The organism is Paenibacillus sp. Pae15, from assembly GCF_024519685.1.
Taxonomy (GTDB): Bacteria; Bacillota; Bacilli; order Paenibacillales; family NBRC-103111; genus Paenibacillus_G; species Paenibacillus_G naphthalenovorans.
Genome location: NZ_JALJRM010000015.1, coordinates 1 through 57,671, shown reverse-complemented (window position 1 = coordinate 57,671; position 57,671 = coordinate 1). Strand labels below are relative to the sequence as shown.

At 51.7% G+C, this 57,671-nt stretch carries 51 protein-coding genes and 2 pseudogenes (1 of these 53 running past the window's edge); 15 read left to right on the top strand and 38 right to left on the bottom strand.

All coding sequences use genetic code 11. From position 1 onward, the window contains the following. The 5 genes in view from NR121_RS14055 to NR121_RS14035 are tightly spaced (at most 39 nt apart) and all read left to right on the top strand, a layout consistent with a single transcriptional unit that may run on beyond the window. Positions 1 to 978, top strand: partial view of a 4-hydroxyphenylacetate 3-hydroxylase N-terminal domain-containing protein gene (locus NR121_RS14055; RefSeq protein ID WP_256831346.1) — the 3' portion only. The gene continues 474 nt to the left of window position 1, outside the view; 978 of the gene's 1,452 nt are visible here — the last part of the coding sequence; the start codon falls outside the window, past its left edge; its stop codon occupies positions 976 to 978. An 18-nt stretch (positions 979 to 996) separates the two neighbouring features. After that, positions 997 to 1,839 carry an ABC transporter ATP-binding protein gene (locus tag NR121_RS14050; RefSeq protein ID WP_256831345.1) on the top strand — a complete coding sequence of 281 codons (843 nt, stop codon included), beginning with the start codon at positions 997 to 999 and terminating at the stop codon, positions 1,837 to 1,839. A gap of 34 nt (positions 1,840 to 1,873) precedes the next feature. Continuing rightward, positions 1,874 to 2,701, top strand: a complete 828-nt coding sequence (locus NR121_RS14045; protein WP_062410462.1) for an ABC transporter permease — start codon at positions 1,874 to 1,876, stop codon at positions 2,699 to 2,701. Positions 2,702 to 2,716: 15 nt separating this feature from the next. After that, positions 2,717 to 3,472, top strand: a complete 756-nt coding sequence (locus tag NR121_RS14040; protein ID WP_074729445.1) for an enoyl-CoA hydratase/isomerase family protein — start codon at positions 2,717 to 2,719, stop codon at positions 3,470 to 3,472. A 39-nt stretch (positions 3,473 to 3,511) separates the two neighbouring features. Beyond that, the gene (locus NR121_RS14035; protein WP_062410460.1) at positions 3,512 to 4,606 is read left to right on the top strand and encodes an ABC transporter substrate-binding protein; all 1,095 of its coding nucleotides are present in this window, start codon (positions 3,512 to 3,514) and stop codon (positions 4,604 to 4,606) included. Between the two features lie 111 nt (positions 4,607 to 4,717). On the opposite strand, the gene NR121_RS14030 is transcribed toward NR121_RS14035, so the two are convergent. From NR121_RS14030 to NR121_RS13940, 19 genes are all read right to left on the bottom strand, one after another. Next, the gene (locus NR121_RS14030) at positions 4,718 to 6,262 is read right to left on the bottom strand and encodes a class I adenylate-forming enzyme family protein (RefSeq protein WP_062410459.1); all 1,545 of its coding nucleotides are present in this window, start codon (positions 6,260 to 6,262) and stop codon (positions 4,718 to 4,720) included. 2 nt (positions 6,263 to 6,264) lie between these two features. Continuing rightward, on the bottom strand, positions 6,265 to 7,296 hold the full coding sequence (locus tag NR121_RS14025; protein WP_201023569.1) for an alcohol dehydrogenase catalytic domain-containing protein: 1,032 nt from the start codon (positions 7,294 to 7,296) through the stop codon (positions 6,265 to 6,267). Positions 7,297 to 7,576: 280 nt separating this feature from the next. Further along, positions 7,577 to 8,371, bottom strand: coding sequence for an ABC transporter permease (locus NR121_RS14020; protein ID WP_054818633.1), 795 nt, complete (start codon positions 8,369 to 8,371; stop codon positions 7,577 to 7,579). A 4-nt stretch (positions 8,372 to 8,375) separates the two neighbouring features. Next, positions 8,376 to 9,152, bottom strand: coding sequence for an ABC transporter ATP-binding protein (locus NR121_RS14015; RefSeq protein ID WP_062410458.1), 777 nt, complete (start codon positions 9,150 to 9,152; stop codon positions 8,376 to 8,378). Positions 9,153 to 9,159: 7 nt separating this feature from the next. Continuing rightward, positions 9,160 to 10,248, bottom strand: a complete 1,089-nt coding sequence (locus NR121_RS14010; RefSeq protein WP_062410457.1) for an ABC transporter substrate-binding protein — start codon at positions 10,246 to 10,248, stop codon at positions 9,160 to 9,162. Between the two features lie 177 nt (positions 10,249 to 10,425). Continuing rightward, the gene (locus tag NR121_RS14005) at positions 10,426 to 12,069 is read right to left on the bottom strand and encodes an FAD-dependent oxidoreductase (protein WP_062410456.1); all 1,644 of its coding nucleotides are present in this window, start codon (positions 12,067 to 12,069) and stop codon (positions 10,426 to 10,428) included. Between the two features lie 160 nt (positions 12,070 to 12,229). After that, entirely contained in the window at positions 12,230 to 13,129 is a 900-nt protein-coding gene (locus tag NR121_RS14000; RefSeq protein WP_062410455.1) for a LysR family transcriptional regulator, read from the bottom strand. Positions 13,130 to 13,460: 331 nt separating this feature from the next. Then, a complete protein-coding gene (locus tag NR121_RS13995; protein WP_235594201.1) occupies positions 13,461 to 13,997 on the bottom strand; it encodes a hypothetical protein in 537 nt (178 codons plus the stop codon). Between the two features lie 25 nt (positions 13,998 to 14,022). After that, positions 14,023 to 14,937, bottom strand: a complete 915-nt coding sequence (locus tag NR121_RS13990) for a hypothetical protein (protein ID WP_062410454.1) — start codon at positions 14,935 to 14,937, stop codon at positions 14,023 to 14,025. 22 nt (positions 14,938 to 14,959) lie between these two features. Further along, complete coding sequence (locus tag NR121_RS13985; RefSeq protein ID WP_062410453.1) at positions 14,960 to 15,919, bottom strand: hypothetical protein; 960 nt, start codon at positions 15,917 to 15,919, stop codon at positions 14,960 to 14,962. Next, positions 15,912 to 16,787 (bottom strand): cell division protein FtsX, encoded by an 876-nt coding sequence (locus NR121_RS13980; RefSeq protein ID WP_062410452.1) that lies wholly within the window; start codon positions 16,785 to 16,787, stop codon positions 15,912 to 15,914. The genes NR121_RS13985 and NR121_RS13980 overlap by 8 nt, the downstream gene beginning before the upstream one ends. Beyond that, positions 16,768 to 17,424, bottom strand: coding sequence for a cell division ATP-binding protein FtsE (locus NR121_RS13975; RefSeq protein ID WP_054818624.1), 657 nt, complete (start codon positions 17,422 to 17,424; stop codon positions 16,768 to 16,770). Before NR121_RS13975 ends, NR121_RS13980 begins: the two co-directional genes overlap by 20 nt. Then, a complete protein-coding gene (locus NR121_RS13970; protein WP_062410450.1) occupies positions 17,424 to 18,029 on the bottom strand; it encodes a hypothetical protein in 606 nt (201 codons plus the stop codon). Before NR121_RS13970 ends, NR121_RS13975 begins: the two co-directional genes overlap by 1 nt. Further along, positions 18,026 to 18,655 carry a hypothetical protein gene (locus NR121_RS13965; RefSeq protein WP_062410449.1) on the bottom strand — a complete coding sequence of 210 codons (630 nt, stop codon included), beginning with the start codon at positions 18,653 to 18,655 and terminating at the stop codon, positions 18,026 to 18,028. The genes NR121_RS13970 and NR121_RS13965 overlap by 4 nt, the downstream gene beginning before the upstream one ends. A 54-nt stretch (positions 18,656 to 18,709) precedes the next feature. Further along, complete coding sequence (locus NR121_RS13960; protein WP_054818623.1) at positions 18,710 to 19,537, bottom strand: ABC transporter ATP-binding protein; 828 nt, start codon at positions 19,535 to 19,537, stop codon at positions 18,710 to 18,712. Positions 19,538 to 19,551: 14 nt separating this feature from the next. Further along, positions 19,552 to 21,267 carry a dipeptide/oligopeptide/nickel ABC transporter permease/ATP-binding protein gene (locus NR121_RS13955; protein ID WP_256831344.1) on the bottom strand — a complete coding sequence of 572 codons (1,716 nt, stop codon included), beginning with the start codon at positions 21,265 to 21,267 and terminating at the stop codon, positions 19,552 to 19,554. Then, a complete protein-coding gene (locus tag NR121_RS13950; protein WP_062410447.1) occupies positions 21,264 to 22,295 on the bottom strand; it encodes an ABC transporter permease in 1,032 nt (343 codons plus the stop codon). Before NR121_RS13950 ends, NR121_RS13955 begins: the two co-directional genes overlap by 4 nt. 14 nt (positions 22,296 to 22,309) lie before the next feature. Continuing rightward, positions 22,310 to 23,959, bottom strand: a complete 1,650-nt coding sequence (locus NR121_RS13945) for an ABC transporter substrate-binding protein (protein WP_062410446.1) — start codon at positions 23,957 to 23,959, stop codon at positions 22,310 to 22,312. Positions 23,960 to 24,647: 688 nt separating this feature from the next. Continuing rightward, positions 24,648 to 25,541 carry a LysR family transcriptional regulator gene (locus NR121_RS13940; RefSeq protein WP_062410445.1) on the bottom strand — a complete coding sequence of 298 codons (894 nt, stop codon included), beginning with the start codon at positions 25,539 to 25,541 and terminating at the stop codon, positions 24,648 to 24,650. Positions 25,542 to 25,954: 413 nt separating this feature from the next. Between NR121_RS13940 and NR121_RS13935 the strand changes: the two genes are divergently transcribed. Further along, on the top strand, positions 25,955 to 27,529 hold the full coding sequence (locus NR121_RS13935; protein WP_256831343.1) for a hypothetical protein: 1,575 nt from the start codon (positions 25,955 to 25,957) through the stop codon (positions 27,527 to 27,529). A gap of 64 nt (positions 27,530 to 27,593) precedes the next feature. Here the strand turns inward: NR121_RS13935 and NR121_RS25330 are convergent, their stop codons facing one another. The 4 genes from NR121_RS25330 to NR121_RS13920 form a co-directional block, all read right to left on the bottom strand. Beyond that, positions 27,594 to 27,707 carry a DUF6886 family protein gene (locus NR121_RS25330; RefSeq protein ID WP_335338491.1) on the bottom strand — a complete coding sequence of 38 codons (114 nt, stop codon included), beginning with the start codon at positions 27,705 to 27,707 and terminating at the stop codon, positions 27,594 to 27,596. A gap of 73 nt (positions 27,708 to 27,780) precedes the next feature. Continuing rightward, a complete protein-coding gene (locus NR121_RS13930) occupies positions 27,781 to 28,047 on the bottom strand; it encodes a hypothetical protein (protein WP_054818620.1) in 267 nt (88 codons plus the stop codon). A gap of 361 nt (positions 28,048 to 28,408) precedes the next feature. Then, entirely contained in the window at positions 28,409 to 29,425 is a 1,017-nt protein-coding gene (locus tag NR121_RS13925) for a cytochrome d ubiquinol oxidase subunit II (RefSeq protein ID WP_062410443.1), read from the bottom strand. Between the two features lie 13 nt (positions 29,426 to 29,438). Beyond that, positions 29,439 to 30,767, bottom strand: coding sequence for a cytochrome ubiquinol oxidase subunit I (locus tag NR121_RS13920; RefSeq protein ID WP_074729459.1), 1,329 nt, complete (start codon positions 30,765 to 30,767; stop codon positions 29,439 to 29,441). A gap of 216 nt (positions 30,768 to 30,983) precedes the next feature. Here NR121_RS13920 and NR121_RS13915 point away from each other — a divergent pair, with 216 nt between their 5' ends. Both NR121_RS13915 and NR121_RS13910 read left to right on the top strand, forming a co-directional pair. Next, positions 30,984 to 31,574 carry a TetR/AcrR family transcriptional regulator gene (locus tag NR121_RS13915; RefSeq protein WP_054818650.1) on the top strand — a complete coding sequence of 197 codons (591 nt, stop codon included), beginning with the start codon at positions 30,984 to 30,986 and terminating at the stop codon, positions 31,572 to 31,574. A gap of 65 nt (positions 31,575 to 31,639) precedes the next feature. Then, positions 31,640 to 32,854 carry an MFS transporter gene (locus NR121_RS13910; protein ID WP_256831342.1) on the top strand — a complete coding sequence of 405 codons (1,215 nt, stop codon included), beginning with the start codon at positions 31,640 to 31,642 and terminating at the stop codon, positions 32,852 to 32,854. 164 nt (positions 32,855 to 33,018) lie between these two features. Here the strand turns inward: NR121_RS13910 and NR121_RS13905 are convergent, their stop codons facing one another. The 10 genes from NR121_RS13905 to NR121_RS13860 form a co-directional block, all read right to left on the bottom strand. After that, positions 33,019 to 33,837, bottom strand: a complete 819-nt coding sequence (locus NR121_RS13905) for a class I SAM-dependent methyltransferase (RefSeq protein WP_256831341.1) — start codon at positions 33,835 to 33,837, stop codon at positions 33,019 to 33,021. Between the two features lie 304 nt (positions 33,838 to 34,141). Continuing rightward, positions 34,142 to 37,111: a beta-phosphoglucomutase gene (gene pgmB / locus NR121_RS13900; protein ID WP_054818619.1), complete on the bottom strand. Its 2,970-nt coding sequence runs from the start codon at positions 37,109 to 37,111 to the stop codon at positions 34,142 to 34,144. Positions 37,112 to 37,142: 31 nt separating this feature from the next. Then, positions 37,143 to 38,483: an FAD-dependent oxidoreductase gene (locus NR121_RS13895; RefSeq protein WP_054818618.1), complete on the bottom strand. Its 1,341-nt coding sequence runs from the start codon at positions 38,481 to 38,483 to the stop codon at positions 37,143 to 37,145. A 26-nt stretch (positions 38,484 to 38,509) separates the two neighbouring features. After that, complete coding sequence (locus NR121_RS13890; RefSeq protein ID WP_082660920.1) at positions 38,510 to 39,352, bottom strand: carbohydrate ABC transporter permease; 843 nt, start codon at positions 39,350 to 39,352, stop codon at positions 38,510 to 38,512. A 35-nt stretch (positions 39,353 to 39,387) separates the two neighbouring features. Next, entirely contained in the window at positions 39,388 to 40,290 is a 903-nt protein-coding gene (locus NR121_RS13885; RefSeq protein WP_054818617.1) for a carbohydrate ABC transporter permease, read from the bottom strand. A gap of 165 nt (positions 40,291 to 40,455) precedes the next feature. Continuing rightward, positions 40,456 to 41,784: an ABC transporter substrate-binding protein gene (locus NR121_RS13880; protein ID WP_062410436.1), complete on the bottom strand. Its 1,329-nt coding sequence runs from the start codon at positions 41,782 to 41,784 to the stop codon at positions 40,456 to 40,458. 115 nt (positions 41,785 to 41,899) lie between these two features. Further along, complete coding sequence (locus NR121_RS13875; protein ID WP_054818615.1) at positions 41,900 to 43,498, bottom strand: response regulator transcription factor; 1,599 nt, start codon at positions 43,496 to 43,498, stop codon at positions 41,900 to 41,902. After that, a complete protein-coding gene (locus NR121_RS13870; RefSeq protein ID WP_074729462.1) occupies positions 43,491 to 45,299 on the bottom strand; it encodes a sensor histidine kinase in 1,809 nt (602 codons plus the stop codon). The genes NR121_RS13875 and NR121_RS13870 overlap by 8 nt, the downstream gene beginning before the upstream one ends. A gap of 257 nt (positions 45,300 to 45,556) precedes the next feature. Then, entirely contained in the window at positions 45,557 to 45,712 is a 156-nt protein-coding gene (locus NR121_RS13865; RefSeq protein WP_074729463.1) for a DUF1540 domain-containing protein, read from the bottom strand. 658 nt (positions 45,713 to 46,370) lie between these two features. Beyond that, positions 46,371 to 47,117: a sulfite exporter TauE/SafE family protein gene (locus tag NR121_RS13860; RefSeq protein WP_074729464.1), complete on the bottom strand. Its 747-nt coding sequence runs from the start codon at positions 47,115 to 47,117 to the stop codon at positions 46,371 to 46,373. Positions 47,118 to 47,273: 156 nt separating this feature from the next. On the opposite strand from NR121_RS13860, the gene NR121_RS13855 reads away from it, so the two are divergent. The 3 genes and pseudogenes from NR121_RS13855 (at position 47,274) to NR121_RS13845 (ending at position 50,015) form a co-directional block, all read left to right on the top strand. Then, positions 47,274 to 48,164, top strand: a complete 891-nt coding sequence (locus NR121_RS13855) for a LysR family transcriptional regulator (RefSeq protein WP_074729465.1) — start codon at positions 47,274 to 47,276, stop codon at positions 48,162 to 48,164. Positions 48,165 to 48,328: 164 nt separating this feature from the next. Then, positions 48,329 to 48,868 (top strand): annotated as a pseudogene (locus NR121_RS13850) (L-dopachrome tautomerase-related protein); the annotation flags it as partial. Positions 48,869 to 48,962: 94 nt separating this feature from the next. After that, positions 48,963 to 50,015, top strand: a complete 1,053-nt coding sequence (locus NR121_RS13845) for an LLM class flavin-dependent oxidoreductase (RefSeq protein WP_062411117.1) — start codon at positions 48,963 to 48,965, stop codon at positions 50,013 to 50,015. Positions 50,016 to 50,220: 205 nt separating this feature from the next. Here NR121_RS13845 and NR121_RS13840 read toward each other — a convergent pair whose 3' ends face one another. The 3 genes from NR121_RS13840 to NR121_RS13830 form a co-directional block, all read right to left on the bottom strand. Further along, entirely contained in the window at positions 50,221 to 50,868 is a 648-nt protein-coding gene (locus tag NR121_RS13840; RefSeq protein WP_082660918.1) for a nitroreductase family protein, read from the bottom strand. A gap of 325 nt (positions 50,869 to 51,193) precedes the next feature. Further along, the gene (locus NR121_RS13835; protein WP_062410430.1) at positions 51,194 to 52,036 is read right to left on the bottom strand and encodes an aldo/keto reductase; all 843 of its coding nucleotides are present in this window, start codon (positions 52,034 to 52,036) and stop codon (positions 51,194 to 51,196) included. A gap of 173 nt (positions 52,037 to 52,209) precedes the next feature. Then, positions 52,210 to 53,121, bottom strand: coding sequence for an SDR family oxidoreductase (locus NR121_RS13830; protein ID WP_256831339.1), 912 nt, complete (start codon positions 53,119 to 53,121; stop codon positions 52,210 to 52,212). Between the two features lie 312 nt (positions 53,122 to 53,433). Between NR121_RS13830 and NR121_RS13825 the strand changes: the two genes are divergently transcribed. Together NR121_RS13825 and NR121_RS13820 are read left to right on the top strand one after the other, a co-directional pair. Beyond that, entirely contained in the window at positions 53,434 to 53,637 is a 204-nt protein-coding gene (locus NR121_RS13825; RefSeq protein ID WP_256831338.1) for a hypothetical protein, read from the top strand. Positions 53,638 to 53,727: 90 nt separating this feature from the next. Next, entirely contained in the window at positions 53,728 to 54,030 is a 303-nt protein-coding gene (locus NR121_RS13820; RefSeq protein WP_054818610.1) for a hypothetical protein, read from the top strand. A 75-nt stretch (positions 54,031 to 54,105) separates the two neighbouring features. Here the strand turns inward: NR121_RS13820 and NR121_RS13815 are convergent, their stop codons facing one another. Beyond that, complete coding sequence (locus NR121_RS13815) at positions 54,106 to 55,644, bottom strand: malate:quinone oxidoreductase (RefSeq protein WP_074729469.1); 1,539 nt, start codon at positions 55,642 to 55,644, stop codon at positions 54,106 to 54,108. Between the two features lie 922 nt (positions 55,645 to 56,566). Between NR121_RS13815 and NR121_RS13810 the strand changes: the two are divergent. Next, positions 56,567 to 56,833: pseudogene (locus NR121_RS13810) on the top strand (IS110 family transposase); the annotation flags it as partial. 235 nt (positions 56,834 to 57,068) lie between these two features. On the opposite strand, the gene NR121_RS13805 reads toward NR121_RS13810, so the two are convergent. Beyond that, complete coding sequence (locus NR121_RS13805) at positions 57,069 to 57,395, bottom strand: hypothetical protein (protein WP_054820362.1); 327 nt, start codon at positions 57,393 to 57,395, stop codon at positions 57,069 to 57,071. Positions 57,396 to 57,568: 173 nt separating this feature from the next. Here NR121_RS13805 and NR121_RS13800 point away from each other — a divergent pair. Beyond that, a partial coding sequence (locus tag NR121_RS13800; protein WP_256831372.1) for a transposase occupies positions 57,569 to 57,671 on the top strand: 103 nt, incomplete at its 3' end.

Sequence of the window (57,671 nt, the reverse complement as noted above, 5' to 3'; positions counted from 1 at the left end):
TTCGATGAAGCTTCCGGTCCGGGTTTGCGAATCGTTCGCGAGACGGAGGATGGCATCATCGTCAGCGGAGCAAGAATGGCAGCGGCGAACGCTCCTTATGTCGATGAAATCCTGGTTTCGTTTTATGACCCGCGCTCCCGGGAAGACAAGCGGCATGGTTATATGTTTGCCGTTGCAGCCAATACACCCGGGGTGAATATCGTTTGCCGGGAATCCTTCGCGGCTGATGAACCGGATGATCATCCCGTGAGTGCCCGGTTTGAGGATATGGACACCGTTATTATTTTTGACGATGTGCTGGTCCCTTGGGAGCGCGTGTTCATAAAGAATAATCCGGAGGCTTTGCTGAAAATTCAACGCGACCCCGCAGCCGCAGCTTTAGGACAGCATCAAACCGTTGTCCGGCTGCTCAGCAATCTCGAATTTATCGCTGCCGTGGGCCACGCTCTTACATCCGCGAGCGATAGAAAAGCTTTTTTGCACGTTCAGGAAATCATGGGCGAGCTTATTATTCAGGTGGAAACCATTAAAGGCCTGCTTATCGCCGCAGAGCATCGCTCCTCTCCGGGCAACGACAATATTTGGCTGCCCGAAGAACTGCCTCTGCAGATGGCTCGCAATCTGGGTACCCGTTTTTACCCTCGCGCGATCGAAATCCTGCGGCAAATCGGCGGTGACGCGCTTTTACAGAGTCCCGCAAAGCTGGCGGATTTTGACGGGCCTATCGGTCATTTACTGCGCCAGTATTATCAAGGCACGGATCGCAGCGCCATAGAACGGACGAAACTGATCAAGCTGGCGTGGGACTTGGTCGGCAGCCCGCCGGCAGTGCGACGGGTGCTTTATGAGCAATTCTTTTGGGGCGATCCCGTTCAAGCCTATGCCAATCAATACAAGGATTACCCCAAAAAAACGCTGACGGATCCGGTTTGGAATTTAGTGGATACTCATTCAAAGCAGTATAAGGGGCCAAGTTAAGTTAGGAGGAATGACTTGATGGCAGCAACAGATCTAAACTCAGACCCCGGAATACAGCGCCCTGCATCCGAACCGCCAAAACCTGAGGCGAAGATCACTGTCCGCAACGTCGCCAAGGTGTTTGCTTCCGGCAACCGGTTGACGAGCGCTCTCACGGAGACGAACCTTACGGTGCGCGACGGTGAATTCGTAGTGATCGTCGGTCCCAGCGGGTGCGGCAAAACGACATTGCTGCGTATATTAGCCGGACTGGAGTCCCCAAGTTCCGGTGAAGTCAAGATCGCAGCGTCCGATCAGAACCGCCCCTTGCATTCGATGGTCTTTCAGGAACGTTCGATCTTTCCCTGGATGAGTGTCATCGACAACGTGGCCTACGGATTGAAAATACGCGGGGTGGATCGGCGCACCGCATTAGCCAAGGCGGAGGAATTCATCGGCAAGGTTGGACTCGCCAAGTTTGCCCGGGCCTACCCCCATGAACTATCCGGCGGCATGAAGCAGCGCGTAAGCATCGCCCGGGCATTCGCCAATGATCCGGAAGTGCTGTTGATGGATGAGCCGTTCGCCGCTTTGGATGAACAGACCAAACTCCTGATGCAGGAAGAACTGCTGCGCATTTGGGACGAGAATAAAAAAACCGTGGTTTACGTTACACACAGCCTTCAGGAAGCCGTATTGCTCGGTGATCGGATCATCGTCTTCTCTGCGCATCCGGGCCGGATCAAGGCGGAGGTTACCGTTGACTTTCCGCGTCCCAGATCTCACAAATTGGCCACTACCCCGGAATTCAGCAAATTAACCTCCGACCTGTGGGAACTGCTTAAGGACGAGGTGATCAAGGCCAGCCGGATCGAGAGTTGAACGAAAAACAACGTAGGAGAAAAGAGAGATTAGCATGAGTTTGGACAATGTGAACCATGACGAAGCTGTCCGTTTCGGTAACGAAGTGCTGCGGGCGAACCGCAGACGCAAGATTCTGTACCGCATCCTCTCCATCACGATGCCCTTTATCTTGCTGCTGTTCTGGGAGCTGCTTGCGCGTTTGGGATGGATAGACACCCGTTTTTTTGCCATGCCTACGCAAATTGCCATAGTATTTTGGAAGCTTATTGAAAACGGGCAGCTCCTTAATGACGTGACCATAAGCTTATCGCGGCTTCTGATCGGTTTCGCCTTGGGCGGAATCCCCGGGCTTATCGTTGGAATCCTGCTAGGCCAGTCTTCGGTGATTCGCGCCTTGCTCTACCCGATCATCGCGGCCATTTACCCTATTCCCAAAATTGCGGTACTGCCGCTGCTCCTGTTTATTTTTGGACTGGGCGAAGCCTCCAAATACGCGATCATCGCCATAGGCGTTTTCTTTATTCTGGCCGTCAACACGATGACCGGAGCGATGAACGTCCCCGCCATCTATCTGGAAGTAGGGAAGGAATTCGGCGCCAGCCGGCTGACCATATTTCGAACGGTCGTGATTCCGGCCGCACTGCCGGTCATTTTTGCCGGCATTAAGCTGGCTTGGGGAAGCGCCCTTCTATTGATCGTGTCGGCCGAATTTGTTGGCGCCAAATCCGGAATCGGCCATTTGATCTGGAGCTCGTGGCAAGTGTTCTCCGTGGAGCAGATGTACGTCGGATTGATCGTCATTGCCATTCTCGGATTTATCACGCTGCTTCTTCTGGATGAACTGGAAGCGAAATTACTGCCTTGGCGAAAACATGTATAAGAAGGAGCGATCAGTATGAGCAGCAAAGTGCTATACGAGAAGCGAAAGGACGGTGTCGCGTTTGTCACCCTCAACCGGCCGGATTCGCTCAATGCATTGGACGTTGAAGCCAAGCTTCGGCTGGGCGAGATTTGGGATGAGGCGGCGGCAGACCCGGAAGTCCGGGTCATCCTGCTATCCGGGGCGGGGTCGCGCGCTTTTTGCGCCGGGTCCGATATCAAAGAAATGTCGAAGACGGGAAAAACGATATCCACCGAAGACCTTCAACGGGCACTGCCAGGTTTTGTTACACCGCTCAAGAAGCCCGTTATTGCCGCCCTGCAGGGCTTTTGTATCGGTATGGGGTTGACGCTGGCCTGCCACTGCGATATCCGGATTGCCGCAGACCATGCGGTGCTTGGTTTTCCGGAGGTAAAGCACGGCATGCTTTCCGGCATTAGCGCCGTTCGGCTGCCGTTCATCATTCCTGCGGGGTATGCGATGGAACTGCTGCTTACAGGCGAAACGATATCCGCCGCCGAAGCTTTGCGCTACGGGCTGGTCAACCGGATCACAGCCGGTGACGTACTGCAGGAAGCGGAAAAAGTCGCGGTCAAGATAGCCGCCATGCCGACACCGGGAATACAGGCTACCACCCATTTGGCCCGCCTGGCGATTAATGAAGCCGTCAAGGCGCACATTGCCGAGATTGATGCAGCGCGTTTGGGCATCGAAGCTTCCGCCGGATTTGCGGATCGCGCGCGTGCCTTCGCAGAAAGACGCAGCAACTAAGACCACTAAACTTCAATGGATAAAGGAGACTTTACAACGATGAGAAAAAAATGGGGCAAAAAAATACTGTTGGGAGTATCGTTCGCCGGTTTGCTGCTGGCATCAGCCTGCGGATCGGCAACCACAACGACAAATCATAGCAGCAATCCGCCTGAACAAGAAGCTAAACCACCGGTGAAAAGCGAATCGGCCGAGCCTGCCAAGGTGAGAGTCGGAACTTTAAAAGCATTGGCGGACGCCCCCATCTACATTGCTTTGGAGAAAGGTTACTTTAAACAGCAAAACCTCGATGTGGAGGATGTTGCCTTTGAGACCGGAGCCGATATGATCGCTCCTCTCACCGCAGGCCAGCTGGAAGTAGGCGGCGGCGGGGTCAGTGCCGGATTTTATAACGCCCTCAGCCGCGGTTTTGACATTCAGATTGTTGCCGACAAGGGGCATGTCGGAAGCGACAGCAACTACGTGAACTTTTTAGTCCGTAAGGAGCTGATCGATTCCGGCCAAATCAAAACGTTTGAAGACCTGCGCGGCAAGAAAGTCGCCGTCGTTTCAAAGACAGGCTCGAATGCCGTCCATCTTTCCGCCGCTCTGAAGAAAGGCGGGCTCACCCTCAATGACGTCGAGCTGCTGGAAATGACGTTTCCGAACATGGGGACCGCCTTTGGCAACGGCTCCCTGGACGTAGGCATCATTCCGGAACCGTTCGTTTCTCGTTATGTAGCCAACGGTCTGGCGGTCAACTGGAAAGGTGTGCATGATGCCATCCCTAATGCGCAAACCGGCGTACTCTTTTATTCCTCCAAGTTTGCCAAGGATAACCCTGACGTGGCCAATCGCTTTATGACGGCCTATCTGAAAGGTGTCCGGGATTATAACGACGCCTTCTTCAAACAAAAGGGCTACGATGAAGTGGTAAGCATCTTAACGAAACATACGACGGTAAAAGATGCCGCACTGTATAAGCAAATGGCTCCCGCCGGAATCGACCCTTACGGAAAGCTCAATCAGGAATCGCTTCAGTTAGACTATGATTGGTATAAAGCACAAGGTTTAATCAAAACCGATGTTGATCTCAATCAAGTGATCAACACTTCCTTCCTGGAGGCTGCCCAAAAGGAGCTTGGCAACTACTGATTGACAGAAAAAGAAACAGCCTTGGTTCGGAACCTGAACGGTGACCTTCTTGCGGGTCACAGTCCAGCCCTTCCGGACTAAGGCTGTTTTTCTTATGTTTCAACGTTTATTTCATAGCAGTATGTCGCCTTTGACACTTGCGTTCTCGGCAACCAGCAGATGTTTTAAAACTTTGCCGTAATGGGATTTGGGCAGGCTTTCCACCACTTCAATGATTTTAGGCTTCATAAAACTGGCCAGACGTTGACGGCAGTGATCGGCGATCTCTTGATAAGTGACACGACGGCCCGGCCGAAGGACGATAAAAGCTTTCACGCACTCTCCCCATTCCCGGTCGGGCACCCCGACGACGGCCGCCTCCCGGATGGCGGGATGATTCATCAGCACATGCTCGACCTCTTGAGGCAGGATCGAGCTTCCGCCGCTGCGTATAACCTCTTTCTTTCTACCTACCACATACAGGTAACCTTCATCATCCAATTGTCCTAAATCACCCGTATGGAACTCACCATTGTACAGAACCGGCCGGGTAAGATCCGGGCGATTCCAATATCCCTGCATCACATTCGCGCCCTGAATCACGATCTCGCCGGTCGTATGCGGAGGCAGAACCTGACCGTCTTCATCCTGGATCGTCACGCGATAACCCATCATCTCCCGGCCGGCGCTCCGGATTAAACGATCGGAACGTTCATTGTTCACGACAAATTCTTTAGGTGACAAATAGCACGTCCAGGACGCCTCCGTCAGCCCATACAGCACGCCTAGTTTGGGACCGTAAAGCTCCAGGAACGAGCGGAAGACATCGGGTTGGACGGCGCCCGCACCGATATCGATCGTATGCAGTGAAGCCAGCTCGGTCGGAGCAATGCCTCCATCCAGAAGCCTAACCAGCTGTGTTGGAACCAGGGAGGTGGCATTGGCCCGATGCATGCCGACCAGACGGCCGAAGGTTTCCGCCTCAAAGCGACCTCCCAGCACAATGAGTGCGCCGCCTAATAGATGGAACAATACGTTGATGGCTGCAATAGGCCAGAGCGGACGCACATTAAGGAACACGTCGCCGGCTGCAACGGGCCTGCCCAGAAGTGCGTTGGAAATAATATGATACAGGTTGGCGTGAGTCAGCATCACCGCTTTTGGTTGTCCCGTCGTCCCGCCTGTATAATTAAGACTGGCCAGCGCATCAGGGTTCAGCCGCTCCGGCATGGAGGGGCTTGCCAGGCTGAGAACTTCCTCGTAGTCCAGAACCTCGCCTGCTTTACCGCCGGTAGACAAGATGAGACAATGGTCAAGCTCCCGTTTAACCTCTACCGCCATCTCCGTATGCCGGGAACTGACTATGATGGCCCGGGCGCCGGCGTCCCTCAGTTGGGATACCATTTGCTCTTTGCTCAAACGGGGGTCCAGCGGTACCCGGACATACCCTCCCGCCATCACTCCGTAATCCACTTCGAGATACTGCCGGCTGTCTTCGTGCAATAGACCCACACGGTCGCCTGGGATTAGCCCCAATCCTTTGAGCGCATTACCCACCCGATTGATTCTTGCCACCAGCTGCTCTCTTGTCCAAGTTACGCCATGCTGATCAATAAGTGCCGGTTTTGTAGATGCCTGACGGGCAAACCGGTTTAACATATAGGATAAATGAAGCATACTCACCATCCTTTCATAACAATCCGGCCTGAGACGCTGCGCTGCTCCAATATCGCATGTGCTTCGGCGGCGGATGTAAAGGGAACGATTCGATCAATGACAGGCCTTACCTGCCCCGTATCCAGCAAATGAAGTGAACGCCGGACATCCTGCAGCGTCGGGTTTCCAGACCCTTCTATTCTTAACCGGCGGCCAATGATCAGTCCCGGATCGATTTCGATCTTTCTCATTTCAGTATTGCCCAATACGACGGCGATTCCGTTGGGGGCCAAGCACCGGAGGGATTCCCCGAACGTAGCGCTCACCACGTTTTCAAGAACCGCTTGGACCCCCTGCTTTGCGGTAAGACTCCAAACGTCTCCGGAAAATTTCAGATCGGGACTTACAATCACTTCATCAGCCCCTACCGATCTGATGATGTTCTCTTTGGCGGAGGATGAGGTGATTGCGATGACGTTCGCTCCCCTGCTTTTGGCCACCTGAATTTGATGCAGTCCCAGACCTCCGCTGGCTCCAGTCACCAGCACGGTATCTCCCGGACGAACATCCGCCACAGAGATGACGGCTCTGACACTGGTACCGATCGGACAAACCGCCAAGGCTGCCGCCTCCGGCGAAAGGCCTTGCGGAAGGGGAATGGCATTCCAGCTCGGTACACAGACATACTCGGCGTATCCTCCCGGCCGGTTGGAGCCAAGAATGCCGCCCATTTTGCATAGATCCTGACGTCCTCCAAGACAATACCGGCAGTGTCCGCAAAACATGCGGTGGAAAAGGACGACCTGTTGTCCGATTTGAAGACCCTTCGCTTGTTTGCCCAGCTCAACCACTTCTCCGGACACCTCATGTCCCAAAATGTTCCCGGCCTTCGGGCCATGCAGTTTACCCGATCTGTCCAGCAGATCATGATAACAAATTCCCGCCGCATGCACCTTAATTAAAGCTTCGTCCGGCTTGGGCTCAGGCATCGGCGCCTCCCGCACTTCCAGGCAATCGGCCCCGCCAATATCCTTCATGATTACGCATTTCATCATTTGCTTACTCCTTCTGCATCATGCTGTATCTCCATTCCAAACCATGCCCCGGAGCTGTACCGGACAAAAAATAAAAGCTCTTAAAAATCCCGATGTAAACCAGGGAATTTTAAGAGCTGCCAGTGATCCGGTAAGCCTATTTGAAATGTAATCATATGATTTTAACCTATGAAACAGCGGTTTTGAATAAAAAAAATATATCATTATATCCATCAATCGTCAATGTATGATGCGTTTACCTGACAATCGTTTCATCAGGCATATGGCGAAAGATTTATATTTATTTCCATGGTAAACATTTTCGTTCCAAAAAGTCCAGGGTGCGGTTAAAAATCAGCCCGATCACGGAAAGCAATACGACGCCAACCATGAGCTTGGTTGTAATCATCAAGTTGCCGTAGTGCAGTATCATCGCTCCGATGCCTTCCTTGGCCGCAATCATCTCCGCCGCTACAAGCAGCAGCAGCGACGTTCCTGCGGCCAGCTTCAATCCGGCAAAAATCACCGGAAGCGAACCCGGCAGGATGACCTTGCGTACGACGTTCAAATGATTCGAGCCAAACGTGACGGCCGCCTTAATCAGGGTCGAATCGACATTCTTGACCCCGGAATACGTATTGATCACCACCGGGAAAAATACGCCTAAAGCAATCATCGTCACTTTGGGCAATTCTCCGATGCCGAGCCATAGAATGATCAGCGGCAAAAGGGCGATTTTCGGAATCGGGTAAAAAGAGAACAAGATGGGAGTCCCCACCGATTCCGCCCATTTGGAAAATCCGAGCAGCAGCCCGACGATGATGCCAATACTGCCCCCCAGAAGATAACCCAGGATAATGCGGTACAGACTGGCCAAAATATTCGGATGAAGCTCTCCCTTCACGATCATTTCCCATGCTGCGGATAGAATACTGGTAGGAGACGGAAGAAACAAGGGAGAAATCAAGCCCGATCGGCCTATGATTTCCCATACCGCTACGATGAAGGTTATGCCTAAAACCGGAGCATATACAGGAACCCTTTGCTCGAGAAAGGCGACTTTGTTGGTTATATATTTTCTTATCGTTTCCGCCACTGCCTTATCCCTCCTTCAGCGCTTCTGCTGCGTCATGGCGGATCAGCTGCCAAATTTGATCGGCATACTCATCGAATTGAAGCCGAAACTGCTCCTGATTCCGGCCTATCTTGGGCATATCGATATGGATGATGCTTTTGATCTGTCCGGGATGACGCGACAATACAATGACCCGGTCAGCCAAATATACCGCTTCGTCTATGTTGTGGGTGACATACAGCGTGCTCAGCCGCGTCTGGTTCCAAATCGTCAGCAGCTCCTCCTGCATCAGCGTGCGTGTCTGCGCATCCAAAGCGGAGAACGGTTCATCCATCAGCAGCAAATCAGGCTGAATGGCAAGAGCGCGGGCGATCCCCGCTCTCTGCCTCATCCCTCCGGAAAGCTGCTTCGGATAGGCCGATTCGAATCCGCTCAGACCGACCATATCAATATAATGCTTCGCTATTTCGCGCTGCTCCTTCTTGCTCACGCCTCTTTCTTCCAAGCCGTATACGACATTTTGATAAACGGTCCGCCATGGAAAAAGTGCGATTTCCTGAAACACAATCCCTAAATTCGGTGTCTTGTCCTCTTTTATGCCTTCAAAATATACGCTGCCCTCAGTTGGAGAGAGCAGCCCTCCTACAATATTTAACAGGGTAGATTTACCGCAGCCGCTGGGTCCGACCAGCACGACAAACTCCTGCTGTTCAATGACGAAATTGATATTGGTTAATGCGGTAACTTCCTTCCCCTTTGTGTCTTTAAACCTTTTTTCCACGCCGTCGATTACAATTCTCATAGGTGTGTCACTTCCCTAACCTCTTAATGCCCTCTTCAAGCAGCTCCGTATTCACAATCGTTTTGTAGTCGATCGATTTTTCAATCATCTTGTTTTTGAAATACCAGTCAATTTGGGTTTTGATGTCTTCGGCCAGCAGTCTGCCGTCGCGATCCATGTAGGGAAGGCCTTGTTTAACCAGCTCCGCAGGCTGATCCGTGTACTTGGCTATGATGTCGATCACTTCGTCATAGTTTGCGCCCGGTACCGGTTGTCCGTCTTTTTTCACCAGCACGGCGTCATAATAATAACGGGCTGCCTTGGCGTATGCGGTCATAAAGCGCACGGCGGCATCTTTGTCGTCGGCAAACTTCTGCGAGAAGAAAATAGCCGAGATTTGATAATCGATTTCGTCTCCGACATTGGCGATCACTTTCCCGTACCCTTCGTTTAAAATATAGCTGATATTCGGTTCGGCCGTAAGAATCGCATCCACTTGTTTGCTCTTTAACGTGTCGTTCATCGCGTTCAGCTTGCCCAGCGGAGTGATTTCGACGTCCGATAAGCTGAGTCCGTGCTTTTCCAATAAACGTCCCGCCATATAATGGAAGGTGGAGCCTGTCTGGGTCACGCCGATCTTTTTGCCTTTGAGATCTTTAATGCTTTGAATCTGCGAATCTTTGTGAACCAGCAAGGAGGAGGAGGAATACCCTTTTTGTTCCCTTCCTTTGTCTGCTACGATAAGCAATTTTTGTCCGCCTGCAATCATGTTGTATAAGCTTGCCGTAATGCCTGTCGCCCCTACTTCCACACTGCCGGAGGCTGTCGCTACGGCAATCGGCTGGGCCGCCTCAAACCATTGCGGAGTCACTTCAATATTCTCTTCTTTGAAATATCCTTTTTCCATGGCGATAAAAATCGGAGCGGAACTGGTTAATTTCAGCAGCCCGATCTGCAGCTTAACCGGTTTGGCCTGCTCGGCCGGCTTGCCGCCGGCATTATTCTCCGGCGGTGTGCCTTGTGTTTGCTGCCTGGAGCCCCCGGTATTCCCGCATCCTGCCAGAACCGCAGTAACGCAAAGCAGTGCAACCATCACCATAACCCATGCTTTTTTCATTTTGATCGATCCTCCCTCTTTATTTACCTAGATCATTTTATAGTAAAAAAATCTAGATCATCTGTTAGCGCTTACACTTTACCGTTGATACCCGACATTATACGGATCGGAACCGGCATCAAGAGCCTTGATCCGGTTCGATACAGTAAAGGAAGCTTCTTTCCATAGGTTGAACGTCTATGAATGAAACGCAACTTGAAATTGATCGGGTTGAATACGATGAACAAACGACTGTTTATCAAAATGTTGGCTTTGATCTGGAAAATCGCTTCTTACAAAGCTGCCTCTGCTTTCTTCCCGGGCCTGGCTGGAAGCAATAAACGCCTGGGCAATGGATACAGCATGCTTTAACTCGCTATACCGCAATCGATCTTTATAAGGAATGGCGTTTAACGGGTAATGTTCCAAGCTTTTTTGGAGTGACTCTACTTCCATTTGGGCACGACGCAATTTTTCTTTATTTTTGGTTACGAGGATCCGGTCCATGGAGGCATGCAATTGTCTAAACCCTTTATCACAGGTCAATTCAGGCGTTCGATTCACATCTTCGCTCATCACGACCCAATGCTTGGTTCCAGGTTGTCCAATCGCTTCAGCAGCTGCCCGCCCTGCCCGGCTGCCGAATACTAAGGCGTCCATCACTCCGGTTCCCATCATACGCTGAGCCCCTTGGAACCCTCCGGCACATTCCCCGCAGGCAAATAATCCGGCTACCCCGGTTTCACCCTGCGGATTAATAGCTATTCCCCCCAGCGCCTGATGGCATCCGGAACTTATGATCGCAGGCTGCGACGTTAAATCCAGATTACGGGCCTTTAACATCTCCAAACTACGGGGAATGCGATGCTTCATCACATCGATAAGGTGTGTTCCATACCAATAAACCCCGCCGTCCGAAGTAGCTTTGCCCATTTCCTGCTGTTTTTCAATCCACTTGCAAATCTCAAAGGTGATATTTCCTTGAGTAACCGTATCCGGCTCTTGACTGCTATGATCCCATCCCGAGGAAAACGGTTCTTTGGCCGTATTCAAGATTTTCCCTTGAGACAATAGCGCACTGATCATGTAGAATCCGCGAATCGGGCTTACGAATAAGGGAAGAATGTGCATGAATTCCAGGTTCGTTAATGCAGCCCCCAAATCCAGACCTATGGCCATTCCGCTGGCGTTGCCTTGAGGGTTCGTCGCGTAGGAAAAAAGATTTCCAAACCCTCCTGTTGCTATAATAACACTGGAAAAACGGATTTGAACCGGCTGGGTACATTTTTGCGTTTTGTGAATGCCTAATGCCCATCTGGGATGCCCGGAGGAATCTTTGATAATCTCATAAATTCCGGTATGAGCCAGAAATTGCACTCCTTTTTCTTCGCAAGCTTTGACTAATCTCGTTAATATTTCGGTACCGAAATCACTCATGCCCTTAACCACTCTAGGCCTGGAATGACTTGGAATCTGCATCCAGACGTACTCGTTTCCTTGGCGTTCAAATTCTACACCGATCGATTCCAAAAATCGTAATTCTTTTTCACTATTGTCGGTGAAGGTTCTAACGAGTTCTCTTGAATTTACTTTCATCCCAAAATCATATAACTCTTTGTAATAAAGATCGGAATCTTCTTTGTTAAGAGCCACAGCAAGCCCGGTTACCTCAATCAACTTATCTAAATATGAAGTAGCCCCGCCATATGTTTTACCGCCACGATTTACAACCAGCACTCGTGCCCCTGTTTCCCTTGCGGCCAAAGCGGCACGCAGCCCGGCGCTTCCCCCACCGACGATCAAAACATCCGTCTCCCATTTTTCGAATTCCTCTTTCAGCAAACCGGTACCCTGCCCTTCTGGTTACATAAATTGAATGTCCTTGAAGTTAGAGTACAGCACGCCACTTATTAATACAATCGATATTTTCGATTCAAGATATGAATGAAATTCATAAATGGGTAGGGATGACTTTGATTTGAGCAGGCCGAAACGGGCTGACCTATTTGGCGTTTTGTTTGATCCACTGCATGGTGAAGTCCCGAAAAGCGGCATGAACCGTAGGGATGTCAGGGCCCCGAGGTATGGCGAGGGCGGTCGTTCTTTTGATTTCTTTTTTAAGACGCACGATGGCGATTCCGGGACGTCGAATAAATTTGACTACCCGCGATGTTAACAATGCTACGCCAAGCCCTTCCGCCACCAACCCGCAAATGGTTTCCACCTGACTGCTTTCATACATAATATTAGGCACGAAACCGGCTTCCTGACACGCTTGTTCGCATAAGCTTCTCATCCCATAGCCTGGTTTTATAGATAAAAATTTCTCTTTGGAGGCCTCCGCTAAATCAATGATTTTCTTATGGGCCAAGGGGTGGGCGGCATGAGTAATTAATACGACTTGATCGCTCATTAATGGATAGAAATCGATTGTTTTTTCATAATTTTCATTATGCAAGTGAGTAAGAAGGGCGGCATCGATCTCCGATACCTGCAGCCATTTAATCAGCTCATCACTGTTTCCGTCACGAATCTCGATATGGATGCCGGGGTATGCCTTTTGGAAGGAAGCGATTAACGCCGTAAGTCCTAAATAACTGATGTTGGGAATGGCGCCGATGACCATATGTCCCCGTTCCAAATTGTTATATTCCAGCATGACCTGCCGGGCCCGCTTGATCTCTCCCAATATGCGTTTGGCATAAATCAGGAAATGCGCCCCTGCCGGCGTCGGCTGGACAGAGCGTGTCGTACGTTCAAATATTCTGACGCCCAATTCTTCCTCCAGCTTTCTTATCGAATGGGAAAGCGCAGATTGAGACAGGCAGACTTCATCAGCCGCCAGACTAAAGCTTTTGTATTTTTCAACGGCTAATATATACTCCAGTTGGTGGATTTCCACTCGCCATACCTCCCTGATGCTGCTGTTTTCCGCGTGCGTTACCGTCTACCTGGATTTCAGTCTTGCTGCACACCATTATTCTATCAGTCCGTCTTGCCATAGGAAATAGCCTAGTGAATCGACTTTTATTCATTTCATACCCATTCATGCCTGGCCCACGCTTCTCCCGGGTGCCATCGCCGTAAATCAAGAAAGACGCAGCTTTTACATTAGCTGCGCCTGGTGTTATAACTTATCAGGTCTCTGTTAACGTTCCTAAAGAACGTTCCGGTACCCTGGTACCCCTGGTACTCTGACCATGGGCAAGGGCAAAAGGGGATACCTCCTCTGGTCAGGAAAGCCGTTTAACGGCCAGCAGATCGTCCAGAGGCATCGACAGCGCCCGGTCACAGAGCTCCTTTTTCAAATCGTCTAGCCTTTCCTCATCCGCTTCCGTCCGTGTGCCCGCTCTTCCCTTCTCCAGCAAATCATAAAATTCCAGAGGCAGGAAGCCTTCCTTTAACGATACTTCTACGGACCGGCCGTCGGTCAGTGAAAAGACAAATGCGTACGACTGGGCCCGATGCGGGTCATACTGGGCAACCGGATAATTGACGTCAACCGTCAGCGCCCCGCGGGACGCCGCACGGGTGACATATTCGAACGCATCGCGGAACCCCGGACCGCCGTGACCGGACAGAATCGAGATGTCTTTGCGCTCTGGCGCTTCGTCTCCGCACAAGGCCTTGATCCCCGCGTAGACGCTTAGAAAGCCGACCGCGACGGCCATCAAATATTGCCCGCTATGGTATTTCTCGACATCCTCAAACCGAATCGCTTTTAAAAATTCGCCTTTGCGGCCGTCACGAATATAAATGACATACATCATGAATCCTCCTAATTGTTGTTGGAATTCAAGCTCTTTTTTTGATCAATAACCAGCATAAGAGCACGGCCGCCACTGCCCCTGCCGCCGCAGGAATGACCGGAAAGCCTGCGCCTTCACCGGCCGGAACGCAGTCGGAATCGCCTTCCTGACACATATGATGCGCATGGGCTTGACCTTTCTCATCGCTGTTGGCCTCCTGCGGGCTCGAAGCCGCCCCCGCCGGCTTGACAAACGAAATCAGCTGCAGTTGCTGTCCGCCTTCACGCTTGTTCATTACCCACGATTCCCGGATGCTTTTTCCTTTCCACAGGCCGGGGTCGACAGGAGCATACAGGATTCTCGGGTGTTCGCTTAACTCGAGCGTGACGCCCTGAATCGTGACGGCATACGTCCTGACGGTCTTGCCGTCAGCGCCTTGGCTCTCCTTCATGGCGACGGCTTCGACCGTCCCGGACGGACCGGGCGAATAGCCCGCCTGCTCGAACAGCGTTTGTCCGTTGACCTTTGTCGTCAAATAAGCCGCCATGAGCGAAGCGAACTGCTCTCTTGTCAGCTCCTCCGACCCGTTCAACTCCGCCCGCCCTTGAAAGTAAGCTTGATTGACATCGCGCACCGTCGCATTCCCATCCAGGCTAGGAACGCCGCCCTCCGCCAAGACCGCCTGCCGAACGGCCTGCGGGTCCGATTGCTGCGCCCCCAAGCCGCGAAACGAACCGGCCCAATAAGCGAGATCCGAACGCGACAGCTTGTCCTTCGGCTTGAACAAGGGCGCGCCGTGCTCGTACGGGATGACGCCGAGCCCGCTCAAATAAACGATGTTTTCCCGCGCTTCGGAAAACGCGATATCGTCGTATAGATTGCTTTCATTGACGATGTGCGCCTGTACTGCTGCCGGCAGCAGCAGCATCAGTACGAATATCATTACCGCAATACGTTTCATTTCATCCTCCGAGAGCTTTGTTCTACTCGTTCGTTCTCAGCAGCAGCGCCCCGTTCGCCTGCTGCCAGTAATACGGAGCCGGACTTCCCGCCGCAGCCTCCAGCCCGGCGGTTCCGACGGCAAAGCCGCGAAGCTCTTCGAGCAGCGTATCAGGCATCAGAAAACCGTTGAAAAAACCGGCCTCGAACTGCAGCTCGGCCGTACCGTTTTCCTTGTTCAGCAGCTGACCGATCAGCATCACATGAAGGTCCGGCTTTTCATAGACGGCGTAAATATGGTCTGCGCGGAAGAAATACGCAAGCTCCGACCGATCGTTCAGCCACTGCTCTTCCAGCTTATAGAGAGCGCCTGCGGCTGTGCCCGGGACTGCCCACTGCGGCAGCTGTTTTTCCGCAAGCTCCCGGTCCGAAGCCAGACTTTGCAATAACGGCTCCTCCACTTCCGACATCCAGTCAATGTCCAAATAATTGGCCAGTTGGTCTATGGCCGCATCGGAATTATCGGCCATAAACCGTGCCCGCGCCTGGAGCTGCCGCTCCATGCCCCTAAGCAGACGCTGATGGCCCTCCAGCGACTCCTTCGCGGTCTTCACCTGCATATACTCGGCATAAAGCCGGTCCAGCTCCTGCATATACCGGTCCAGGCTTCGCGCCATCAACCATTGGCCGCCTATAATATCGACCGGGTCCTGCGCCTGCAGCATGAGACTCAGCCAGGCCTCCATGCCGAAATCGTCGTAAAACTGCAGCTGGGCGGCTGCGCTATTCCGCCTGGCGGAGAACACCTGCTCCTTTTGCCTGACCTGAGGCGTCATGGCTTCAATGTCGTTCTTCGTGCGCTGCATTTCCAGCTTCAGCTTGGCGATCGTCTCTTCGTCATGCACGGAAACAAGAAAATCGGCAAAAGCGCCGGTCAGGTGGGCGTACGCGCCGGTTGCCGCAAACAGGAAGAACAGTACAAGAACGACAACCGTCCTACGCATACTTCATCAGCTTCCCGGTCGACACATAGCTGGCGCACAGGCCGATCGCCGTGCCCGCCGCCACGATGCCGAGCATCATCGTATAAAAATCAGCCGGAGCCACATGGAATATCGTGTTATAGGGATGCTCCAAAGACGCCATGGTATAGCGGTACAGCCCGTCCAGGACGGTCGCCGCCAGCAAACTTCCGGCCAAGCCGATCACCCCGCCTTCGAATACGAATTGCCCCCGCACATGGGCCGGCTTCGCCCCGAGCAGCAGCTTCACCCGAATCTCTTTTTGCCGCTGATACAAAGCGAGATTCACAGCCAAAAACACCGTCAAAAACGAGACGCCTGCAAAAAACAAAAGCAGCAGCAAGCCCCAGCGGTTGATCCGGTCGGAGGCGTGCAGCACCGTTTCCGCCAACTGCTGCGGATAAATGACCTGAGCGATGCCGCGTATCGAGCGCAATTCTTCCGCAATGAGCGAAATGTGCCGCGTATCGGTCAGCTCCAGACGTACCGCATCCGGCAGGTCGCTTTCCTTGAAGCTCTCCAGCAGTTGCTCCCGGCCCTGGAAAAACACGTTCATCCGCTCGACCAACTGATCTTTGGTCTCGATGCGCACCGATTTGACGTAGCTTTTTTGCTCCAGCACGCGCGCAACCTCCGACGTCTCGAAAGCCGGGTCCACATACACCTTCATACTGAGCTGCGCGTCCAAATACTGCATCAGGTCATGGACCCCGAGACGGAGCATAAACAAGGCGCCCGAAATCGTCATTGCGATAAAAATCATGGCGGCCGCCGCCGCAGCCGCTCCCGCATTGCGCCGAATGCCTTCCCGCGCATCGCGGACAATAAACTTAACCATTGCCAATCTCATATATTTTCCCTTGTTCCATGTGTAATGTCCGCGCGGGAACTGCTTCCACGAACCGGTCGGCATGCGTTACGACAAGCATCGTCATGCCGTATTCCCGCTGCAGTTCCCGGAGCAAATGAAACATCTCCGCCGCCGTTTCCTTATCCAGATTGCCCGTTGGCTCGTCCGCAAGCACGATCGCCGGCCGGACCAGCAGCGCCCGGGCAATGGCCACCCGCTGCTGCTCCCCGCCGGACAACTGGGCGGGAAACAGCCGCTCCTTGCCGCTCAGCCCCGTCCGCTTCAGCAGGTGAAGCGCCTGGGCCCGGGTGTCTTTTTCGCTTCTTCCCAGCACCTCGCCGGCCAGTTCGACGTTCTCCAGCACCGTTTTACGCTCCAGCAGCTCGAACGACTGAAAAATCACGCCGATTTTGCGGCGCAGCTCGTATTTCGGCATGCTCCCGACCGGTTGGCCGTCAATGGCAATGTCGCCGGTGAAATCGTCGATCTCCCGGTACAGCAGCTTGAGCAGCGTGCTTTTCCCCGAACCGGACCGGCCGCGCAGGAAAGCGAACTCCCCGGCATGAAGATGCAGATTCACGCCGTCCAGTACGGTGCGTTCCCCATACCTTTTTGTCACATTCCGAATATGGATCATTACCAGGTTCCTTCGGCAAGCCAGGGCAGGAAGCCGTCCAAAAACCGCTCCGTCGCCGGCATGAAATACGAGCCAAAATGATAATCGGGGTCCAGCGTCGTTACGATCCATGTTCCGGCCGTACTGACCTTGTCGATATACAGGATCGCGCCGTTGTCCTCCAGGGCAATCAGGACGTCCGAGCCCTCCGGGGGCCAAAACACGCCGTGGTAATGCCAGGTAGCATCTTCCAGCGTGATCGCTTGAAACAGGCTGTGCCCGGGGTTGGCCTGAACGAGACCGCTCCGTGCATCCTTGTCCAGCCACCACCAGAAGTTGGTCGGCCTGAATTCCCAGTGATGTCCGGGGATCCACGGCCGCGACTGCGGACCGAACGCCACTACGGTCCCTCCCCGCTCCGCGACCGCCCGGATTTTGGCCGCCGATTTTTCCACCATGCCCTGATGAAGCTGAGACGGACAGAGCAAGACGTCGTACTTGTCCAAAGAAGCGGTCTCCAGATCGGGAAGGTAAATGAGCTCATCGAAAAATCGGCGGTACTTCGGCTCGTTGAGCGTCCGGTGATGCTGCGAGCACCCCCCGTATAATGCGGCTATTTTTCTCATATCGCCACACCTTTCTCCTGAAGCTGCCGGTGCTCGTCCCGGATCCACCGGAGCAGCTGCGGCCCGATGCGGCCCGACGTGTTGTCATTGCTGTGATAGCCAAGCAAATCGTTGCCGGAATGAACCAGTATCGTCCCCCGGGTGCTGTTACGGTCGATATACACGATCGGCTCTCCTCCCGGCAGCGTCAGCAGCACCTCCGCTCCTTCGGGAACCGGATGGTGCCCTCTGGCAAAAAAACCGGCTACCCCCTGCTTGTAGGTCATATCCTCCGGGAGCACGCCTTCGAATATCGGATGCGGCCGATGGATCGATACGTGATAATCGCGGTGGCTGCGGATCGTTTTGGGCACGAAGTTCGAGCCCCCGGGAAGCCAGGGACGGAACAGGTGCCCGCTGAATACAAGCACTTTGCCGCTGTCCAGAAACCGCCGGATGCATTCTTTCTCCTTAGTCAGAAATTCCTGGTCGATGAGGCCGGGAATGACCATCCCGACATAAGGCTCCAGATCGGCATCCGGCAGCTCATAGACATCCAAAAAAGCAAGATCGTTCTTATAGCACAAATCGTTCATTCGTGCATCCACAAAATGGCTGCCGGAATGCAGCATGAGTATATCGTTCATGTTATCCGCAATGGATCCCCTTTCTACTGTTATCCATATACCGGGCCGGGCATGTCAAACGCCGGTCAGCTCCAGCAGCGCCCCGATCAGGCGCTTCGTAAACGGATGCTGCGGGTCGTCGATGACCGCATCGGTGCTTCCGCTTTCGACGATGACGCCCTGCTCCAACACAAGCATCCGGTCGCAGAAGTGCCGCGTCAGCGCGATATCGTGGGTGATAAACAAATACGACAGCCCATGGCGCTGGCGCAAACGCTTCATGACGTCCAGCAAATCGAGACGCAGGGACGGATCGAGCATCGAGGTCGGCTCATCGGCCACGATCAGCCGGGGGCGGACGATGAACGCCCGCGCCAGGCCGACCCGCTGCCGCTCCCCGCCGGACAATTCATGCGGGTACCGGTCCATGTACCGGTCCGGCGATAACGATACCTCCGCCAGCGCTTCCCGCACCAGCTCTCTTCGGGCGCGCTTGTCGCCGGAGTATAGTCTCTGAATGACGAGCGGCTCGCATACCAGCTGCTCGATCGTCATACGCGGAGACAACGATTCATAGGGGTCCTGAAAGATCATTTGAATGGGCCGCAGCGCCTGTCTTCTGGCTTTCCCCTTCAAAGCCAGGATGTCCTGCCCCATTACCTTTATCGTGCCGCTGTCCGGCTGCTCCAAACCTGCGATCATCCGGCCGATGGTGCTTTTACCCACACCGCTGGCGCCGACCAGGCCGACCGTTTCGCCTTCCGCAATGGAAAAGCTGACGCCCTTGACGACCGCCTCCTGCCGAAAGGCGGCGCCCGGAGCCGTATAGGCTTTGTGCAAATCGCTTACGTGCAGCAGGTCGTCTCTGCGCACCTCCGCGCTGCCAGTGTCTTGTATCGTCATCGCTTCAGCCTCCGTTAAGAAGAAGATGGCACGACTTGTGGAACACTCCGCTTCGTGCGCAACCGGGGGATGGCGTCGATGAGACGCCTCGTGTACGGGTGGGACGGCGCAGCCGCAATGGCGTCTGCCGGCCCCTGATCCACGATGTGCCCCTGCTTCATGATCAGAATGCGGTCCGCCAGCTTCAGCACAACGGGCAAATCATGTGAAATGATGAGCATGGACAAGCCCAGCCGCTGCTGCAAATCGGCGAGCAGCCTGATGATGTCGACCTGTACCTTGACATCCAGCCCCGTGGTAGGCTCGTCGGCGATAATCAGCTCGGGCTCGTTCATCAGCGCCATCGCAATGACGACCCGTTGGCGCATCCCCCCGCTGAGCTCGTGCGGATAAGCTCTTCCCCAGGCAGGCGTCAGTCCGACCTGCTCCAGCACCTGATCCACCCGTTCGTGCAGCCTCTGCTTATCCATCGCATGATGAGCGGTGACCGCCTCGGCCAGCTGGCTCCGGACGTTCATGACCGGATTCAGGGCGTTCATCGCCGCCTGCGGAATGAGCGCAATGCGCTTTCCCCGAAGCGTACGCATTTCCCCTGGCGACAAAGAGGTCAAGTCGATGCCGTCAAAACGGATCGAGCCGTTCCGCAGCGCAGGCTCCTGCAGCAATTGCATGATGGAAGACGCCACCGTCGTCTTCCCGCTGCCCGACTCGCCGACAAGCCCCACCACTTCACCCCGGTTTATGGCAAAGCTCACCGTGTCGATCGCATGGACTACGCCTTTTTCTTGCGGGTAGGAGACCGACAGCCGGTCCACCTCCAGCAGCGAAGCTGCGGCATGTGTCCGGGTGCCGGCTGGCGCCGGAGACTTTGGTCCGTCCCCCAAGCCGGAAAACACTCCCCGCCGAAGCGAACGCAAGCGGGGGCTGTTCTTCTCCTCTATCACATAACCGATAAAGGAGAATGCAAGCACCGTAACGACGATGCACAGTCCGGGAGGAAGCACCCACCATATCCAGGCATCGGTCAAAAACGCGCTTCTCGCATTGGCGTAGAACAGGATGCTGCCCCAGCTTTTCGACAGCGGATCGCCAAGCCCCAGAAAGCTTAAGGAAGATTCCAGCAGAATCGAAGTATTGACTGCCCTGACGAATTGGGGAATGAGCAGCGGAACGATCCCGGGAAAAATGTGCCTGCGCAGAACATAAGCATGTCCGGCGCCCATGGTTTTGGTAGCCAGCACCGGCCCTCTGCCTCGCAGCGACAGCACCTGCGCACGAATTTCACGGGCCTTGCCCGCCCACATGACGAGCGTGATGACCAAAATTTGTGTGATTACGCTCGGTCCCATATACACGCCGATCACGATCATCAGCGGCAAATACGGAAGCGTCAGGCTGACGTCCACCGTTCTCATCAGCAGCGCATCCGGCCAGCCGGAACCGTATCCGGCGATAAGTCCGGCGATCGCGCCGATCAGCACGGCCAGCAGCGCCGATACGATGCCTACCGTGAGCGAGACCCGCGCGCCCTCCGCAAGCTCCGCCATAATATCCTGGCCCATGTCGTTGGTGCCGAGCAGATGCTGCCGGCTGGGCGGCTGGAGCGGCGAACCGCTTTGCTCGTCCGCGCTGTAAGGCGTAAGTAGAGGCCCAAAAACAGCAAGCGCGACAATAAGTGCCAACAGGATGAAGCCTGCCACGCCGATCTTTCCTGATAATGTTCTGTTCATGCCGTTCCCTCCCCAGGCTTGAAGTAACGGGCTCTGGGATCGATGAACGGGTACGTCAAATCGGCGAGCAAATTAGCTGCAATGACACCGACGGTGATCAGCAGGAACACTCCCTGCATCATCGGAAAATCCCGGGCGATCACACTTTCGTACAGCAGACGTCCGATCCCCGGATAGGAGAAAACCGTCTCCACCACCACCGCGCCGCTAACCAAGGTGCCCAGACCCAGCGTCACATGCGTATAGACCGGCAGCAGCGCGTTGCGCAGCGCATGCCGGTAAATCAGGTTTCGCCGGCCGACCCCTTTGGCTTCCGCCATAAACATATAATCCTGCCCCAGCGTATCGAGCATGGAGGAGCGGGTCAGCAGGAAGTTGGCGCCTACCGTTGCCAGCGTAATCGTAGTTACAGGTAAAATAAGACGCCGGATGACTTCAATGACATAATCGGCGCCGCCGTTATGGACCAGCGGTACGGCCCCGTATGAGGGCAGCCAGCCGAGATTCACCGCAAATACGGCGATCAGCAGCATGCCGAGCCAGAAGCCAGGCAGCGATTCAAGAGCAAGCATCGACGTCAGCAGCGCGACATCCCGCCGTTTGCCGCGGTTCCAGGCCGCATACGCTCCGCAAGCCATGCCGATCAGCGCGCTGAGTACAAACGCCGGCAAAACCAGAAGAAGAGTCCACGGCAATCGTTCCATCAAAACGTCCTTCACCGGCTTGCCGAATTTCGTGGAGCTGCCCAGCTCCAGGCTTACCGCCCCGACCATAAAATCGGTATACTGCTCCCAAAGCGTCCGGTCCAGTCCAAGCTCTTGATTCATCCGCTGCCGCTGGTCGGCCGTCAATGTGTTGACTTCCTGCCCCATGAAATAAATGAGCGGGTCTCCCGGCGCCAGACGGGGGAGCGCAAAATTGATGGTTAACGCAATAAACAAAACCAGTATATACTGTACGCATTTCCGTCCGAACCGGCGGGAGTGGGATGTCCCGATTGCTCTCCCTGAGGAGGTATCGTTTCCCATAAGACCACTCATCCTTAGTTGGTCACCCCTGCCGCTTTCCGGGCTTCTTCCGGCAGTAGAGAATATTTATGAATGATGCCGAAGCCGGGGGATTCCACCCAGCGGTCAAACTTGTCCGCGCGGTAAGCGTAATTTTCCGTCGGGTAATACAGAACGAGGCTGGTAGGCTGACGGTTGAACAGAGCCTGCATCTCAAACGATATTTCTTTGCGTTTGTCGATATTGGCTTCGGCCATCCATTTTTTCGTCAGCTCGTCCATTTCAGGGTATGCCAGTCCTTTGGACCATAGATAGCCCGAGCGATGCGACATGACGAACTGGTCCGGGTCCGCCACGCCGTGCGGTCCGATGCTGCCTACATACATGTCGAATTTGCGCGATTGTCCGAGCGTTCCGATCGTTGCCGAGTCGAGCACCTCAACGGTGGTTTTGATGCCCACATTGGCGAACTGCTGCTTCAGCAGCTCGGCCGAACGAATCCAGCCCGGTTCCGTCGACGAGACTTTGATCGAAAAATCAAGCGCCTGACCCGCAGGCGTTTCCCGAACGCCGTCTCCATTGCGGTCCACATAGTTCAACTGATCCAACACCGCTTTGGCTTTGTCCGCATCAAACGGTGTGCTCAGGGTCGGGCTTGTCCATGGCGAGTCCGGATGCGGATACCCCTGCAGACCCGGCCTTCCTTCTCCGAGCAGGACCGTGTCCGTAATCGCCTTGCGGTCAACGGCCAGCGATAACGCTTCTCTGAATTTCGGCTCGTTAAACGGCTCTTTTTCGAAGTTGATGCGAACCTCGGTCAGCGACAGCTCCTTCGTGCCTGCGACCTTCATATTCGGCAATTTTTTGAACGATTCCAGCAGCTCCGGCGGCACACCCCGGGAAGCGGCGTCTACTTCACCGGCACGCAGCGCGTTGAACATCGCCGTCGGATCTTTGATGATCGGCATGACCAGCGAGTCAACGAGCGGACGGCCCTTGAAATAATCCGGATTCGCCTCCAATTTATAATATTGATCCGGCTTGTACTCCGTCAGCTTGTACGGGCCCGTACCGACGGGCAGCTCCGTAAATTTGCGCGGATTCTCGACTTTTTCCCAAATATGCTTGGGGAGGATCGGCAAATCGGCCATCGTGATGCTTGCCAGCGACGGGCATGCGTAGGCGCAGGTGAAACGCACGGTGGAGGCATCCTCCGCTTCGATCTTTTCCACGCGGGGAACCTCGCTGACATGATGAGTGTAGCGGTTGGACGGACCGTCCCGGTAATACTCAAACGTGAACTTAACATCTTCGGCCGTAAAAGGCTGACCGTCATGCCACTTGATGCCGGAACGCAGCTTCACGACCCAGTTGAGGTCGTCCACCTGTGTGGCCGATTCGGCCAGCCACGGCTGCGGTTCCTTGACGAACGGCGAAGGCGCGAACAGCTTGTCATACACCAGCTCCAGCAAACTCTCATTGCCTGAGCTCAAATACAAATTGAGCGGACCGACATCGCCCGGTACGGCGATTTTCAATTCGGGAATGCTCTGCTCGACGGGCTTGGCCTCAGCCCCCTTCGGATCAACAGATTCAGCCGTCTTGGATTGGCATCCGGCCATAAGCACGGACAGCGCAACAAGACCGGCCATGACCGGACGTATGAAGTGACGACGAGATAACATGCAGCGAACCCTCCTGTATTTTTATAAATAATGATGTATGGGCGATAACAAAATCATCATAGATCAAGTGATAATGAATATCAATATCAACTAAAAAGGGGTTGAATCGAATTATCACGTCGTTTATGGTCCTCAGCCACTCGTATTATTTTTTTCAATACATCGATTAAAAAAACGAATCAGATCGACGGCAGAAAGCGGCGGGGCTTCAAAGAAAAGTGTGTCGAACAACCAAGGGGCATCTAGCTCATCAATGATTCCAAAACGGAGCCCCAGGCGCGCGTATCGGCGCTGCGGGGCGGTCGCTCGAACCCCAAGGCTTCATTACAATCCGACGATGACAAATTTCCTAAACGACAAGAAAACCTGACCGCCGGCCAAGCCTTTGTCCAAACTCACACCTTGTGCACCAAGAGCAAAAGATACGGATTCCGACCGCTCTTAAGCTTGTATTTCCATAAATGTATGAAGCCGTAATGGCACGGCCTCAAAGGCGGCCCGTAAACGTTCCGCCTTCCTTCTCTATCGCCTATGATTGGGTCACTCTACCGCCCCTCTGCTGCTCTAACAGACCACGCTAGGCCCGGTTCTCTCTCCGGTCATGAGCGGCGGTTCCCGCTTTAACGATAGCGTCGGCTCCGGACGAATCGTACCCGAATGTTTATTCGATCCGGAGCGCGCGTCTCTTTTACTGAACGCCGAAATATCGCTTGACCTCATGACAAAACGTAAATTCCGTTTCAGTAAGGGGGGTCTGTTTGCGGATCACAATGCCGTTATTCCGCCTAATCGGCAGGGAGGCAACGCTTTTGAACGCAAGCTCGCCCTTGGCCACTTCGGCTTCAACGGCTTTAAACGGCAGAAAAGCAAGGCCCAGATGCGATTTGACGGCCTGCTTGATCATGTCAAAATTGCTCATTTGCAAAAATCGCACCTTGACCCGCTGCCGTTCAAGCTCGGTAATAATATATTCCTGGAGATAATGACTTCGCGGCAGCAGCAGCGTCTCGTTGCGCAGATCCCGGGAGTATACGACCTTTCTGCCTGTTAACGGATGATTGGGAGGGACAACCAGAGGAAACTCATCATGAAACAATACGTGCACGTCAAAATTGGCATGAATGTAATCATCTTCCGGGTAGACGGGCATCAATGCAAAATTCGTCCGCCCCTGTTGCAGCGCGCTTCTCAGCTCCGTATAGCAGTGGGTATGCACCTCCAGCGCCTGCTTCGGGTATTCCTGGTGAAAGCTGCTCAAAATGTCCGAAAAAAAATACGCCCCGATATAACTGCTGACGTAGATGGCTAATATATCTTGTCTTTCCGCATCCTTCATTTTGACCGCTGCTTCTTCGACCAACTGCGTGATCTGCTTGGCATACTGCAGGAAAATTTCTCCCTGCCTCGTTAATTGGACGTTTTTTCCCGATCGGTGGAACAGCTTGCACTGGAACTGCTCTTCCAACTGCTGGATATGGTTGCTGATGGTCGGCTGCGAGCAATAAAGGCGCTTGGCCGTCTCCATAAACGACCGGCATTGCGCAAGCACAAGGAAGGTTTCTATTTTTTCCAATGTTTTCAAAACAAACCACCTCGATTATCAAAGAACACAGCTTATATTGATAAAGATTATCATTATCATTTAATAAAGTCAATCGGACTTGCATCATTATCCCTTCTTTTCATCTCTTTTCATTCCTAAACCGACTCGCATCGCAGTGAAAGGCCTTCTTTATCCGGGCTGCGTTCGCACCGCAAGCAGAGTGGCGGCTCGGATTCGTTAAGCATCGAATTTTAACTCGCATTTTGCAGGTCGTTGATAAATGGACGTTATGCCATCTGGTCTTTCCCCATTCGCCAAATGGATTCCGTCTGTACGTATCGTTCCGTCAGCTAACCATACCGATCTTTGCAGAGCCAAACTATAAAGAATATCACTTCTTTGACAAGGGAATACTGAGATTGGTTTTAACAAATATTAGGAGATGACTATGGATGGACAAAGATGAAATCATTACTAAACTTTCTGGAGAAATCATCGGTGCTGTTTTAGAACATAACGCAAAAATAAAACAAACCAACGAGATATCCGACAGAATCCGAAATTACATTAATGAACTGGGTGACAATATAAAAACATACATTCTTGAACATTCGTTAAATCAATATCAAGGTAAAATTGACTGGTACCACGAAGAGTACTCTCAAATCATCATTAAACATCTGGAAGGTATCGACGCAGCGGATGTAACCGGCAGAAAATTAAACGAGTTGATCAACAAAATCGGTGAAGTGACAAGAGAAATCGAACAAGTTTTTGAAGAAAACATGGACTTTTATACAGACCATGTACATCCTGTAATGGTCGCTGCAGTGACGCTGCAGATAGCCGTTTATTCCGAATTAAGCAAAAGATGCGGGGACTATACCGGTCAATTATTCATTTTAAGATCAATGGTATACTTTCTGGAGAAAACCAAAAAATTTTATGAGCACAAATATGCCAAAAGCCTAGATCGGAACAACAACTATATGGATCATAGTTTACATCCCGATTTTGAAACTTACAAAAAGCTTGTTAACCACAGAAAGGAACTCGAACATCAGCGATATGTGCAATGGATTAATTTAAACGGCGATTTTAAATTTAAGGCAACGGATGAAGCTCCTGCATACGGGAACTTTACTTTTGACAGATGCCCTAATTATGCAATAAAAGAAGTTGAAAATAAGGTTAATGCGCTGGCTGTAAACAACAAGGATGGGAGACTTGATAATCCAAGCATTATCAAAGATGTGCATGATATTCCGGCAAGGTCCTCATGTACGTTTACAGTGACGATGAAATCAACGATTCCCAATCGCACCTTGCAGCTCGCCATTCATGAATTAACTCAGGGGGAGTATGTCAATGGCACGGCCGAAAACAAGGTTGCCGGTGAAGATTGGTCGGAACATTCAATAAAATATGAAAAACAAAGGGATGATACGTTCCTGAGATTTGAAATATACTGGTTTGACAAAGCGGAAGACGATCTGTTAATACGTCATACTTACGTGGATTTCACTCAAGTTGAACCGCTTGTTCCCGATATAAAGTATGCTGAAATATTGCCGTTTCCCGATTATTGCTCGCTGAGGCACAGATCAACCCATAAAGCCGTGTATTTTCATGCGGATCCCCATTACGCTTCAAGCTTGTACTGCGCGGCTAATGATGCGGAAAAGACATTTGCCAGTCCGAGTGTATATTTCGACCTGGTGATGATGTGGGCCAGCGATTGGGCCAGATTAGACGTAACATTTGAAGCTTATCTGAAAACCCGCAAAGACATCGGCCGCGAAATCCACTTATGCATTCATGAACTGCATCCGCTGGGAGAGGGAAATTACGATATCAAAAATAGCGTATGGTCTCCAGCATTCAGGCTGACAAATGATTGGAAACGATATCATTTAACTTGCATTAGACAGCATCACACGCATATCCGGTGCGAAATCTATTGGAGTGATCATGACGAGGTCGATATGATGCTGCGGGATGCTCGGGTTCATTTTACCGTTAAATGAATAAATAAGCCGAGGAAAAACAGGGCGTGATGCCTGCGTTTCACTCGGCCGGTAAGCAAGCTGATTAAGCTTTAGGCGACGTTTTTGCATTCCTCATTCGAATCATGGAGAAATTTACGGTTGATTCAAGAACAGCGTTTTGCAGCGGGATTAACGACGGCGTAATCCGAAGCTCGATATCGCAGCGAAAAAGTCAGCGCAAAAGATCCCCCATGGGCAATACCGGAACACCGCCTGCCGCAAGGATGGCTTCAATCGCGGCGACAGCGTCTACATAGGGTATGGGCATATTTTTTCACTTGCTCCCAAGTGATTTGATAGCCTTCCCGGACCAATCGCTCCACCATGCTTCTCGACGCTTCGTGCCTTGGTTCGACGGTCGGTTGGCAAAGTCCGGTCAAGGCGGGATGATCGGGTTCCACATAGTATCCCAGAATGTGCGCCCTTTTACCGCGATTGCGATCCGCCGCAGAAATCTCAATCGTTTGGGATTTCAAATGTTCCAGCCCCGTATCCATGTCTTTCCTTTTGATCTAGCGTTATCTTTCTGCCGCGAAGTATGGAAATTTCTTTATGATCCTCATTAATAAAATCCGGCAACTTTTTGTTGGTTATATTCATTTTATTGTAAAAGGACCCGTCTTATTATGGGATTCGTTTAATAAAAGCATAAAGTCAACCGTCAATAATTTCGTTTCTCCATGTTGAACATAATTTACCATTGATTTTTCCTGATCAAACGATTTCGTTTTCCCAGTGTTCGGATCATTTGTCCCAACCTATGCGGCTATACAAAATGTCTTACGATGGACAGCAGGAGCAGAAAGGCGATGCCAAAGCAGAGGCGCATCAGCCATTTATCCTGACGATCAAACACATTCACGGCGACTCCCCCTTCACATATCGGGCATTGAACAAAAACAGCCTAAGCAGCAGAACGAGCGACGGGACAAGCAGGACAAAACCGGCAGCAAATGCCACGACCAGCGCGCGCCCCATGGCCGGGTTCGTCACGCCGCCATACAGCGTCAAATAAGGGTAGAGCAAATAAGGAAGATGGGAAATGCCGTAACCGAAAAAAGCGAAGGCGAACTGCAGCATGACCATCACAAAAGCGACGCCATAGTATCTTCTTTGCCAAATCAGCCAAACCGCAATCGCAAAGCTGATGAGCGAGAGCCCGAACAGCCACCACACGTCCAGCGTGCGCTGAAAATGCTCCAGGTTATGATTCCGAAGGGCAATAAAGACAAACAGGCTGGAAATGATCGTCGGAATGCCGCCCCACAAGGCAAACCGGCGCATCTGTTCGAGCGCTCCCGCATCTTCCGCGCGAGCCGCGTAATAGGTCAAAAACGTCGAACTGATGAACAACACGCTTGACATGGCGAGCAGCACAACCGCCCAGGAGTACGCACTGTAAAACAGCTCCTCCAGCAGCAAGGTGACATGGTTTCCCTGAACGGTCAAAAAGCCTCCCTCCGAGATGGTGAACACCGTGGATAAAGAGGCGGGTATGAGCAGCCCTGTGGCTCCGTAAGCGAGCAGGTAGAAGGAATTTTTCTTTGCGCCATAATTCGCAAATGCGTAGAACGACCCCCGAATGGCGAGCAAAATGAGCGCAATGCTGCCGGGAATGAGCAACGCCGTCCCATAATAAAATGCCGTTTCCGGAAAGAAGCCGACGATACCGACGAAAAAAAACACAAAAAAAACGTTGGTCACTTCCCAGACCGGGGATAAGTACCTGGAAATCACGGGCCCGATGACCGATTCCACACCGCTCACCCGGCTGTAATAAGCGTAGAATCCCGCCCCAAAATCAATGGAACCCACAATCAGGTAGCCATACAGAAAGCTCCAGAGAATGGTGATGCCAAGCTGTTCGATCGACATGTCTGTGACCTCCTCACAAGATGATGCGGCGTGTTTCCAGTTCCATCTCGGCCGGTTTGTTGCGGAACAACCGGGCCAGCACGAACAGGCACACGATACCCAGCACGGCATACAAGCCGGCAAATAGCCAAAATGCAACGCTAACGTGAGCGTTCGTGGTCGCCGCATCGGATACGCGCATATATCCCCGCATGATCCATGGCTGTCTTCCAACCTCCGCATAAAACCATCCGAGTTCGATGGCAAGCAAGGATAGCGGACCTCCAGCTAAAATGCCGACCAGTATCCAGCGATTGTAAGCATTCCTCCGTTTCAGCCATAACAGCGCAAGAAAAAGGACGGGAACGGCCAGCAAATAAAATCCGATACCGACCATGGCATCAAACAAATAATGGACATAGAGCGGAGGCCATTCGTCTTTTGGAAATTCATTTAAACCGACAACCAGGCCGTCAGGATGGTGGGTTGCGAGCAGACTGAGCGCCCAAGGGATTTCAATGGCCCCGGTCACCTCTTGCGTTGCCGGGTTCAATCGGCCTCCGATGATCAGGGGAGCTCTGCTGCCGCTCTCAAAATGCCACTCGGCAGCAGCGAGCTTCTCCGGCTGCTCCGCGGCCAGAAACCGGGCGGAGATGTCCCCGATTCCAATCGTTACGACGGCCAGGATAAGGCCGGCAGTCATATTCAGGCGAATCGATTTGCGGTAATAATCGTCCTTTCGTCCCCTGAGCATGGCGAAGGCGGCAATCATGGCCAAAAGAAAAGCGGCGGTTAGGTAAGCGGATGACAATACGTGCGCCACCTTTGACGGAGCGGCTGGATTGAACATGGCTGCCAGCGGATCAATGTTCGTCAACTTCCCGTTTTCAAAGGTGAATCCTTGCGGCGTATTCATAAACGCATTGACGGTCGTAATAAACAGCGCGGAACCGGATGAACCGATGATGATCGGAAGGGTGAGCAGCCAGTGTATATAAGGATTGGAGAATCGGTCCCAGGTGTAGAGATAGATGCCGAGAAATATCGCCTCGAAGAAAAACGCGAACGTCTCCATAAACAACGGCAAACCAATCACATTGCCTGCCAATCTCATAAATTCCGGCCACAGCAAACTGAGCTGAAGACCAATGCATGTCCCGGTGACGACACCGACGGCCACCGTGATCACAAAGCCCCGGGCCCATCTTCGGGCCATGAGCGAATAATGTACGTCCTTCTTCCGAATACCTATCCATTCGGCCATGGAAATGAAAACCGGAACGCCCACCCCGACCGTCGCAAACAAAATATGAAAAGCCAGCGTCATTTCCGTTAAGCCGCGGCTCCAATCGACCGTTCCCACGTTGTATCCCCCCCAAGACTAAAGGCAATTGGGCAAACTGAACCCGTACTCTGCTCATTTCATAATGGTTACTATACCCAAGGAAATCATTTGTATGCGGCGGAATCCGGTACAGAAAGGAACCTCATCCTCCACACAGCCCCTTGTTTTTTTCCCGCAGATCTGGTTATATCTATATTAGACCGGATGGTCAGTTTAATATCTGAGGTGAACGATATGCCGAGATCCACGGATCACGGAGAACAAACGAAGCGGAAAATCGCAAGCAGGGCCAAGGTCCTGTTCGAGCAGAAAGGATACGCCGCCACGACGATGGAAGAGATCCGGCATGTGTCGGAAACCAGCAAGGGCAGCATCTATTACCACTTCAAGAGCAAGGAGGCGTTGTTCCTTTATATTCTTGAACTGTCGATTCAGGAATGGCTCGACAAGTGGCGGGAGCTGGAGGCGCCGCTCGCGACGGCCACAGAGAAACTGTACCGATTGGCCGAGCATTACGCCGACGATTTCCAAAATCCGCTGCTGAAGGCTGCCGAGGAATTCTCGGGCAGCGAAGGCGGAGACCCGGAGATCAAAGCGAAGCTGATCGAGATTACGCGGATGCATTATCCGGTATTCCAACAGCTGCTGGAAGAGGGGATCCGGAGCGGGGAATTCAAGCCGGCTCCGCTGGAAGACCTGACGTTTATCCTGTTCGGCCTGCTTGGCGGAATCAGCGTCGCTTATTACGAATATGAGCCCGAACGGCTTTGCGCGTTATACCGGACTGCGGTTGACGTCCTGCTGAAGGGAATAGAGAACCGCTAATTTTTTTTACCCTTTCATTAGACCGGACGGTCAGTTTAATCTGTTCAGGCAAGGGAGAGATAAAAATGACAACTTTATTTCAGAACCGCGTGTTCCGCATCGTCGCGCTTGCCGATCTGATGCAGCAGCTTGCGATCTGGGTGCGCAATATCGCACTGCTCTTCTATGTCATGGAACAAACGAACAATGATCCCGTGGCGGTATCGCTGCTTACGGTATTCGAGTATGCGCCGATCTTCCTGTTCTCGTTCATCGGGGGCGCCTTCGCCGACCGGTGGAATCCGAAGCGAACCATGATCGCCGGCGATCTGCTAAGCGCACTATCGGTAGCGGCCATTTTATTGTTCGTGCTCGCGGGCTCCTGGCAGGCCGTATTCGCGGCAACGATCGTGTCGGCCATCGTCAGCCAATTCTCCCAACCCTCTTCGGCCATCATGTTCAAACGGCATGTGCCGGAGGAACTGGTGGGGGCGGCGATCGGCATTACCCAAAGTCTCATGTCGCTGTTCATCATCGTCGGGCCGATCATCGGCACGCTCCTCTATTCGCTGCTGGGCATCACGAATTCGCTTGTCATACTGATCGGTCTGTTCCTCGCGGCCGCCGCGATCCAGCTCGCGCTTCCGCCTTCCCCGCGCAATCCGGAGCGCCGGACCGTACCGATCCTGGAGGACATCAAGGAGGGGATCCGCTATGTCCGCGGCAGCCGTAATCTGGTCGTCATTGCACTGATGTTTGCCTGCATCGGGCTCGGCTCAGGCATTATCCAGCCGCTGGACATCTACATCGTAACGGAACGGCTGGGACTGGATAAAGAGAACATCCAGTGGTTCTATGCACTATCCGGTGCGGGAATGCTGATCGGCGGCGCGGCTGCGGCGGTCGGCGGCACGAAGCTGAACCCGCGGGGCGTTGCGTTTACCGGGATCGCGTTTCTGTCGCTGTCGATCGTGATCGAAGCCTTATCCGTGTGGGTGCCGCTCACCGCAGCGATGCGCTTCCTGGTCGGCGTCATGATGGCGTTCATGCAAACTGTTCTCGGTGCGCTCATGATAAAAATGGTGGAGGAAGCCTACATCGGACGCGTGAACGGAGCGATTACGCCGCTGCTCATGGCAGGCATAGTGGCCGGTTCGGCGATGGCAGGATTCCTGATGAAGACTTTTACCCTCGTCCCTGTATACTGCATGTCCGCGGGTATCATCTTGATCGCGGCATTCGTCAGTCTGGGGCTGCGGTTCGAGACTGCAGCAAACTCAGCGGAACACCCCCCGGCATGATGGGAGATAAAAGTTCAAACAGAGAAAAGAGACCGCGGAGACAAGCGGAGTCAAGCTGCCCGCGGTCTTTGTCAGATGAAGGAAATAGGATCGGATATAGATGAATTGGCGGGATTCAGTGCGATGCCCGTCACCCCCGCTCAGCGGGTGTCCGGCTGCGTGCGCTACACAATGCCCAGTCGCATCCGGTAACAGAATAAAACCGGCCGTTCTTCGTCGGCAAACGCCTGCGCCACCAGCTCGCGGAATGCGGCAACCTCCGCATGCAGCTCGTCCGCGCCCAGCTTTAAAGCGGTTTGCAGGCCGCCCAGGCTAAAGGCGATATTCGCGTAGCGGGCGGCATCGCACATTTCCCAATGATGAAAGACGATTTCCCTGGAATATCGGAATAAGCCCGACTCGCGAATGCGCTGCAGATGCTCATTTTTGTTCCATTTGCGCGCTTGCTGCTCATCCGGCGCCAACTCCGCCATACGTGCATCGCCCAGGGCAGCGAGCCTCAAGTACTGCTCTTCGATCTTCCAGTCGAACGCCGGGGGCCAGTCGCAATCGTAAGCGGCGAACACACCGCCCGGACGGAGCACGCGGGCGAACTCGCGGAGTGTGCTTTGCGGTTCCATCCAATGAAACGATTGCGAGCAGGTGACGATGTCGGCGGATGCTGAAGGCAATGCCAATTGATGGGAAAATCCCTTGACAAATTGCAGCTTGTCCGGTTTGCCAATCGCTTCCCATTTGGCCAAAGCTACCGCTCGCATATCGTCGCTCGGTTCAACGCCGATGACGCGCTCCACCTCATTCAACCATAAAAAAGTAGAAAGGCCTGTGCCGCAGCCCACGTCCACTACCGTTTGCGGCTTGTGGCGCAAGTACGTGGTCACCAGCTTGACGACCTCTTGGGGGGCCGTGGGCCGATTCTCATCGTAGAGCGTGCCGTATCCGGTAAAACGCTGCACATTATTCATGCGTATGTGTTCAATCATAGCGTCCATTCACTCCTTTTTCCATATGTCCGAACGGCAAACGCCGCAGCTCTGACGATGCATTTCTCGGGGGAAACGCGGGGGTTGGCGGGACTATGTTTTCTATCATTATATGATTTCATCAACGGTATATCCAATGAGCTGCTCTTGTACGTTTATCGAGTGCCGGATTGTTATTGTCCTTTACTACTTAGTCCGTTAAATAAGCTAACGGACTGGCCCTATAAAAAAGAGCCTCCAGTGTGGAGGCTCAAAATGTCCGTTTTTGTATGGGATTGCCCTAAGCCCTGCTGGGGAGCGCGGCTTAAGCGCTTGTTTCGTAAATTTCTTTCAACCGGCTCCAGGTGAGCTGCTCGGTGGAGGCGACCACCGTATCCGCAATAGCCAGCGTCTCGGGATGGCCGACGCCGACGGATACCATATTCGCCGCATTCACAGCTTCAAGGCCCGAGAAGGCGTCCTCGATGCCGATGCAGTTCTTCGGCCGCACCCCGAGCGCCTCGGCGGCTTTCAGGAATACTTCGGGATCAGGCTTGCCGCGTTCCAATGCCCCGGCATCGACGATGTGGTCGAAATAATCCGTGATGGCCAGAGCTTGCAGGATGGTCTGCGCGTTCCGGCTTGCCGAAGCGACCGCCATCTTGATCCCGTTGCTCTTCAATTCCGCAAGCAGCCGGGGGATGCCCGGCAGCAGGTGCTCCGGCCGGATCGTGCGGATGAGCTCCTGGTACCGGCTGTTTTTGCGGGCCATGAACTGTTCCTTCTCCGTCTCGGAGAACGTGCGGTTCGCTTGCTGCAGGATCAGCTCGAGCGACGCTTTCCGGTCGACGCCCTTCAGCTTCTCGTTATACGTCCGGTCGAACGGAATGCCAAGCTCATCGGCGAGCTCTTTCCAGGCTTGGTAGTGGAACTCCGCCGTATCGGTCAGCACACCGTCTAGATCGAAAATAACGGCTTCCAGCTGCCGGTTAGGCAAGGAAACCTTCCGATCCACACGCACCGATTTCCCCAAGTGGCGGATCGTCAGAGGGACGCCATCGACCAGCTCGTAGGTCGTTTGGTCTTTCCGGACGCTAATGGCCAGCACGCTTCCGCGGTACACCATGCGAAACGTGTAGCTTGGCCAATTCGGCGGAATGACTGGTTCAAAATACAGCTCTCCGTCATATTGTCTCATGCCGGCAAAACCGTTGACGATCATTAACCAGCTTCCGGCCATCGAAGCGGTATGAATACCGTCCTTCGCGTTCAAGTGGTAATCGTCCAGATCGACCCGCGCCGTCTGCATGAAGTAATCGTACGCTTCGTCCACATACCCGAGCTCAGCGCCCACAATGCCGTGAATGCAAGCGGACAGCGACGAATCGTGTGTCGTTAACGGCTCGTAGTACTTGTAATTCCGCTGCTTCTCCCAAGTCGTGAACCGGTTCCCCTGGAGGAACAAGGCCATCACCAGGTCGGCCTGCTTCAGCACCTGGTGCCGGTTGATCACGAGCGCATGATAATGCAGCATTAATGGATAGTTTTCTTTCGGCGTGCCTGCGAAATCCCATTTCGCTTTGGTCAGGAAGGTATCGTCCTGCCCGATCAGTCCCTTGTCCCGGTGCACGTACATATGCTCGGCGGCCTTGGCCCAGCCTGCCACTTCTTCTTCCGTGAGCCCCATCGCCTGCTGTAGTTGGGTCCAGCGTTCCGGCTGCTGCGCACGCAGTTCCGCCGCTACCTTCACGGCATATTCCAGTTGGTCCTTCACCATAACATTGGTGTACGTGTTATTGTCAATGACGGTCGTGTATTCATCCGGGCCGGTTACGCCGTTGATGCAGAAGCCGCGTCCTTCGATCCAATCGCCCGCATCCGCAAAGAAGCGCGACGTTTCGAACAGCATTTCGGCCCCTTCGTGATATAAAAATTCCAAGTCGCCGGTCGCTTCCACATACTTCTTGAGCGCATAGGCGATGTCCGCATTAATATGATACTGGGCGGTGCTTGCCGCATAGTAGGCCGATGTCTCCTCGCCGTCGATGGTGCGCCAAGCGTAAAGCGCTCCGGCCTGGGACATTTCCGCGGCGCGATCTTTGGCCTTCGGCAATATATGATGCCGGTAGCGCAGCAGCTGCTTGGCGATGTCCGGCTTCGTGTACAGGAAGAACGGCAGGATATACGTCTCGGTATCCCAGAAGTAATGGCCGTCATAGCCTTCGCCGGTGATCCCCTTCGCGCCGATATTCGTCCTGCCGTCGCGGCCTACCGACTGCAGCAGGTGGAAAGCGTTGAAGCGAAGCGCCTGCTGCAGCGCCTCGTCGCCTTCTACGAGGATATCGGCCGTTTTCCAGAACGCATCCAAAACCTCGCGGTGCGCTTGGGCGATCGCGTCGAATTTGGCCTTCTTGGCATCCTCCAGTTCCCGGGTCGCCTTCTCCAGCAGCTCCGCTTCCGGGTAATCCTTGGAGGAATAGTACGTGATATACTTTTCCAGCACGACCGTCTCGTTGGCCTCCGCCGCCACGCGGAACCGCTTCTCCAGCCGCTGCCCTTCCAGCCGGGTATCCAGCCGGTACGGATGGCTCAATTGATGCTCAACACCGCAAACAAGCGAGAACCTCGTCATCTGCGTCTGCTGCAGCAGAGCCGCGAACGTATGGTTCTCATACGATTCCTTCGTCTGCAGCACTTGTCCGCCGAAGGCCGAGCCGGCACGCGGGTCCCCGGAGGCGATCTGGTTCGTCACCTCCCCGTTGATCGCCGAAACGAGCAGAAGCTCCCCGGAAAAATTAAGCGGCGTCACTTCATAGCGGATCACCGCGAGATGCTTATTCGTGAAGGAAGCGAACCGTTCCGTCCGAATCCGGACTCGTTTGCCGGCGGCGGTTTCCCATACGACCGTACGGGTCATCGTGCCCTTGCGCATATCCAGTTTACGTTCATACTGCTCATGCTTGCCTGTAAACAGGCTGAATTTTTGTCCGTCCACATAAAGCTCGATGATTTTGCCGTCCGTCACGTTCAGCATGGTCTGATGGTATTTCGCAAAGCCGTACTGGCGCCCCTTGCTGTAAGCGATCGGGGAGGAATCATAAAATCCGTTCAAGTAGGTGCCGTGAAGCGAGGTCCCCTTCGGACCGTCGTAGCCCTCCTCGAAGTTGCCTCTCATGCCGATATATCCGTTACCGACGGCAAACACCGTCTCGTCCCGTTGATTCGTCTCCGTATCGAAAGAGCTTTCCGTGATCGTCCACGGCTCGTAAGGATAAATGATATGACCTGTTCGCATCGGTTTCTCGCTGTCTCCTCTATGTTCTTCTTTAGTCTAACAGGACTCCGTCCTGGCGAAGCTGCTGCTGCAGATCCTTCACATTCAATTCATGCGGACTGACGCCCCGCTTCACCGCCATACCGGCTGCGGTTCCGGCCGCCTGCCCCGTGGCCATGCAGCTTGGGGAAAGACGCGTCGTCGCCAGCGCTTCGTGCGAAGTGGAGATGCAGCGGCCTCCCGCAAGCAAATTCGAAACCCCTTTGGCCAGCAGACAGCGGTAAGGAATATCATAAGCGCCGTCGCCAGCGATCCAGGCCGCGGTGACGCCTTTGTTCTTCGGATCGTGGATATCGATCGGATAGCCGCTGCGGGCAATGCAGTCCTCGAACCGGCGGCCTTCCGTCACATCCGAGATTTGCAGGCTGTACACGCCGTCCAGACGCCGCGTCTCGCGAATCCCGATCTGCGCGCCGACCTGCGAGATCGATGCTTTCTCAAACCCCGGAAGATGCTTTACCATAAAATCGGCTACCATCAGCACTTGCTTGCGGCCGAGCTCCTCCGCTTCCGTCAAATCCTCCACGCGGGTTCCGTCCAGCCCCTGCACACGCGTCGTATTGACCAGCACCTCGTCTTCGCCCGGGCCGGTAAAGAAGAGAACCTGATCCCGGTTGATCGGCAGCGCCGCTTCCTTCCAGTGCTTGTAGAAGCCTTGAACTGCCGTCAGCGGCAGCTGATCCAGCTCATCGATCGGCGTTTTCTTGTAAAACTCCTCCGGATGCTCAATCATGTATTGCTTTACCTTGGCCAAATCGACGCCGCGCATACGGAACTTCATCGTCATCGGCTGGGTGAGCTGATCTTCATCCCGGCCTTTCAGAATCGGCGCGCCGGCCAGATAAGCGACATCCGCGTCCCCGCTCGTGTCAATGAACATTTTCGCTTTCACATCGATCTTGCCGGACTTTGTGGTCAGCCGAACCGATTCGATCCGATCATTCTTCACCGTCACGTCGTCCACAAAGCTGTGAAGCAGCACCTTCACGCCGGCCTCGCGAAGCATATCCAGTACAAGCACCTTATAGATTTCCGGATCATACGGGGTAATCGTGCTGACGAACCCGCACGTATCCCGAACGTGCCCCGGAGAGGCGTTCAGTGCCATCAACCGGTCGACGATTTCCTGGGCGATCCCGGCGATGACCTGCTTTCCGTCCATTGTATGATAGGTCATCCAGGGATACACGAGCGCGATCGTCGACATCCCTCCCAAAAATCCGTATCTCTCGATGATCATCGTCCGCACTCCGCTGCGTCCGGCTGCAATGGCCGCGTTGATTCCTGCCGGCCCTCCGCCGACGACGACAATATCCGTTTCGATCGTTTGCATTGAAAAACAGCTCCTTTTCGTATGCCTTATCCTTTAATTCCCGTGCTGGCGATCCCTTCGATAAACCATTTCTGAAAAATCGACACAATGGCGATCAGCGGCAACAGCGCGGAAACAGAGGCAGCCATAATTAAGGTATAGTTCGTACTGTTCTCGTCCACGTAGTTCGTGAGCGCGAGCGGGATCGTGTACAGGTGGTTGTCCCTAAGAAAAATAAGCGGATTCTCGTACTCGTTCCAGTGCCAAGTGAACGTAAGGATCAGCAGGGTCACCAGAGCGGGTTTGGTCAGCGGCAGCGAAATTTGCCAGAACATACGCCAGTAGCCGGCGCCGTCCACCTTCGCAGCCTCCAGCAATTCATTGGGCAGCGTGCTGAAAAATTGGCGCATGATGAATGTGCCCAGTACCGTGAACATGCCCGGCAGAATCAGCGACATGTGCGTATTGAGCATGCCCAGCTTATCGAACAGGATAAACCGCGGCACCAACAAAATCTGGCTGGGAATAATCATCGTAGCCAGGTAAAGGACGAACAACAAATCACGTCCTTTAAATCTCAGCTTGGCGAAGGCAAACCCGGCGAGCGCGCTTGTAATAAGGCATCCCCCTACCGTGAGCGCGGTAATTTTGATGGAGTTCCAATAGTAGAGCAGGAACGGGTATTTGCCGAACCAAACCTCCTTATAGTTGTCGAGCACGAATCGTTCCGGAATCCAATCGATCGGGTACTTAAACATATCGGCCGGCAGCTTGAAGGAAGATGAGATCATCCACAGAAAAGGCGTGATCATGATCACGGCCAGCGCCGTGAAGATCACCGTCATGACCAGCTTCAGGCCGACCTCTCTCATTTTTAATGTCGTATTCATGGGATGTGCGCTCCTTTACCGGTTAATGGAAGTGGTTAGAACTGATCTTGCCATTTTTTCTGTTCCCGCCATTGCAATATGGTGATCACGAAGATAATCAGGAACAAGACCCAGGACATGGCGGCGGCGTAGCCCATTTCGTAATACTGGAAGGCCTGGATGTAAATATAATAGGCGAGCACCATCGTCGAATTCAGCGGCCCCCCCTTGGTCATCACGGCCACGGCGGCGAATACCTGGAAGGTAGAGATAATCAGCGTCACGGCGATCAGGAAGCTCGTAGGCTTCAGCATCGGAACCGTGATTTTGAAGAAGCTTTTCATGCCCGTAGCCCCGTCGATCGAAGCCGCTTCGTACAAATCCTTGGGCACTCCTTGAAGGCCGGCCATGTAGAGCACCATCGTATAGCCCGTGTACGTCCATACGACCATGATGATGATCGCCGGCAGCGCCCAATCGGGACTGGCGAGCCAGCCGGGCAAGTTCTCGATGCCTAGCGAACGAAGCGTTCCGTTAATCGGCCCGTTCGTCGGATTGTACATCACGCTCCAGACGATCGAGATCGCTACGATACTGCTGACATAAGGAAGGAAGAACAAAACGCGGAGGAAATTTTTCAAATAGACGAATTTGTTCAGAATGACCGCAATCACAAGACCGATGGCCATCGCCGAAGGTACCGTCACCGCAGTAAAGATGAAGTTATTTTTCAGGGACTGCAGGAAATACTCGTCGGTCATCAGCTTTTTGAAGTGAGCCAAGCCGACCCATTCGATCCCCGAGAAGCCCATCATGTAATCCCAATCAATAAAGACCATGACCAGACTGAACAAAAGCGGAAACACGACAAATAAAAAGACCCCTAGAAAATTGGGCAAGATGAACAGATAGCCCGCCAAATTCTCCTTGAGTTTTTGTTGGTTAAATCTACTTTTCACATGAAGTCACCCTCTTTTCTTGATGCTCTCATTGTAAGTGACCCCGCCGCCGGACAGAATGGCGAAAGCTTTGCACTTTAAGGGTGATTCTTGGTTCACATCATGACAAAAAACGCCCCTATCCTAAGATAGAGGCGTTCATCGGCGCGCCCACGGGGCGCAGCCTTATTTTTTCTCCGATTGAATGGCCTTGTCGGCGCGGGTTTTCAGGGCTTCCATCGTTTTGTTAATGTCCTGCACATTCATGAAGTACTTTTCGGATTCCTCGCGGAGAATCGTGTTCAGCTGCGGGAATGCAACCGAGTTGAACCGCGTAGCAAAGGTCAGGTCGCCCTTGATCAGTGCCGTCAACGATTCTTTATCAATAATTTTCTCATCCTGTCCGATAATCAGCTCAGTGATTTTGTTAAAATCCGCTTTCTTGTTGGTCGGAATGCGTCCGCCGGCAACCATATCCATATTGCCTTCCTGCAGGTACCAGGCCATGAACTTGAACGCTGCCTCCTTGTTGGCGCTGTTCTTGTTGATGGACATAAAATCGTTCACACCGCCGTTGTTGACATTCGTTCCCTTCTCAAACTGCGGAGTAGGCGCGAAGGCTACCGCGAAGTCGCGCGGATATTTGGCCGTGTCCTTGATCGTGCGGAGCATGTACGTGCCGCCGTAAACCATTGCGGCTTTGCCCGTCAGAAGCTCATTTGCCGGATCGAGCTTGTTCGCTACGCCTTCCGCCCAAGATACCATGGCTCCCTGGTCATACAACAGTTTCTGCAGCTCCAAGCCTTTTTTCACTGCCGGATGGTTGAAGTTGGACATACCGTCCGCCGTATAGAAAGCATCCTTCGGCTGTACCGTCGCAAGCGCAAATTTGCTGATAAACAGGTCGGAGCCCGGCGTGATGAAGCTGCCCTTCATTCCGTCCTTAGTCAGCTTTTGAGCCAGCGCTACGTACTCGTCCCAGGTCCACTCGACAGGGACCTTGACACCGGCTTCATCCAGAGCCTTCTTATTGATAACGATCATGTCGATAATTTTGTTAGCCGGCAAATAGTGGATTTGATCCTTAAATTTCTGGATGTTCTCCATGCCGATGATCTCTTCGACATTGAAGCCTTCTTTTTGGATCAGCTCGTCAAGCGGAGCTGTCATGCCCGCATTCAGACGGCGGTTCAGGTTGGCCTCCCCGTAGCTGATGAAAATGTCCGGTGCGTCGGATTGCGTCATCAACGCCGTATCCAGCTTCGTATTGCCGGAATCGTCATTGACGTAACGAACATATTCCATTTGAATATCCGGATGGCTTTGGTTCCACTTGTCAATAACGGCTTTCGGACCGTTCTCTTCCGGAACGGCGCCCCACATGCGCAGTTTCACTGCTTTCTTCTCGCTGTCTGCGCCGCTGTTTGCTTGCGTATCGGGTTGGCTTGCGCAACCGCTAACAATTAAGGACGCGGACATGACAACGGCAGCCGTACCCATAACCCATTTTTTCATAGCTTGATTACCCCTCCATGGTGTATGCTTTAGCTTTCGACCTCAGCTTAACAAAGATGGACCTGCGGCAGAAGGGGTGATTCCTGCTAAAAACCGTCTCATTCTTGGTTGCTGCTTATTTGCGGCCCAGCACCGTCTTGCGGTATTCCAGCGGATGAATGCCTTCCACTTTTTTAAACAGCTTGCTGAAATAGTTCGTATCGGTATACCCGACCTTCTCCGCAATTTCATATACTTTGTAGTGCTGGTTCTTCAGCAGCTCCCTCGCTTTATCCATCCGGATCCGGGTTATGAAGTCCATGATGGTTTCCCCGGTTTCCCGTTTAAACAGCACGCTTAAATAGTTTTCCGTAAACCCGATTTCCTTAGCCAGCTCCGATACCTTCAGCGGTTCGTTGTAATGCTCGCGAATTCGCCGGACGACGGTCGCAATCTCCGGTCTCCACTGCTGCGTAGCCAGTGTCTTGTAATATTGAAAATAACCGCCTATCCATCCGCAAAACCACGTGTACAGCTCCTCCAGCGTTTCAATCTGGCGAACGGCGTGCAGCGGGTACCGGTTCCGGTACGGAGGCACGGCGTACAAATCGCCTTTTAACGGACGCAATCCGTGACCGAAAATATGGACGAGCTCCACCCATTCCTCGCGCAGCATATCCGGACTCCGGAAAGGCCCTTCGCGCAGGCTGTCCGTCCAGCGGTCCAGCAGCGCAAGTACGCCGGCTTCGTCCTGCTTTTCAATCAGCTGAATCCATTGCGCCTGCGTCCATGGAACATGTGTCTCCAAGGGACTCGCATAGTGCAGCGAATCGAAGGCAATGATACCGCCCATCCCCCGGTAAAACCGGTGCTCCAGGGCTGTTTTGGCTTGGAGGTAACCGGTGTGCAGCTCATCGGTCGACATCAGCGAATCAGAGTAGCCCACACTTACCGAAAGCTTCAGAAACGTACGAACCGCCTCCTGCATTTCCAGCAGCATGTCGGCTTCCATATAATCGGTGATGACCGCAAACCGGCCTCCCTCGATTTCCACCAGCTCGCCTTCATCGTATTTGCGCAAAATTTCGGTCAAAATGTTGGCCACGGTATAAGACAGCAGCTTCTCGGACTGGAAATTATTTTCCTCCAGCACCTCTTCATACGCGTCCAGCTGAAGGTTAACAATACGGTAAGGGGGGGTGAACGGCGGAATGTGGAATTCCTCGAAGGTCGCCCGGATTTCTCCCGGCGTGCACTGTTTGGTCAGCAGATCCCTCATCCGTTTTTCCTTCACTTCCTTGCCGTACAAGTGTGCCTGCATCTCCAGCCGCGTCGCCGCCGAGGCCGACACCCGCTGCGCCTCAATCTCTTCCTTCAGCCGGATCAGCTTGGCCAAGAGCTCCTCGGGCTCCATGGCCAGCTTCAGGATATAATCGACAGCGCCCAGCCGCAGTGCCTTCTGGACGTATTCAAAATCGTTATGGCTGGAAAGAATTAAGCACTTGGCCGCGGGATACTTTTCCTTGATCCGTTCGATCAGCTCCAGCCCGTCACAACCGGGCATCCGAATGTCCGTCAGCACGATATCGCAAGGGGTCCGCTCCATTACGGCCAATGCTTCATTCCCGTCCGAGGCTTCCCCGACGAGCCGAAACCCGTTCTCTTCCCAGGGAATGATGGTTTTCAATCCGATCCGGACCAAAATTTCGTCGTCTGCAATCAATACGTTAATCATGCTGCGTCGCCTCCTTTGCAAGCGGAAGAGTCACCGTTACGGTTGTTCCTTCACCGGGTACACTGCTTAAGCGGAGCCCATATCCGGGTCCAAAATGCATCGCAATCCGCTCGTTCACATTCCGGATGCCGATGCCGGTCGATTTGGCATGGGACGGCGCTCCGTCGGTGAATACGCGTTCAAGCTGGTCAGGCTCCATCCCTTGTCCGTTATCGTAAATTGTCAGCACCAGCTTGTCCCCTTCCTCATGCGCGGTAATGGAAACCTCCAGCGGGCTGCGATTACCGTGAATGATACTGTTCTCCACAATCGGCTGCAGGGTAAATTGCAGAATTTCGCAAGACATGAGCCGCTCCGGCACCTCGACGTGAACGCGGATATTATCGTGGAAGCGCAGCTTTTGCAAATCCATATACATCTCCAAATGGCTCAGCTCTTCCTGCAGCGTCGTTCGCTCACGGCCTGCTCTCATCGAGATTTCAAGCAGTTTGCCGAGCTTTGTGATCATCTGGCTGACGTGCTGCGCCCCGGAAAGCATCGCTGACCACTTGATGGAATTCAGCGTATTGAACAGGAAATGAGGGTTGATCTGCGCCTGAAGCGCTTGAAATCTCGCTTCTTCCTTGCGCCGCTGCTCTTCGGAAAGCCTCAGGATCAGCTCTTCGAGCCGTCCGACCATCTCATTGAAGCGCAGGCCGAGCTGAGATACCTCGTCCGACCCGCGAACAGACACCCGGGAGGAGAAGTCCCCTTGTCCAACCCGGTCCATCGAATGCAGCAGCCTTCCGATCCGCTTGGCAAATTGCAGCATCACAAATGTAAATGCACACGTGAAAATCAAGAACCAGATAAGCAGCCAAAGCAGTGATTGATTTTTGATCTGACCCAGGCTCGATTGCAGCTCCTCCTCAGGGGCCAACTGCACCACGGTCCACCCCAAATGAGGCATGAACGCCCCATTCAGCGCAAAACGCTGTCCATCGGCTTGAACGCTCCGATACTCTTCCTGCGGGGAAAGCGCATTCGCCCGAAGGGCCAGATTCACGACCTCCTGCGGCAGCACAGGCCCCCGCTGATCGAGCAGCTGCCCATCCTTCTTGATCAGCAGCGTCACCCGGTCTGTCCCGGTCGTTTTCGCCGGAAGGGCGCTCGTCTCCATCGGGGATGGCAGCCCAATCAACAACAGACCCGCCGCTTTGCCGTTCGAGCTGTCTTTAATCAACCGGGACATGACGAACAGCGAGTTCTCTGCCCCAGCCTGCGGCGGAGGAAGCAGCGTTCCTTGATACGCAAGCTGCCAATAAGGCCAGCCTTCCAATCGAAGAGTCTCCTGAACCCAGGCTTCCTTTCGGAGCTGTTCGTACAACGCCGGCTCCTCGAAGCCGGCCGCCGTAGACAAAACATGTCCGCCAAAGTCCAGCAAAGCGACCACGGCATTACTGTCCAGCAGAATGTCGCGAATATTCATCAGCTTTTTGTGAACCGACGTAAATTGCTGGAAAGACGGATAATCGGTCATCCAGCCCTGACGGTGGCTCGTCTGCAAATAAGCCGCCACCTCGGGATCATTGACGATCAAATGAGAGGCGTTGAGCATCCGCTCGGCTGTCCCGTCGATGCTGCTTGCCGTATGGCGCACCGCTTCCTGACGGCTCTGATTGACTTCGCGGCGCACGACCTCTTGGCTGGAAACGTATACGTTATATATGATAATGGTGATGGGAATCAAGATGAGCAGGATAAAGGAAAGTATGATCTTTCCCCGAATTGAGGTCAGGGGCGACTTTATCCGCCGAAGCATGCAGGGTATCCTCCTCTTCGCGATAAGCGTTAACATGAATCGGGATCAACTTTGTAATATAGCATATCTCTCATGGGATGAAAATGAACATATCTTGGCGTTTCGGGGAAATTTCTTTCTGGAAAATGGATGAAAAACAATGCTCGGGGAAAGGGAAACTTCTGGCGCGGACGTCATCTTCGGAGGATAGTGATAATGATTATCATTTTTGGTTATCCTTTTAAAAAGGAGGCAGTTGCCTCTGCCCCCTTCAATCATTAAATCTTCGGTTCAAATGTTTTGCAATCCGTTTCTTCCGAATTGGACGCTTGTTTTCCTCTGTGGCTTACCACGTAAATAGCAGAGGCATTGCACTTGTTGCCATTGGCCCAATACTTACAGGAATTGACTTCGCATAGCACGTCTTTAGCCATATTTATCTCACCTCCTGAAATAAGTATGACCAGATTTACGTTTTTATAGCCATGAAGCATGGGTCAGTCCGCAGCGGGAAAAACGGAAATCAAGGCTTTCCCGCTGCGACTTTTCTCGGTCTCAATTTGTCTGTCACTTTCCAAAAGTCACGGATAATTTTTTATATCCATAAATCAATGGATTAAAACCATACCAAAGGAATGTAGGCGCTGTAGATTAGAACATCATGGTAGACCGGACTAAATAAGTACTTTAGTTCTTGGGGGTGTTTATGATGTTCGACATGCCTCCAGTATAATGCAGGTACGAGCTTGGGCAAATATCGGTGCACGACGTACTCCGCAAAGGCATAGACTAGGGCGCCAAAGAACAGCGCGAGGATGGTCACATAACCATCGAAATGCAGGCAAGTTAATAACTCATTACGGCAATGAATCGTATAACAGGACTGGTGTAAAACTCTCGGTAATGGGACATATGCCATTCCTCCCGTTATCATAATCCAAAACCAAATACACAAAAGACCCAAAAACTAAGCAAAGGAATGCGGCCTCCGACTAAAAAGCCTCACTCAGAAAAGCGGACAGCATTTCTTTTTCCTCTCAATATGATAAATCAGGGACTCGGTTTTGCCGCCAAGCTTTTTCAAATAACATTTTAAATGATCTTGATGAACGTCTGTGCAATAAGCAAACAAATCATTAGATTGATCAAATATTTTGCTGTTTTGGTACGGATTTTAGGTAAAATCATAATACCCATTTGAGAGCCGACAGTGGATCCAAGCGCCATGGCGATGGCGTATGGCCATTGAATAAATCCGGTTTGATAAAATACGATAAATCCTCCGGCACAGCTTCCGAAGATTAAAACTCTTGTCAACTGGGCCGCTTTTATATAGCTGCTATTATTTTTCATAAAATAAAGAATACTGAAAGTAGAAGAACCCGGACCAAAACCGCCATCATAAGCGGCAATCAATATAGGAAAATAAATATTTCTTTTATTTATCGAGTATTGCTGGGATTCCGGGTTAGAATTCCATTTTTTGTTTTTTAAATTAACGGCCAAAGCAGCACATAGTAAAAAGAACGCAAGTACGTTCATGGTCTTCTCCTGTAGATGAGCTGTCAATAAAGCCCCGCCAATGCCGCCTGAAAAGGCCAGTAAAAAGATACAGATTATGGACATGGCTTTCATTTGTTTATGGTGCAGAAGGTAGAATACGCTTGATGCCGCTGCAATGCCGGATGAAAATTTATTGGTTGCAATACTGGTTTGAATAGGAATACCGGTTAGCATCATGGCTGGCACAGTAATGAAGCCGGCCCCCCCTGCGAGTGTGCCAAGAAACGAGGCTCCTAAGCCGATTACAACCAAACTGATGGTGTTCACATCAATCATTCTATATAACCCCAATTCAAAGAAATTCCCGCTAATGCCATTATTTTCGACCCCTTTTAATCCCTCTTTCAAAATATGTTATATAATAGTAATTAATAAATCTAATATATATTTTTTGCCGATTCATAAATTAGAATTATGAAAGGGTTATACCAAATGAACCTCCATGCTTTACGTATATACTGTTCGGTAGCTTCTAAAAAGAGTGTAACGGAGGCGGCCAAAGCTTTATTAATCAGCCAGCCGGCCGTAACCATGCAAATACGCAATTTAGAGAAAGAAACAGGGTTAACTTTAATGGTTCCAAAAGGTAGAGGAATTGAATTGACAGAAGCAGGGGAATTCCTTTTTAAACAGGCCGAGAGGCTTTTTGATATGGAAGCAGATATTGAAAAAAAATTGGAACAATACAAAAAGGGGGAGCAAGAAGAACTTCGCCTATCCTCAACTTATTTGCCTGCCAATTTTTTATTGCCGGCATGGCTGGCTAAATTCAAGAATCAATTTCCACTTGTGCATGTAAATGTATACAGCGGGAATTCCGAACAGGCGATCGATAAGCTCCTTCATTACCAAACGGATGTTGCTTTTGTGGTGAAAGAAAAATGGACGGAGCCGGATATCGCACTTTCCCATATCATGGACATCCATTATTGGTTTATTGTCCCGAAAGGCCATAAATATGATGGAAAAGAGGTGATGTTATCCGATTTAGTTCAAGAACCTTTTATTATGAGGGAAACGGGCAGTTCTACAAGAGAAATTCTTTTTTCTCTTTTTAAAATACATGGCGTGGAACCGCCCTATATCGGGTTACAATTACACGGGTTTAATGAATCCATCCGTGCTGTTATTGCCGGATACGGGGTTATGCTGGCACCTTCTCTTGCAGTGCAGGATCATCTGGACAGGAAAGAGATCGGGCGGACAAAGGTACAAGGAATTGAAGTTAAACGCCCCGTATACCTTTGCCGTCGTAAGGCAGATAAACATATGCCATTAACGCTAAAACATTTTTTGGAGTTAGTGAAGGATGAAACAATGTAAGTTTATATCATATGACAAAATTTATTAGCTTGGTTTTCATGTCCATTCCTTTCGAATTGGGAATATATGTTTTTATTATAAAAAAGAAGAGTTCCTCCAAATTGCCCGCTTGATTCCATTCCCAACTCGGGAAAGCCTCCAGGAGCGGTTTTCCTTCCTTGATTTACAGCACTCAGGATTTTCCCGGTTTTCATTTTCAAATTGACTATAAGCCGGTCTTCAAGGATACTCCTCTTCGAATCGGAGCCGACGGCATCGCCTTATCCGCGGACCGTACCACGTTGTATTACTGCCCGGTCACGGGGCGCAATCTATATGCAATCGATACCTCGCTGTTAAGAAACTTTACCACGCCGTTGAAAGAAATCCGCAGTGCCGTACGGGCCATTGGCAGCAAGCGCACGACCACCGACGGGATGCACGCGGATAATAAAGGAAATGTGTTCTACACCATGCTGGAAGGAAAGGGAATCGGCATCTATACACCTTCCAGTCATAGATTCCATGATTTTGTGTCCGATGACCGAATGCTATGGGTGGACGGGGTCGCTTTTGACCAAAAGGGCTCTATTATTTTCAACAGCAACCGGCTTCATGAGATGTTTGGGGGCTATGAGATAGATTGGACTTACCCCTATAACCTTATCATTTGGAAAGCATTTGTCGGCCATGACGTAAAGTCGTATTTGTATGCCGATGGATAACGGGTGAAGCTGGCATTTGAGAAGCTATAAATAAATGAGTAAACTATAGGTAATATAAAGGAGGCGAATCCACATGGCCGATTCGGCGATCCATATGGAAATAGGAATCAGTACTTTTTTGGAGACAACACCCGACCCGGTGACGGGAGAGGTCATCAGCCATGCCGAGCGGCTGCGCAATGCGGTTGAGGAGATCGTACTGGCCGATCAGGTCGGCCTGGATGTCTATGGAATCGGAGAGCATCATCGGCCCGATTACGCCGGCTCCGCGCCCGCCGTTGTATTGGCGGCAGCGGCCGCCATGACCAAGCGGATCAAGCTTACGAGCGCTGTTACCGTGCTGTCCTCAGACGACCCGGTTCGCGTGTATCAAGCTTTCTCCACCCTTGACGGCATTTCCAACGGCCGGGCGGAAATAATGGCTGGCCGGGGGTCGTTCATTGAATCTTTTCCGCTCTTTGGATACAGCCTGGACGATTATGACGAATTGTTCGAAGAAAAGCTGGAGCTGCTGCTTGCGATCCGCTCCTCGGAGAAGGTATCCTGGCGCGGCGGTCATCGTCCCGCTATTCATAACCTTGGCGTCTACCCCCGGTCCGTTCAGAACCCGCTGCCTGTGTGGATCGCAAGCGGCGGGACTCCGCAGTCTGCGGTTCGGGCGGGAATGCTGGGTCTTCCGATCGTATTCGCCATCATCGGCGGAATGCCTGAGAGTTTCGCGCCGTTAGTCGACCTCTATAAAAAGGCCGCAGCGAAAGCCGGGCACGATCCTGACAAGCTGCCGATTGCGACTCATTCGCACGGATTTGTCGGAGAAACCACCGAGCAGGCTGCCGATGTATTCTTCCCTCCCACACAAGCCCAAATGAACGTTATCGGGCGTGAGCGGGGTTGGGGGCAGCCGTACACCCGGGCAACCTTTGATGCCGCACGCAGTCTACGAGGCGCCCTCTACGTGGGCGATCCCGAATACGTGGCGGAAAAGATTATTCTGCTGCGCAAAAACTTGGGGGTTACCCGTTTCTTTCTGCATGTGAATGTCGGTACGTTGCCGCACCGCGAAGTCATGCGAGCCATCGAATTGCTCGGCACCAGGGTCGCGCCAATCGTACGTAAGGAGCTTGCCCGAATCGAGGCAAAGGAATAAACGATTGGCGGGAATCCATTTCACGCGACCTTGCCGTAATGGGTAATAAAAGGGGGGCATACTCTATCTTTTTGTCAGATCCGCTCCACATTTCAAAAGGCGGCTTGCGGTCTGCAGCATCGGTTGCTTTTTTTCCATGACGAGTCGTCCCCTCCTCACCCTTCCACCTTACATCGGTTACCGTGCTTACCCTGATCCGCGCAGCTTATGAAGAGAAAGCACTAAAATGCACAAATTCGCCGACCGGTTTACGGTAGCCTCTAGGTCTAGGGTGATTCGTCTTTTCTTTACCTATGGTTATCATCATAGCGATGTGATATCGATCCGGAATGTTTAATACTGCCCTTACTTGCTCGGAGTTAAAGCCAATCATCGGACAAGTGTCCCACCCCTTTGATTTCGCAATAAGCATAAATTGCATTGCGGATAACGAGGCGTTACGAATGGCTTCTTCTTTACGAAATTCTAAGTTTTGATAGGCTGCATAAATGGAATCAATGGTTTGTCGGTATGTAAGCTCATCCATCATCCCCAAATGAAGCATGCCTTCATAGATCCGTTCGGCATCAGTGTAAGCTTCTAAATCCCCTAGTACAATGATAGCGGCTGAAGCGGTCCCCACTTTATGCTGACCGTATGCTGCTTCCTTCACTTTTAATTTGAGCTCAGGCTCATCCACTACCACATAATGGGCGTGCTGCAAGTTGAATGCGGATGGTGCGAATTTAGCTAATTCAAACATCTCTTCAATTTCTCTTCTGGGTATCTTCACATTACTGTCGAAGTTATTGGCGGACCTTCTCATTTTCACGATTTCTTCGACTGAACTTGATTTCATTATTGAGTCCATCATTAAACATCTCCTTGATCATGATCAGAAAAAACGGCAGCCGATCTTGATAGCCCGGCAAGCCGACGCCCAGCAGGTCCTAATTCATTTCTTGCGTTATGTTCAGATTATATTTTTATAACTTACTTTTGTCAAGTAACTTTAAATTAATAATAAATAAACCAAGATCCATATGTCTATCACCCATCCTGCCGATCTTTCCGTGTTTAACCGGGCTCAATGATTAAGTATAAAAATAAATAAGCCGGTTCATCCCCGGCTTATTTTTATGGGACGTGCACCGGAAGCCCCGGCCATTGCACGGCTGGTCCGGTCACGCCCTTTTCCTTTAAAATTCTTCATACACAGCCGGGTCTTGATTCGCAATCCGGCCATCGGGGCGGGTTAATTCTGCTATTATGCTCATTTCTTTATCATCCAGAGAAAAGTCGAATATGGAGATATTTTCAAGCTGCCGCGCAGGGGATGAAGATCTGGGAATGGAGATGGCCCCGAGCTGGTAATGCCAACGTAAGATGACTTGCGACACAGATTTGTTATGATGATGAGCTATTTTTTGAACGGTTTCATGCTTTAAAATGTCATTTGCTCTCGCTAATGGGCTCCACGATTCGGTTACAATGCTGTTTTCTTCGTGCCATTTTCGTTGATCGGCTTGATTGAAAAACGGGTGCAGCTCGATTTGGTTGACGCTTGGCTTAATGCCGGTTTCTTTGATTAAACGTTCAATATGCTCCGGTAAAAAATTGCTGAGGCCGATCGAACGGACAAGCCCCCATTTTTTAGCGTCAATTAACGCTTGCCAGGCTTCCACATAATGATCTTGTTTGGGATTCGGCCAATGAATCAGATATAAATCATAATAATCAAGATTTGCGCGATACAACGATTCTTGAATGGCCGTAACCGCTTTGTCATACGAGTGATAGCGACCCGGCAATTTGGAAGTGATGATGAATTGCTCCCTCGGAACGGAACTGCGCCTGATGGCTTCCCCTACGGTTCCTTCGTTTTCATAATTATAAGCGGAATCCAGGAGCCGATAACCCATATCTATGGCGCCTACGATCGCGTTGACACCAGCGGTGCCCTTTAGTGAATATGTACCCAAACCGATAACGGGTATTTTTACTCCGTCATTCAATGTAATCTCCGGAATGGATCTGCTCACAATAAATCACTCCTTTCTTTAGTCCTTTTTATGGTATCACATTTTCGAAGAATTTTTTACCAAATGAGTTATTATTTCCAAAATAAGAGGTCGGGCACGAGACCAGATCAAGTCCTGAGATCATGCATGGCTTCCTGGACACCTGCAAAACCGTCAACTTCTGATCAGCTGTATTAGCGGTACCCGGTAGCATTCGCCGGTTTCCCTGCATCCACCACTTCTACGAGATACCGCCAGCAGTCTGGCTGCGATCCGTCAAGATCATAAAAACCATACACTTGTGCGAGCTTGCCGCTTGACACAGATTGACCGTTCCATCGGGCAACCTCCGGATCTCCGGCTAATGCGGCAACGGCACGCCCTACAAAACGCGGCGTTTCCGAGATGATGAAATGAGGTTCCTTCACTACGGCATCACGCCAGTTCTCTTCTGTAACACCATAGTGATCAAGCATCAATTCAGATCGCATCCAACCCGGAGTCACTGCTATGGCGGTGCATTGATATGGTAAAAGTTCATAGGCTAAAGATTTGGCCATTCGAATGACAGACGTCTTGGCCAGATCGTAGAACAGGGATAATCGGTAGTTTTTGTCGTTGTATTCTGCCGTGCCGTCCGTTACCTCAATGACCAGTCCGTTCCTGTTTCGGATTAACAGGGGTAATGCAAAGTGGCTTGTAATGATATGGGTATCCATCGCAAGCCGAAGCATGCGAAGTCCCCTTTCAAGGGAGTGCTCCCATACGGGTACGTTCCACTGTGCCAAATACTCAACTCCCCACACATCGTTAACCAGGATGTCCAGTCGCCCCTGTTCGCTCTCTATGCGTGCAATTAGAGCTTGAACCTGATCAGGATCGAGATGATCCACTTGAACCGCGATCCCTCTACCACCCGCATGATTTACAAGCTCAGCGGTTTCTTCAATAGTTTCAGGACGATTGTACTCGGATCGTTGTGTTCGTGTCGTGCGTCCGGTCACATAAACGATCGCTCCAGCCGCTCCTAATTCAATAGCAATTCCTCGGCCGGCGCCGCGTGTTGCACCTGCGACCAAAGCCACTTTTCCATCTAAAGGTTTCATGATCTGGTACTCCTTTCGTTGATTATTCCTCCATTATAGAGCATCAATATGACAAAGTATGTCATATTGAACCATCGAAAGTATCATCCCTCCCTCAAGCTGCCGGCGCTGCAAATGTAAAATATGCCAGTTAGCCGAAACATGAATAGCCTCCTTTACGTAATACAGGATAATGACATCCTGCACAACTTGGAGGACGGCGATGAAGAGTACATACCGGATAACACTGCTCCTTTTCTCACTACTGCTTTCGTTATTGCTGCTTCCCGGTGCGGCAAAACATCATCTTACACCATCGATAAGGTTGAGATCATGGCGGACATCATGCCGGACGTGGATCTGTATGTGGAGGAATTATACACGTATACCGTACACGGCGATTACGACTGGATGCCTCGGCATATGGATGCGTACGGCGGGGAAAATATAGAACTCTTCGAAGCTTATACTCCCCCTTCCGACCGGGTTCTCAGCGATTTCGGATACGTCGGACTGAACCGGCTGAACGTCGACTGAAACCCCCGCCGCGGCACGTATTATGTCGACTTTCGGGCAAAGAATGAAACGAGGCAGCTGTATTACCGCTATCGGATCGACAAGGCGGCCGTGAAATACGCAGACGGCGGCGAGTTAGATTGGACTTTCCTTGCGCAAAATCGGCGGGAATACATCGGAGTCAGCCGGGCAGCGGCGGGACAACGATTTCAAGAGGACCCGAATGCTCCAAAGGGGCTGCTGCAGTTTACCTTCAAAGGCGACCGGAGCCAGTTGGATGCGGCGGACCGGAGCATCGCCCCTTACCGGTTTGCCATCAAAGCTTGGCGGCGGCAAGAAATTTCTGAAGAGCGTGAGGAGGCAGTACCCGGAGGAAATCTTAAAAAAAGCAGCGGCGGCCAAGGAGGAAAATAAAGTCCTTGACTGACGCTGCTTTATTACCATCATTTCCCGACAGCTTAACGGCTATAACGGACCGGCAAATGAATCTCAAATCAAAACTTCGTTATTTATGGTATGGTTCGGGTTGCTTGCCTGTAACGGCAAGTTTTCGCTTAATCCAAGCGTCCGTGCTGTTGAAGTATGAATTTCGTGAATAAGTTCCGGGTTTTTCAATAGTGACACGCCATAAGAAGGAATCATTTCCTTTATTTTCGGCTCCCACGTTTTTAAATGCTGCGGGAAGCATTTTTTTATGACCTCAAGCATGACGGAAACGGCGGTAGAAGCACCCGGAGAAGCACCGAGCAATGCAGCTATCGAGCCATCAGCGGCACTAATCACTTCCGTACCAAATTGAAGCGTTCCTTTGCCGGCAGCCGTATCTTTGATAATTTGCACACGCTGGCCAGCTACCAGCAAATCCCAGTCCTCGCTTTTGGCGTTCGGGATAAATTCCCGTAATGCTTCCATGCGCTGTTCTTTCGATAACATCACCTGCTTGATCAGGTATGTTGTCAATGAAGCGTTTTTTACGCCTGCCGCCATCATCGTTACGAGATTATGCGGTTTTACAGAAGTTACCAAATCAAGCATGGAACCGAATTTTAAAAACTTTGGCGAGAAGCCGGCAAACGGTCCAAATAACAGCGATTCTTTGTTGTCGATAAATCTTGTGTCAAGATGCGGAACGGACATTGGAGGAGCGCCGACCGAAGCTTTGCCGTATACTTTTGCATGATGCTGCGCTACAATATCCGGGTTCTGACACACCATAAATAGTCCGCTTACCGGAAATCCTCCGATACCTTTTCCTTCAGGAATACCGGATTTTTGCAGCAAATGCAGGCTTCCTCCCCCGCCGCCGATAAAGACGAATTTTGCCGTATGGCGTTCGACGGTACCGCTATCGACATTCCGCACTTTCAATTCCCACGAGCCGTCCCCAGTACGTTTAATATCATCAACATGATGGTTGAATTTTATATCGACATTTTTATTTTTTAAGTGGGCAAACAATATGCGCGTTAAAGCGCCAAAGTTAACATCCGTCCCGGATTCGATTCTTGTAGCCGCTATAGGTTTATTCAATGTCCGGTCTTTCATCATAAGCGGAATCCATTCCATCAGTTTTCCCGGGTCATCGGAATATTCCATCCCTTGAAACAGCGGATTGCTAGACAGCGCATCAAAACGTTTTTTCAAAAAATGTACATCATGTTCCCCTTGTACAAAACTCATATGAGGGACTGGCATGATAAAGTCACGCGGATCGCGTATCAGATTGCTGTTTACCAGATAGGACCAGAACTGCTTTGAAACCTGAAACTCTTCGTTAACCTTTATCGCTTTGCTAATGTCTATGGATCCGTCCGGTTTTTCGACGGTGTAGTTAAGCTCGCACAGTGCGGCATGCCCCGTTCCTGCATTATTCCATTCGTTGGAGCTTTCCTCTCCTGCGTTTGCACGCCTTTCAAACACTGTAATGTCCCAATCCGGTACTAATTCTTTCAGCAGTGACCCTAAAGTAGCACTCATGATTCCGGCACCAATTAAGATAACGTCTGTTTTCATTTGTCTGTTGCTCATTTTAACCGTCCTTATACCCTACGTTTTGCAGAAAGGATGTAAGCACTCCTGCTTAGGCGCCACAACAAGCCAGGGCGCGGCTTAGTGACACATCTTTTCTGGATCAATTATAACCTGATTATAGTGTATCACTATTATTAATAGATTAATATATTTATTTACTATTATATAATATTTATAAGCTATTAAAAAGCTGGTAAAAAATGAGGAGTCCGTCCACAAGAGCCATTGAATACACAAAAACCAAGGCTTAACCCGGCTTCCGGCAAGGGTTGAGGCTTGGTTTTTCTCACGGTTACGCAATTCCGCGGATATCAGATGTCATCAAATCTTCACATTGGAGAGAGAATTTTATATGAAGGCCCAACTTCCCTCACAGATGGTTCCCATTTATTTGCATAAGATTGATTTATGTTATGACCAAATGCTTTTATTGTGAATACGATTATATCGACATGCTGGTTAAAGACAGCATTTTTTTGTATTTAACTTTTAATTACAATGTGGATATACGATATTTTTTACCTCATCCACCGACCTTGCCTGTCCTATCCATCCATAAATCTCTTAACTCAAAAATATAGTCTCTTAAGGTGAAAGTATTAGTTTTGGTAATTAATTTACTAAGTGTATTATCAAAATCAGCTTCAGTGGTCTGATGAAAATAAAGTTTTAGCCGCCCATGCCGCTAACGCGGCACCATCAGATGATGAAAATATTGGACATGCGATATAATTTACTTACGACTGGCGAAGGGAGGTCGGCAGTCAATGATGCTTCGAGCCCGAGTCTTAGACAGACCCCAACGACCAGGTGCACCACAGATTGTTGCTCCAAGTTGGAAGCACGCAGGATAGAATAACCATTTGGCGGTTGTTGCACCAGCCCTTCAAACTTGCACGCCGTAAGGAGAGTTCTAGGAATGGACGTCGTTTACAACCATGTGTGCGGTCTTGACGTTCATAAAAAGAACATCGTGGCCTGTACCATCACGCCGGAAGGCAAAGAAATTCGAACGTTCGAGGCTATGACCGATGACCTGATCTTGCTTGTTGATTGGATTAAAGCCAAAGGATGCAATCACGTCGCCATGGAGAGCACAGGCGCTTACTGGAAGCCAAGCTACAATCTGTTGGAACTCGAGGGAATTGAAGCACTGGTGGTGAATGCTCAGCACATAAGGAAACTCGAGTCATTAGGCATATCGGTTTCTGTCAACACGGTTGCCTGCTAATGCAACTGTCAGTTCAAACAGAGTTTCCGTTGCCCTAGCCAATACTATTAGGCTGGAGGGCTACTTTCTTATTGCCTTTTTTAGTTCTTCCATCGATCGGTATTTTCAGGATAGGATAAACTGACCCCAGAAATCTAACAGTGACAGCCATGGATAAGAAAATAAAGTCCTAGACCGACGCTCCGTTAGTTCAGGGGCCACAAATAGTAAAACACGATTCGTGCTTAAAACATTCCTTGGTCCATTTATCAATTTCGGAAACTAATTGTTTTGTAAATTCAGAACAAGAGGAGAAAACGTCTTTCTTTATCGTATCCCAGTCTGACATGGTGATCTCAGTCGGCCCAAAAGGGTTAAAAGGAACTACTTTGAGCAACACATCTTCCAGTTCAGTACTCATAAAGAAATCATGTGTGATAAATATGGAACTTTCCAACCAATGTTCGTCTTTGTATTTCCCATACATAATCTCATAAGCATCACGACCAGGTAGTTCATGTAGTTTCAGAGTTAACATACTCCATCTCCCTTCTTAGGCTAGATAAATCAATTAATTATAGGTCTTGAAAGCCATAAAAGGAATGTTCTTTAAAGATCGTATTGTTCCAAAAATTAGATGAATTAGCTTAACGCCCCAATGAACCCATAGGGTGAGACACAGGGAGGCGATAAATAAGTTATACTGAAGCCATGGAGAAACGAAACCGATATACTGCAGAGTTTAAGACGAAGGTCGTCCTGGAAGTGCTGAGAGAAGAGCAGACGGTGAATGAGATCGCAGGGAAGTACGAAC

Bases quoted from the DNA above. Each gene is read 5' to 3' on its own strand.
- NR121_RS13880 (WP_062410436.1), bottom strand. From the start codon at position 41,784: ATGAAAAAATGGGTTATGGGTACGGCTGCCGTTGTCATGTCCGCGTCC.
- NR121_RS14030 (WP_062410459.1), bottom strand. From the start codon at position 6,262: ATGCTTCATTTATCCTATATGTTAAACCGGTTTGCCCGTCAGGCATCT.
- NR121_RS13895 (WP_054818618.1), bottom strand. From the start codon at position 38,483: ATGCAAACGATCGAAACGGATATTGTCGTCGTCGGCGGAGGGCCGGCA.
- NR121_RS13980 (WP_062410452.1), bottom strand. From the start codon at position 16,787: ATGAGATTGGCAATGGTTAAGTTTATTGTCCGCGATGCGCGGGAAGGC.
- NR121_RS14035 (WP_062410460.1), top strand. From the start codon at position 3,512: ATGAGAAAAAAATGGGGCAAAAAAATACTGTTGGGAGTATCGTTCGCC.
- NR121_RS13910 (WP_256831342.1), top strand. From the start codon at position 31,640: ATGACAACTTTATTTCAGAACCGCGTGTTCCGCATCGTCGCGCTTGCC.
- pgmB (WP_054818619.1), bottom strand. From the start codon at position 37,111: ATGCGAACAGGTCATATCATTTATCCTTACGAGCCGTGGACGATCACG.
- NR121_RS13965 (WP_062410449.1), bottom strand. From the start codon at position 18,655: ATGAACGATATACTCATGCTGCATTCCGGCAGCCATTTTGTGGATGCA.
- NR121_RS13930 (WP_054818620.1), bottom strand. From the start codon at position 28,047: ATGGATACGGGGCTGGAACATTTGAAATCCCAAACGATTGAGATTTCT.
- NR121_RS13825 (WP_256831338.1), top strand. From the start codon at position 53,434: ATGGCGGACATCATGCCGGACGTGGATCTGTATGTGGAGGAATTATAC.
- NR121_RS13815 (WP_074729469.1), bottom strand. From the start codon at position 55,644: ATGAGCAACAGACAAATGAAAACAGACGTTATCTTAATTGGTGCCGGA.
- NR121_RS13905 (WP_256831341.1), bottom strand. From the start codon at position 33,837: ATGATTGAACACATACGCATGAATAATGTGCAGCGTTTTACCGGATAC.
- NR121_RS14050 (WP_256831345.1), top strand. From the start codon at position 997: ATGGCAGCAACAGATCTAAACTCAGACCCCGGAATACAGCGCCCTGCA.
- NR121_RS13865 (WP_074729463.1), bottom strand. From the start codon at position 45,712: ATGGCTAAAGACGTGCTATGCGAAGTCAATTCCTGTAAGTATTGGGCC.
- NR121_RS13890 (WP_082660920.1), bottom strand. From the start codon at position 39,352: ATGAATACGACATTAAAAATGAGAGAGGTCGGCCTGAAGCTGGTCATG.
- NR121_RS13935 (WP_256831343.1), top strand. From the start codon at position 25,955: ATGGACAAAGATGAAATCATTACTAAACTTTCTGGAGAAATCATCGGT.
- NR121_RS13845 (WP_062411117.1), top strand. From the start codon at position 48,963: ATGGAAATAGGAATCAGTACTTTTTTGGAGACAACACCCGACCCGGTG.
- NR121_RS14045 (WP_062410462.1), top strand. From the start codon at position 1,874: ATGAGTTTGGACAATGTGAACCATGACGAAGCTGTCCGTTTCGGTAAC.
- NR121_RS13840 (WP_082660918.1), bottom strand. From the start codon at position 50,868: ATGATGGACTCAATAATGAAATCAAGTTCAGTCGAAGAAATCGTGAAA.
- NR121_RS13975 (WP_054818624.1), bottom strand. From the start codon at position 17,424: ATGATCCATATTCGGAATGTGACAAAAAGGTATGGGGAACGCACCGTA.
- NR121_RS13915 (WP_054818650.1), top strand. From the start codon at position 30,984: ATGCCGAGATCCACGGATCACGGAGAACAAACGAAGCGGAAAATCGCA.
- NR121_RS13860 (WP_074729464.1), bottom strand. From the start codon at position 47,117: ATGATTGATGTGAACACCATCAGTTTGGTTGTAATCGGCTTAGGAGCC.
- NR121_RS13955 (WP_256831344.1), bottom strand. From the start codon at position 21,267: ATGAACAGAACATTATCAGGAAAGATCGGCGTGGCAGGCTTCATCCTG.
- NR121_RS14025 (WP_201023569.1), bottom strand. From the start codon at position 7,296: ATGATGAAATGCGTAATCATGAAGGATATTGGCGGGGCCGATTGCCTG.
- NR121_RS13960 (WP_054818623.1), bottom strand. From the start codon at position 19,537: ATGACGATACAAGACACTGGCAGCGCGGAGGTGCGCAGAGACGACCTG.
- NR121_RS13985 (WP_062410453.1), bottom strand. From the start codon at position 15,919: ATGCGTAGGACGGTTGTCGTTCTTGTACTGTTCTTCCTGTTTGCGGCA.
- NR121_RS13805 (WP_054820362.1), bottom strand. From the start codon at position 57,395: ATGTTAACTCTGAAACTACATGAACTACCTGGTCGTGATGCTTATGAG.
- NR121_RS13970 (WP_062410450.1), bottom strand. From the start codon at position 18,029: ATGAGAAAAATAGCCGCATTATACGGGGGGTGCTCGCAGCATCACCGG.
- NR121_RS13990 (WP_062410454.1), bottom strand. From the start codon at position 14,937: ATGAAACGTATTGCGGTAATGATATTCGTACTGATGCTGCTGCTGCCG.
- NR121_RS14010 (WP_062410457.1), bottom strand. From the start codon at position 10,248: ATGAAAAAAGCATGGGTTATGGTGATGGTTGCACTGCTTTGCGTTACT.
- NR121_RS13875 (WP_054818615.1), bottom strand. From the start codon at position 43,498: ATGATTAACGTATTGATTGCAGACGACGAAATTTTGGTCCGGATCGGA.
- NR121_RS14040 (WP_074729445.1), top strand. From the start codon at position 2,717: ATGAGCAGCAAAGTGCTATACGAGAAGCGAAAGGACGGTGTCGCGTTT.
- NR121_RS13925 (WP_062410443.1), bottom strand. From the start codon at position 29,425: ATGTCGATCGAACAGCTTGGCATCACCATTCTCTGGAGCTTTCTGTAT.
- NR121_RS13945 (WP_062410446.1), bottom strand. From the start codon at position 23,959: ATGTTATCTCGTCGTCACTTCATACGTCCGGTCATGGCCGGTCTTGTT.
- NR121_RS13950 (WP_062410447.1), bottom strand. From the start codon at position 22,295: ATGGGAAACGATACCTCCTCAGGGAGAGCAATCGGGACATCCCACTCC.
- NR121_RS13995 (WP_235594201.1), bottom strand. From the start codon at position 13,997: ATGATGTATGTCATTTATATTCGTGACGGCCGCAAAGGCGAATTTTTA.
- NR121_RS13830 (WP_256831339.1), bottom strand. From the start codon at position 53,121: ATGAAACCTTTAGATGGAAAAGTGGCTTTGGTCGCAGGTGCAACACGC.
- NR121_RS13855 (WP_074729465.1), top strand. From the start codon at position 47,274: ATGAACCTCCATGCTTTACGTATATACTGTTCGGTAGCTTCTAAAAAG.
- NR121_RS13870 (WP_074729462.1), bottom strand. From the start codon at position 45,299: ATGCTTCGGCGGATAAAGTCGCCCCTGACCTCAATTCGGGGAAAGATC.
- NR121_RS14015 (WP_062410458.1), bottom strand. From the start codon at position 9,152: ATGAGAATTGTAATCGACGGCGTGGAAAAAAGGTTTAAAGACACAAAG.